Origin of the sequence: uncultured Lutibacter sp. (assembly GCF_947495725.1) — a bacterium.
GTDB lineage: Bacteria > Bacteroidota > Bacteroidia > Flavobacteriales > Flavobacteriaceae > Lutibacter.
Genome location: NZ_CANLZZ010000002.1, coordinates 346,030 through 403,700, shown reverse-complemented (window position 1 = coordinate 403,700; position 57,671 = coordinate 346,030). Strand labels below are relative to the sequence as shown.

33 protein-coding genes (2 of these 33 only partly in view) are annotated in these 57,671 nt (G+C 31.3%); all 33 read right to left on the bottom strand.

Annotated features, from left to right (window positions below):
- Positions 1–1,393, bottom strand: the 5' portion of a protein-coding gene (locus Q0776_RS05420; protein ID WP_298365798.1) for a sulfatase. It extends 113 nt beyond the left edge of the window; only the first 1,393 of its 1,506 coding nucleotides appear in the window; it begins with the start codon at positions 1,391–1,393; its stop codon lies beyond the left edge, outside the window.
- Positions 1,393–2,280, bottom strand: a complete 888-nt coding sequence (locus Q0776_RS05415; RefSeq protein ID WP_298365797.1) for a sialate O-acetylesterase — start codon at positions 2,278–2,280, stop codon at positions 1,393–1,395. The genes Q0776_RS05420 and Q0776_RS05415 overlap by 1 nt, the downstream gene beginning before the upstream one ends.
- A gap of 4 nt (positions 2,281–2,284) precedes the next feature.
- Positions 2,285–3,118 (bottom strand): SGNH/GDSL hydrolase family protein, encoded by an 834-nt coding sequence (locus Q0776_RS05410; protein WP_298365796.1) that lies wholly within the window; start codon positions 3,116–3,118, stop codon positions 2,285–2,287.
- Between the two features lie 6 nt (positions 3,119–3,124).
- Positions 3,125–4,894 carry a glycoside hydrolase family protein gene (locus Q0776_RS05405; protein WP_298365795.1) on the bottom strand — a complete coding sequence of 590 codons (1,770 nt, stop codon included), beginning with the start codon at positions 4,892–4,894 and terminating at the stop codon, positions 3,125–3,127.
- A 6-nt stretch (positions 4,895–4,900) separates the two neighbouring features.
- On the bottom strand, positions 4,901–6,295 hold the full coding sequence (locus tag Q0776_RS05400) for a sulfatase (RefSeq protein ID WP_298365794.1): 1,395 nt from the start codon (positions 6,293–6,295) through the stop codon (positions 4,901–4,903).
- 187 nt (positions 6,296–6,482) lie between these two features.
- Positions 6,483–8,150: a sulfatase gene (locus tag Q0776_RS05395; RefSeq protein WP_298365793.1), complete on the bottom strand. Its 1,668-nt coding sequence runs from the start codon at positions 8,148–8,150 to the stop codon at positions 6,483–6,485.
- A gap of 155 nt (positions 8,151–8,305) precedes the next feature.
- Positions 8,306–9,793 (bottom strand): arylsulfatase, encoded by a 1,488-nt coding sequence (locus Q0776_RS05390; protein WP_298365792.1) that lies wholly within the window; start codon positions 9,791–9,793, stop codon positions 8,306–8,308.
- A gap of 12 nt (positions 9,794–9,805) precedes the next feature.
- Complete coding sequence (locus tag Q0776_RS05385) at positions 9,806–11,404, bottom strand: sulfatase-like hydrolase/transferase (RefSeq protein ID WP_298365791.1); 1,599 nt, start codon at positions 11,402–11,404, stop codon at positions 9,806–9,808.
- A gap of 10 nt (positions 11,405–11,414) precedes the next feature.
- Positions 11,415–14,057 (bottom strand): hypothetical protein, encoded by a 2,643-nt coding sequence (locus tag Q0776_RS05380; protein ID WP_298365790.1) that lies wholly within the window; start codon positions 14,055–14,057, stop codon positions 11,415–11,417.
- 215 nt (positions 14,058–14,272) lie between these two features.
- Positions 14,273–15,796: a sulfatase gene (locus Q0776_RS05375; RefSeq protein ID WP_298365788.1), complete on the bottom strand. Its 1,524-nt coding sequence runs from the start codon at positions 15,794–15,796 to the stop codon at positions 14,273–14,275.
- A gap of 227 nt (positions 15,797–16,023) precedes the next feature.
- Positions 16,024–18,579 (bottom strand): cellulase family glycosylhydrolase, encoded by a 2,556-nt coding sequence (locus tag Q0776_RS05370; RefSeq protein WP_298365787.1) that lies wholly within the window; start codon positions 18,577–18,579, stop codon positions 16,024–16,026.
- A 130-nt stretch (positions 18,580–18,709) separates the two neighbouring features.
- A complete protein-coding gene (locus Q0776_RS05365; RefSeq protein WP_298365786.1) occupies positions 18,710–21,343 on the bottom strand; it encodes a sugar-binding domain-containing protein in 2,634 nt (877 codons plus the stop codon).
- Positions 21,340–22,779 (bottom strand): carbon starvation protein A, encoded by a 1,440-nt coding sequence (locus tag Q0776_RS05360; RefSeq protein WP_298365785.1) that lies wholly within the window; start codon positions 22,777–22,779, stop codon positions 21,340–21,342. Before Q0776_RS05360 ends, Q0776_RS05365 begins: the two co-directional genes overlap by 4 nt.
- Before the next feature lie 17 nt (positions 22,780–22,796).
- On the bottom strand, positions 22,797–23,930 hold the full coding sequence (locus Q0776_RS05355) for a hypothetical protein (protein ID WP_298365784.1): 1,134 nt from the start codon (positions 23,928–23,930) through the stop codon (positions 22,797–22,799).
- A gap of 7 nt (positions 23,931–23,937) precedes the next feature.
- Positions 23,938–25,866, bottom strand: coding sequence for an FAD-dependent oxidoreductase (locus Q0776_RS05350; RefSeq protein WP_298365782.1), 1,929 nt, complete (start codon positions 25,864–25,866; stop codon positions 23,938–23,940).
- Positions 25,867–26,120: 254 nt separating this feature from the next.
- Positions 26,121–27,266, bottom strand: coding sequence for a hypothetical protein (locus tag Q0776_RS05345; RefSeq protein ID WP_298365780.1), 1,146 nt, complete (start codon positions 27,264–27,266; stop codon positions 26,121–26,123).
- Between the two features lie 11 nt (positions 27,267–27,277).
- Positions 27,278–28,747, bottom strand: coding sequence for a sulfatase (locus tag Q0776_RS05340; protein WP_298365779.1), 1,470 nt, complete (start codon positions 28,745–28,747; stop codon positions 27,278–27,280).
- Between the two features lie 22 nt (positions 28,748–28,769).
- Positions 28,770–30,089 (bottom strand): glycoside hydrolase family protein, encoded by a 1,320-nt coding sequence (locus Q0776_RS05335; protein WP_298365778.1) that lies wholly within the window; start codon positions 30,087–30,089, stop codon positions 28,770–28,772.
- 5 nt (positions 30,090–30,094) lie between these two features.
- Complete coding sequence (locus Q0776_RS05330) at positions 30,095–31,636, bottom strand: sulfatase (RefSeq protein WP_298365777.1); 1,542 nt, start codon at positions 31,634–31,636, stop codon at positions 30,095–30,097.
- Between the two features lie 2 nt (positions 31,637–31,638).
- Complete coding sequence (locus Q0776_RS05325) at positions 31,639–33,924, bottom strand: beta-galactosidase (protein WP_298365776.1); 2,286 nt, start codon at positions 33,922–33,924, stop codon at positions 31,639–31,641.
- Positions 33,925–34,081: 157 nt separating this feature from the next.
- A complete protein-coding gene (locus Q0776_RS05320; protein ID WP_298365775.1) occupies positions 34,082–34,954 on the bottom strand; it encodes a DUF1080 domain-containing protein in 873 nt (290 codons plus the stop codon).
- Between the two features lie 9 nt (positions 34,955–34,963).
- Positions 34,964–35,953: a ThuA domain-containing protein gene (locus tag Q0776_RS05315; protein ID WP_298365774.1), complete on the bottom strand. Its 990-nt coding sequence runs from the start codon at positions 35,951–35,953 to the stop codon at positions 34,964–34,966.
- A gap of 84 nt (positions 35,954–36,037) precedes the next feature.
- Entirely contained in the window at positions 36,038–37,420 is a 1,383-nt protein-coding gene (locus tag Q0776_RS05310) for a sialate O-acetylesterase (RefSeq protein ID WP_298365773.1), read from the bottom strand.
- A 16-nt stretch (positions 37,421–37,436) separates the two neighbouring features.
- A complete protein-coding gene (locus tag Q0776_RS05305) occupies positions 37,437–38,984 on the bottom strand; it encodes a sialate O-acetylesterase (protein ID WP_298365772.1) in 1,548 nt (515 codons plus the stop codon).
- The gene (locus tag Q0776_RS05300) at positions 38,984–40,801 is read right to left on the bottom strand and encodes a right-handed parallel beta-helix repeat-containing protein (protein WP_298365771.1); all 1,818 of its coding nucleotides are present in this window, start codon (positions 40,799–40,801) and stop codon (positions 38,984–38,986) included. The genes Q0776_RS05305 and Q0776_RS05300 overlap by 1 nt, the downstream gene beginning before the upstream one ends.
- Positions 40,802–40,825: 24 nt before the next feature.
- A complete protein-coding gene (locus tag Q0776_RS05295; protein ID WP_298365769.1) occupies positions 40,826–42,289 on the bottom strand; it encodes a sulfatase in 1,464 nt (487 codons plus the stop codon).
- Positions 42,290–42,443: 154 nt separating this feature from the next.
- The gene (locus Q0776_RS05290; RefSeq protein WP_298365767.1) at positions 42,444–45,281 is read right to left on the bottom strand and encodes a hypothetical protein; all 2,838 of its coding nucleotides are present in this window, start codon (positions 45,279–45,281) and stop codon (positions 42,444–42,446) included.
- Between the two features lie 6 nt (positions 45,282–45,287).
- Complete coding sequence (locus tag Q0776_RS05285) at positions 45,288–48,131, bottom strand: hypothetical protein (protein WP_298365765.1); 2,844 nt, start codon at positions 48,129–48,131, stop codon at positions 45,288–45,290.
- Positions 48,132–48,138: 7 nt separating this feature from the next.
- On the bottom strand, positions 48,139–50,088 hold the full coding sequence (locus tag Q0776_RS05280) for a T9SS type A sorting domain-containing protein (RefSeq protein ID WP_298365763.1): 1,950 nt from the start codon (positions 50,086–50,088) through the stop codon (positions 48,139–48,141).
- Positions 50,089–50,484: 396 nt separating this feature from the next.
- The gene (locus tag Q0776_RS05275; protein ID WP_298365761.1) at positions 50,485–52,332 is read right to left on the bottom strand and encodes a T9SS type A sorting domain-containing protein; all 1,848 of its coding nucleotides are present in this window, start codon (positions 52,330–52,332) and stop codon (positions 50,485–50,487) included.
- Positions 52,333–52,468: 136 nt separating this feature from the next.
- Entirely contained in the window at positions 52,469–53,557 is a 1,089-nt protein-coding gene (locus Q0776_RS05270) for a T9SS type A sorting domain-containing protein (protein WP_298365759.1), read from the bottom strand.
- A 13-nt stretch (positions 53,558–53,570) separates the two neighbouring features.
- Positions 53,571–56,486, bottom strand: coding sequence for a PQQ-binding-like beta-propeller repeat protein (locus Q0776_RS05265; RefSeq protein WP_298365758.1), 2,916 nt, complete (start codon positions 56,484–56,486; stop codon positions 53,571–53,573).
- Positions 56,487–56,585: 99 nt separating this feature from the next.
- Positions 56,586–57,671, bottom strand: the 3' end of a protein-coding gene (locus tag Q0776_RS05260; RefSeq protein WP_298365756.1) for a two-component regulator propeller domain-containing protein. 3,057 nt of this gene lie beyond the right edge of the window; the window shows 1,086 of its 4,143 coding nt (coding positions 3,058–4,143); its start codon lies off the right edge, out of view; its stop codon occupies positions 56,586–56,588.

Genomic DNA, 57,671 nt, shown 5'->3' with positions numbered 1-57,671 from the left:
GTACTGATTTTTTTAATTCATCTAAAATAGGTCTGTATTTAGAATTTGAAATTAAATTTTCCCACTCCATTGGGTCTTTTTCAATATTGTACAATTGTTCTGTACCATTCAAATCTAACAAATAATGCCATTTTCCTTTTAATACTGAAGTTCCACTAGCTGTGATGGTAACTCCTGGATGCTCCCATTTTGAATTTGATTTTTTCAATATTTTAGAAAAATCGTGTCCGTCTAAGTTATTTTTTTCTGGCAATCCACATAATGAAACCAATGTTGGATATAAATCTATTAAACTAACATTTTGATCAACAACCTCAGCTTTTTTCATACCAGGAAGTCGTACAAACAACGGCGTTTTAACAGCTTCTAACCAAGTTGTATTTTTAAGATATCGTTGTTTTTCACCCAAATGCCAACCGTGATCTCCCCAAATAACAACAATGGTATTGTCTGCATGTCCGCTTTTTTCTAATGCATCCATTACAACACCTAAACAAGCATCTACATATGAAATATTTGCCAAATAGGCTCTTGTTGCTTCTTTTTCTAAACCATGTTTTTTAATCCACTTATATTCACCTGAAGGTTGAAATGCCTTTTGTCCATTTGGTTTTAAAATATCATCCAAATCATTTTCAGGAATAATTGGAGCTTCAATTTTATCAACATCGTACATATCAAAAAATTCTTGAGGAACAACCCAAGGTAAGTGTGGTTTTATAAAACCAACTCCCATAAAAAATGGCTTTTCAAAATCTTTTTGTAATTGTTTTGTTGCCCAATCGGCAACTTTATAATCTACAGTTTCTTCAAAAGAATCGGTAGTTGGCCCCCAACTTAATTTACTTTTCTTCCCTATAAATTCTGATTTTTTAACTCCATTAATAATTCCTGCTTTTGAAGCTGTGTACTTTTTTTTGTTCACAGGATCTTTTTCATATCTACGAGCACGTGCAAATTCATCCCAAGCCCAATGACCAAAATCGGTTCCAAATTCAGCTCCGTGTTTATGAAAAATTTTCCCGTTAGCCATTGTATGGTAACCGTTTTTTGAAAAGTATTCTGGAAGCGTTGCATTCTTTTTAACCAATTCGGAATAAATCATATTTTGAGCATTTCCGTAAACACCGCTTCTATTTGGCATAAAACCAGAAAGAATTGCAGAACGTGATGGTCCACAAATAGGTGCTGCACAAACTGCATTTTTAAACACCATTGCTCCTTCATTGGTAAACTTATCCATATTGGGAGTAATAGCTTGTTTGTTTCCATCTAAAGGTCCAACCCAATCATTTATATCATCAATTGCTATAAAAACTACATTTGGTTGTTTTTGTGCTGAAACTTGAAATATTCCAAGTGTTAGCATTGCTAAAAGAATTAATTTCTTCATTATTTTTTATTTAGTGCTATTAGTTTATTTGCAAAAGCTGTTCCTAATCGTTTTTGTCCTTCTGTGTTGTAATGTAAATTATCGGAATGCTTAGGAAAATCATTCCATTTTTTAGTTAAAGAAAGTTCGGTTTTTACAATTTCAATCTTGTTATCCAACCTTGCTACTTCTTCCATTCCATTTCTTACCAAACCAGGTCCTTTTTTAAACTTTCTTGGTAACGGATTTACTTGACCTATAACAAATGGTAAACTTTCAATTTTTAACTGTTTTCTATACCCATTTATTAATTGCTGAAGATTTTTTTGGTAGCTTGAAGCTGTAATTTCTTTGTTGGTATCGCTTTCGCCTTGCATCCAAGCTAAACCAATTATTTTATAAGTTTTACCTTCCTTTTTTAACCGTGTTAAATTGGCATTAATATTTTGAAGATGCGCTTTATATAATTTTAGTTTTTTACGAACACCTCGTTCTGCTAATTCATTTTTTTCGGCAGACCAATCTGTGCTCCACGCTCCATACAATGAAGTTCCTCCAACTGCCTTTTTTATCAATAAATATTCTTGCTTTGGATTTGCTTCAGCTAATGTTAGACCAATAAATAATTCAGGCCCAAAATGTTTATTGAAATCATATTTTTCAATTTCAGTTGTATAATATGATAATGGTCTAGGTGCTATTTTTGGATTATCGGAAGTGCTTAACAAAACTCTATCAGCAACTTTTTCTAATCGTTTTTTTAAAGATGCATCTAAGATTTCGTAATCTCCGTGACCAGCCATATTACTTTGCCCTGCTAACAAAATAATATGTACGTCCTTTTTTTGAGCGCAACTTGTAATATTGAAAAGAAGCAGAAAAAAAACAAGATTAATTAAATTCTTCATACAATTAATTTTGAATTGATAATTCCTCAGCTAAAAACTTTACAGTTTCATTCGCAATTAAATTATAACCCGTTGAATTAGGATGACGATCGTAGTACCACTGCTTAACAATATTTCCAAAGATAGGGTCTAAGGACATATCATTCACCTTTATTACATTTCCAGATGGTTTGTTTCCCCAACCTTTTCTATAATAAGTATATGGCTTTAACCATTGATGATACTTTTTTGGAATATCATTTAAATAACACTGGCGAACATTTAAACTGTTTCTTCCGTTTTCAATTAAATATTGATTATAAGGTGTAAAAATATCTAATACTTTTAACTGTTCTTTCTTACCAATTTCATTAATTAAATCATTTACTTGTTTACATTCTTCTGGTTTCATAAAACTTGTAATTGTACACAAATAAACAACCGCTTTTGGATGATCTTTTTTTAGTTGAGCAATTAAAGCTTTCATTTGAATGGGAAATTCCTTTTTTAAATCTTTACATTTAAACCAATCATTAATTCCCATTCTTAAAAAAATATAATCTACATTTTCAACAGGCTTTATTTTTTCATTATAATGTTTACTACCTAATAAACGTTTGGCGGTTTCGCCTCCTTTACCTGCATTTACAACTTCCATTGCCGGTAATCCTTCAATAATTGCCAATTGCTCAATCATTTGTTCTAAATGAGGACCTTCGGGATTAACTTCCCTTGGCATACCACCAATTGTAGTGCTATCACCAACTAATAAAATTTTAACTTTTTTTTCATTATCGCTACCTGTTGTAAATGCAACAAGTACTACAATGGATAGAACGAAAACTATTTTTTTAATCATAAAACACTATTCTTTAATCAATATTTTTTCAACTTCAAATTCAACAGGGTCAATTCCTTTTGAAATAATAATTGTCTTAACATTATACTTTGTATTCTGCTTTACACTATCATTTGTTTTAAATTGAACAATTGTTTTTTCAAATGGCTTCAACGGTTTGATTTCTCCCTCTAAATTCAAAACTTCAGTTTTGTTTAAACTAACCACAACCTTTAAAAGTGATTTTTTTGAAGCATATTCTCCAAAGTTTTCAACCTCAACATTAATTATAGCTCCTTCAGAAGTTTTTTCGAATGTTGGCAATAAAGTTGATAAAATAGGCTCTGAATAATTAACCCAAGGCAATCTACTGTATGCTATTAACAATTCTCCTTTTGCTGTTTTACCTAATAATTTCCCTGTGAAATTGTTGTTATCAAATCCATTTCCTTCAACATTAAAAGTTAGCATTAAATTGCTTCCTAACTTTTTAGAACTAATAAACTTACAACCTCTCCCAAAATCAACTTCCTCTGGTGCTCCAAATCTTAATGTAGAAAAATCTATGTCTGTTAACGGATTAAAATCTTCTTCTGATTGAATCACAACTTCAATATTTTTGGTTGATTTAGAGGGTGCTTTATTGTTTAAAACTTTTATCAGTTTGTTTTTCACCAACGGAACTGTAATTAATTTAGAACTATGATTATCATTCGCTAGATCTTCATATTTCAAGGTATCTAACACAGCTAAATTTATTGCAAAAGCTCTTCCATATTTATCTTGAACTACCTTCGGACGTTCATACTTATGCCAATCTTCTTTAACTCCATTTTTATGGTATGTTATGCCAGGAACATATGCTTCTCCAGCATCAACTTTCCATTTCACTCCATTTTTTGAGCGTAAATGCCAAGCAATTCTTCCTAACCAATCGTTTATAAGTAAATGATATTGAACATTGTCTCTCCAAATTACAGGATCTTCGTATTTCCCTTCAACTGGTGGATAAATTTTCCCTTGTGTAATCCTTCCCCATTCACTTTCTCCATTTTCACTAAACCAAACTTGTCCGTGCCTGTTAACCATCATAAAAGAACCATCTTCACGTTGTGCAAACGTATTGTTATGCAAATAATGATGCGCTACTTTTTTTTGAACTCGATCGCGGCTATTATACTTATGTTTAATTTTTTTCCATGGTCCGTTAATATTATCAGCTATGTAATCGCAATTAATTACGTAAATTAAGTATTTCCCTTCTTTAGTAACAAACCATTCCGGATTATGTCCCTCTCCAATTTTTTCACCTTTAACTTTAAAAGGTCCAAATGGATTTTTTGAAACCGCATGAACAACTTCAGATAAAGGCCAAGCCATATGACCACCTTCTGCACTTTCAGGCCAACGAGCAACAAATAAATGGTAGTTCCCGTCTTCTAATAATCTTGTGTTTCCTCCCCAGAAGGACCAATTTGGATCTTCAATTCCATTATTCAAATCTCTTGGAACAACACCTGAAGAACCCCAAGTATTGGAAGTCAAACCTCCTAAATCTGGCATAGGCAAAAACAAATCCATAAAACGTCCTCCAAACACTAAATTATTCCATTCGGCCGGTCGTTCACGATTCACAACCATAGGCTTCTTTTTCTTTTCCCTCTTTTGAACTTCTCCTTTAAAAACATGGATAGAATTAACCTCTTCAGCTTTGTTTTTAACCTCTCCTTTTTCTTGAGCAAAAACTTGTAGAACAACGAAACTAAATAACAATAAAAAACAACTTATTTTTTTCATTTGAATTTAATTAACTAGTTCTTTCAATTCTTTTCTAAACTTTTTTAGAATCTCTTTATTTTTTGGGTCCTTGGCTATATTATTCCATTCCATTGGATCCTTTTTTTCATTGTATAATTCCTCAAAACCATCGGTATAAACAATGTATCTATAGTTTTCGTCTCTTAATGTATGATTTCCTAAGCCTTTTGTTGTTAACGCTGAATGATTCCACTTACCTTTTGGGTTTTCAACTAAATGTTCAAAACTGTTTCCATCTAAATCATTTTTCTTTGGTAAATCGCATAAATCAATTAATGTTGGGTACACATCTATTAATGAAATTGTTCTTAAACTTACTCCACTTTTACCATTTCTTGGATCGAAAATAATTAATGGTGTTTTTGCAGATTCTTCCCATAATGTTTGCTTAGACCAATGTTCTTTTTCGCCCAAATGCCAACCGTGATCTCCCATTAAAACAACAATTGTATTTTCTTTGTAATTGCTTTTTTCTAAATTATCTAATACATGACCAACACAAGCATCTGCAAAAGCCAAACTCGCCAAATAACCTTTTACGGCTGATTTCCATTTATTGTTTCTTAAAATTTCAGCATGTAATCTTTCTCCTGCCCAATTTTTTCCAACTCTTCCAACATCTTTTAAATCGTTTTCCAACACTTTTGGAAGCTGAATTTCTTCCTCATTAAATAAATCGAAATATTTTTTAGGAGCATATAAAGGTAAATGTGGTCTAAAAATTCCGCAGGCTAAAAAGAATGGTTTATCGTGTTCTTTTTCAAGAAATTTCACAGTATAATCTGCCGTTTTCCAATCGTTTGTTTTTTCATCAGCAATATCAACTGCTCCCCAATCAAACGACCTTGTTTTACTCCCTTTTACTCCGGCTCTTTTAAAATCTATTCCGTGCGTAAATCTTTTTTCTGGATATGGAGTTCCTAATCCTACTTTATTTTCTATTTGAAAAGATCCTGGATCACTTCCTTCTTTTGGCTCTTTTGCTGTACCTCTTGGACTATGAAATATTTTTCCCGAAGCAGCTGTTTTATAACCGTTTTGTGCAAAGTACTGAGGTAATGTAACTGTATTTTCAAAGCCTTTCATTTCTCTAAAAACTTCTTTATTACCATAAACTCCTGTTTTAAAAGGCTGATAACCAGTTAGCATACTTGTTCTAGAAGGATTACATAACGCTGCTGAACAATACGCATTTTTAAATACCGTACTTTTTTGAGCCAATTTATCCATGTTTGGAGTAATTGCTTGCGGATGTCCACCAAATGCACCAACCCAATCATTCATATCATCAACCATAATTAACAAAACATTTGGTTGCTCCTGAGCATACATAAATATTCCATTTAACAATACTAATGCTGTTATAATACTTTTAATCATTTTTAACTATTTTTAGTTTACCTAACAAATATCTACAATCAACATAAAAACGTGTATGAATTGGTAAATGAATTGTAGCTATGTGTATATTAAACTGATTTACTCTGAAAGACATAAAAGAGGAGGCCTTATCTATTTACAAACAAGGCCTCTTCACAATCAATCAAAATAAAAACTCAATATTTAATTAATGTTTTCTATTCTTTTTTTCTGGATTATTCACATATATATTAGACTGCACTGTTTTTAAATATTCATGTGATATTTTTATAGCTTTTTGTTTTGCAGCATCATCATAATCCCAATATTCATCAATTACCTTATTAAAGGGAAATTTAGGGTTGTCCTCTCCATACTCTTTTCTAAGTTGTTTCAACTGCTGTTTTAAATCTGAAATTACAGTCTTGTAAGCCGGATTATCATATATATTATTATCTTCAGAAGGGTCATTTTTTAAATCATAAAATTCCCAACCTGGAGGTGTTTGTGGTTTGTCTTCGTTCATTTTAGTACCATAGAACTGAATTAGCTTATATTGTTTAGTTCTAATGGCAATATGCCCTGGATTGTCATGACTGGCCATATGCATCCAATAATGGTAATAAGCTGCTTTTTTTGAATTTTCAGATTCTTTTCCTGTTTCTAAAATTGACTTAAAACTTTTACCATGCATATATTTAGGTGTTGCAACTCCAGCAAAATCTAGCATTGTAGGTGCATAATCTATATTTTCAACTATTGCATCAATTTCACCCGGTTTAATAGTTTTTGGATAACGAACAATAAATGGCATTTTCATAGACTCTTCATAAGCCCACCTTTTATCCATATAATCATGTTCTCCTAAATAAAATCCTTGATCACCAGTATAAATAATTACAGTATTATCATAAAGATCATTTTCTTTTAAATAATCAATTACTCTTTTCAAATTATCATCAACTCCTTTTACACAACGTAAATAAGCTTTCATATAACCTTGGTAAGCATCTCCATGAATTTCGGAATCGCTTTTAGTAAAATCTAACTCTTTAGACCAAGCTCCAGAATTTGTATAGTTTCTTCTAGGGTTTCTTTTTCCTATTGAAGTTCCAATATATTGTTCTAATTCATTATTATAACCTCTTGTTGCAATAGAACCATTCTTTTTTCTATCTCGCATATTTGCAGGTTCTGGAATATCAATATCTGCTAAATAAGTTTCATAACGAGGAGCATAATCAAATAAATCGTGTGGCGCCTTAAAATGAAGCTTCAAAAAGAAAGGCTCGTTTGGATTTCTTTTTTCTTGAAACCATTCAAGTGCAGAATCCGCTATACAATCTGAAGAATGTCCTTTCATTCTAGAACCTTTTTCAATTGTATATTTTCTCCATTTAATACGTTCTTTACCATCAATATCATAAAACACAGGATTAAAATAAGCTCCTTGTCCTGGCAGCACTTTGTAATAATCAAACGATTCAGGAAGTTCATGTAAATGCCATTTCCCAATTACTGCCGTTTGATAGCCTGCTTTTTTCATTTCTAAGGCTAAATATTGTTTATCCTTTGGAAGTTGACCTGCCAACGTTGGACAACCATTTACGGCACTACTTTGCCCTGTCATAATAGAAGCTCTACTTGGCGTACAAATTGCATTTTGGCAAGACGCATTTGTCATAACCACTCCTTCAGCAGCAATAGCATCAATAGTTGGAGTCGGGTTTAATTTTGCCAACCTACTGCCATAAGCTCCAATGGCCTGTGATGTATGATCATCCGACATTACAAATAAAATGTTCGGTTTTTTCTTTTGTGCATGTAAACTAATTACTGTTAAAAGAGCAATGCATATTACTTTACTATATTTCATTTAATTCTATTTATTATTCTCATATTTTATTGTAAACTAAATTTGCATTTAATTTATTTTCAATTCCCCCTAAACTATTCACGCTTCAAATTAAAGCTTAATAACAAACATAAAAGTTGTTTAAATTTTTTATGATGTTTGTCTCAGTCCATAACTTAAAAAACAGTAGTTTTTCTACTAATGCGCACACTAACATACGCTTCATACATTTGCGTTATTCTTTCATCATATTTAGGGTTATTTATTAAATTTCCTTTCTCATCTTCTACTACATTTTCATCTAAATTGAATAATGCTATAGGTTTTAAATTTTCTAATACACCTGGTTTTTCACCTTTAATTATCAGTTTCCATTTTCCATCTCTTATTGCATATGTTGGCCCTCCTTTAGATTGATGCATTAAATATTTATGAACTGGTTTATTTGTTTTACCGGTAAATACTGGCAATAAATTAGCTGAATCAAAAACTTTGGTTTTATCTAATTTCTGATTAGACAAAGCTGCAATTGTAGCAACCATATCTTGCCCAACAATTGGCACATTTGAAACCATATTCTGTTTAATTTTACCCGGCCAAACAGCAAAGAAAGGAACTCGATGTCCACCTTCGTAAATTGAACCTTTACTACCGTTTAATCCATTACTAGTTTCGTGTCCAGCTGCTTTCATATCCTTATCAAAAGAAAGTCCTCCATTATCTGATGTAAATACTAACAACGTATTATCATACAAACCAGCATTCTTTAAAGTTTTTACAATTAAACCAACTTGAATATCGAGTTCATAAATCATATCACCATGTTTACCAGGTGTAGCTCCTTTTATTTTCTTACCGTTGAATTCTGCTGGTGGTTCGTGTGGAATATGTACAGCTTGACTACAGTAATACATATAAAAAGGCTTTTTTGTTTTTGCCTGATTTTTAATATAATCTACAGCCTTACCTACTAAAATTGGACCTGCTTGTTTTGGATCCCAGTTTGAATCTCCAATACCTCCTCTTGTTTTATGTTTTTTTGAAGTTGAATATCCAGTTTGATTTGCATCTAATTCTTTTAAAACCGAATCTTCTTTTAATTTCATCCAAACTTGATTTTCGTAAAAAGCGTAAGGCTTATTCTGAATACCTTCTGGTAATTCAACTGCATAATCAAAACCATATGTTAATGCACCCGCATTTTCCTTCTCCCAATTTACTTTTGTTTTTGGTTTCCAAGAACCTCCCATTCCCCATTTTCCAAAAAAGGCAGTAGTATATCCTCCTTTTTTAGCAATGCGAGCAATTGTTGTAAAGTTATTTGAATCAATTAAAGCATCTGCATTTGGCGACCAAACACCATATGGACGTTGATTTCTGTATGAATAATTACCCGTTAACATTGAAAAACGAGTGGGCGCACATAATGATGCTGGTGAATGCGCATCTGAAAATCGCATTCCAGACTGTGCTAATTCATCTAAATTTGGTGTTGGTACTACTCCATTATTTCCTGTTCTTTGCTTGTGATAAAAATTGATATCTCCCAAACCAATATCATCAGCCATTATAACCACAACATTAGGTAATTTTTGAGCTTGAAATGGAGCAACTAAAACTATTAGCAATAGACTTGTTAAAACTAACTTTATATTTAATTTCATTTTTGACACATTTTAATTCTTAATTTTTTTCTTTTTTTTAGCTCGAAGTATTGGATCTGGCTCGACAAAATCTGGATATCCACCATTTTTAAAATCACCATCACATTCTTTTAAAAGTATTGATTTTAGATTTTCTACTTTCTCTGGGTATTGAGTATTTAATACTTTTTCTTCGCGATAATCGTTTTTTAAATTATATAATTGAAAAATATCTTCTTTCATTTGGTAACGTAATTTCCAACCTTCATTAGTAACTATTGCAGGTCCCAATTTTGATGAAAACACCGTATATTCTTTCTCTTTACCTTTTCCTGTTAATAATGTTTGAGCATAAGAATAACTGTCTTTGTTTAATTGTTGCTCTGTTCCAATTAATTCGGCAATTGTGTTTAAAATATCGTAATTATTTACTAACTGATTTGATTCTTGTCCTGCCTGAATTTTCCCTTTCCAATACCAAAATAAAGGAACTCGTACTCCACCTTCCCAATTATCACGTTTTAATCCTGCCATTCCATCATTTCCGTCAAAAACATCATTTCCTATTTCACTATAAAATTTACTATTTATATTGTCATATTTAGTTCCATCTAACTTTTTCTTACTGTTAGCAGTTCTACCATCTTCAACCGCATAAACTTCGTGACCATTATCTCCAGTAAAAATTATTATAGTATTGTCTAATATATCCAACTCTTCTAATTTATTATAGATTTTTCCAACACTGTTGTCTAAAATCTTCACCATAGTTGCATATTCTTTTTCTAATGAAGTTAAATTAGGATTCGAAATTAATTCAGGGTCAATTTCAGGCACTTGAATTGGACCGTGAGGTAATTGAGATGGAAAATAAATAAAAAATGGTTTCTCCGTTTTATTTGGATTATTCTCATCTAAATATTCAAGCATTTTATCAACAATTACATATTCCGAATATTGTTTTTTTCCTGTAAAATCCCAACGCTCTTTATAATAATCTGGTGTTTCTTTTTCTCCAGTTTTTGCGCAATTTATGTGTGTATTTCCTTCAATTTCAATAATATTTCCGTTTTCGAATAAAAAAGGAGGATAAAAACCGTGACATCGACGGTGATCATAATATCCAAAATGGTAATCCCAACCGTGACTTTTTACGCGCTCTGGAGTTGAAGCAAACCCCCATTCTAATTTCCCAAATTCAGCGGTGTTGTAACCTGCATTTTTTGCTACCGTACCCAAATACACTTCATTTTCTTTTGGAGGTGCAACAGCATGTATTTTATTAGAAATCTCTTTTATATCAATATTTTTAGCACTCTCTAAATACAATCCCGGACGCGTTAACACATAATTTTTGTTTTTTGTATGGCAATCGTGCATTCCTGTAATTAAACTGGCGCGAGCTGGGGCACAAAACTGACTTCCATAGGTATTATGAAAAGTTATCCCTTCATTAGCTAACTTATCAATATGAGGTGTGGTAAAATGTTCTTGACCATAAGTACTTAACATTCCACGTCCCAAATCATCTGCATAAATTAAAATAATGTTTGGTTGTTGAGTTTTTTGAGCATAACCAACTAAATATAATGCAAAAAACAGACTTAAGGTTATTGTTTTTAATACTTTCATTTGTTTTAATTTAATATACAACATCAATAAATCTAATTGAACCTGCAGGTACCACAATTTTAGATGTATTACTTTTAATTTCTACAGCTTCATTACTTAAAATATCTATAGCAGATTTTGGTTTTCTATGTTGAAATTTAACAACTACTTCTCTTTTTTCAGGATTTATATAACCAGGATCAACCAAAATTATTCTTGTATGGTTTTTATCAATTATTATAGCACTCCAAGATGCTCCTTCAACTAAAATTGGCAACTTTTCTGCTCCTTCTTTTACCGTTTTTGTTATTGTTGAACCAAACTGATTTGCTTCAACCTTTTTACCATTAACAAACCCAACTTTTGCATTTGATACAAAATACGGTTTGTTCTGTTTTGTAACAAACTCACTACTCTCAATAGGTGCAACTGGAACCATTCCATAAGGCATCTCTGGCATATAATTTAACCAACGATATTTAACTCCTAAAGCAGCATTTGAAAAATCGTGTTCAGGTACATTTGTTCCCGCCCAATGCATTTGTCCTACCGAAAAAACAGCATTTTCATCATCCTGTTTGTATTGTTTCAAATTATGATGCGTATCTACCGAGTGAATTAAATGCTCATCAACATTTTTAATTAAATGCCACGAACCAATAGATTGAATATCTTCTTTTTCAACCACTGGCAACACACCAGATTTCATAAGTGCAAATAGTACATTTAGCCCTGGATTTTCGGTAAAATTATTATTTGCAACAACTCCATAACGAGCACCATAAGCTGCCATAATTACACCTTGTCTTAAATACGGTGAAATAGAATTTTGCCCTCCTGGAGATAACGGTCTCCAACTTGTAGGATTGTCGTCTATTAAACGCATTGTAAAATCATTTACATAACCACCAGAAAACATTCCTACTCTTCCTGCTAAATTTAAATCTTGAATTCTATTACTGGTATCTTCTGAAGCTGGAGCTAAAATATCGTTATATTTCCCAGAAAAAAACATCTCTTTCCACAATGGTAAATGCGATGTTGCTGCCCAAAACATATTTTTATATCTAAAATATAATTTGGCTCTATTATTTTTACGAATTGCTTTTGCCAAACGAGGCATATATTCTTTTACAAAATGAATAACTCTTGGATCGTCTACTTTATCCATTTCAGCATACACAAAGCCATAACAAGTTTTTGGAGCAACTTCCAATATTTTTTCTAAGGTTTCAATTTGAATATAAAAAGGATCGTTTCCGTGACCTGCCCAAAATGTAAAAGGCTGTCCTTGTGCTTCATAATCTCTTGCCATTTGAACAATTTCCTCTCTAGTACTTTTATATTTTCCTCGTTTATCTTTTTTTAATGCAGATTTTCCAATTTTTGCTACTAAATGCGATCTATCTGTTCCTTCTTTTGGTGCTTTTTGAATAACAAATTTTATATCACCTCCTTTTAACCTTTCAACTTTGCTATCAATTTTTTTTGAAGTGATCATTACCCATTCTTTATCAGATTTTTTCTGATAACTTGGTAATTTAAAATTCAAGGTTTGCTCATATAATTTATCTAAATTTTCAGCAACCTCTTGCATTCTACCTTGTCTTTTTTGTGCTTTTTTCCACCAATCTTTTTTATTTAAATTGTAAAAATAAACACTATTTCCACCGTCAACTTCCCCTGCAGCAATTAATTGATTGGATTTAGGCTCTAACACAAAATCGCTGTAAACCATTTTACCATATCTTTCTCCTGACTTACCTATTAATTCACCTTTAGAATTTAACACAAATAAAATTCCGCCATATTGCAACATTATTTCGTATTTTTTTGCTAAAAATGTTCCTTTAGCATGTGCATAACGTTGCACTTCTTTTCTCGACCCTTTAAACTTTGTAATAACATTAAAATCTCCATCAACAGCTAAAACCAATGGTACCCAAGATATATCCCCAAAAAATAAGACATCATCTTTATTATCTCCATTTATATCTGCAATTGAAACATCAGTAACCATTGCTTTTCTAAGTTCATCTAATCTTTTATCATTAATAGTAACACTTTTAATTACTTCTTTAGTTTCAGCATTTAAAAAGCCCATAAATTCCCAACGAAATTTATCGTGATTATACGTATACAAAAACAATGATTGCTTGTTTGCATCCAGAAAGTTTCCTGCTTCAATTTTTCTAACAACACCATCAATAGGAGTTGTTGAAACAAGTTTTCCTTTACTATCTAATTCATACAATTTATAATTGTTTCCTCCAGCAAAAATTTGAATTTTACCATTATTTACAATTGCAACTTCACTAAAACGTACTTTATGTCCTGGATTAAACTTCCATAGTAGAGTTCCTTTACTGTCCCAGCAATAAATATTTCCATCTCCACTTGCAGCGATTACATCTTCATTACCATCGTTATTAACATCAACAGCATTAATTTCAAACAACACGGCGGGTGATGCTGTTTCCCTAGACCACAACTTTTCACCATTTAAAGTATACGACGAAATTCTCCCGTCTAATTCTGATAAATAAAGTGTGTTTTCTCCTTTTATTTGAGCGATTATACTATTTCTAATTCCATTTCCATCTGTTGAAAAATTTTGAGAATAACAGCTAACTGAAAATAATATTATTGTAATAATTAATAATTTGTTTTTCATTTTATATTTAATTTCATGTTTACACATTTAAAATTCCTGTTTTTACAAATATTAGCTATGCGTGTGCGTACATAAAATGTTGCTACTGGTATATTTATTCCATTTACGGAAAGATACAATTCTTTAAAACGCACGTTTTTAAAGGGATACAGCAATAAAAAAAGGAGAAGCCAAATTGGTTTCTCCTTTTTTTATTAAATATTATTCGTTAAATACTACTTTTTAAACTGGTCGTATTCAGGGTTTATTTTTGCGTTTTTAAAACGTGGTCTGTCTTTCCACATATCGTATGTAGCTTTTAATTGTGCTGAAGCTTCAGGATATTGACCTTTATCATCTGTTTCTTTTATCCAATTTTCTAAAAATTCTCTGTGTTCTTTTAGAACAGTAACATATTTTGGATTATTTGCCAAATTATTCATTTGATGTGGATCAGCTTTTAAATCGTAAAATTCTTCAGTAGGTCTAATTCCAAACCAATGCTTATCCTGATAAGGTGTTAATTTCCCTTCTTTATGCAATTTCTTTAAATCTGTTACTATAGGTTTTAAATCTCTATAACCAGCTTGCATCATTGGTCTTTCTGGGAAAAAATTTCTTATGTATCTGTAATCTTCAGAAACAACTGTTCTAATTCTATCAATAGTATAATCACATCGATCTCTTGCTCCAACTACATACTTTGATTCTTTATAATCTTCAGCAAATAAATCTTGTCCATCTAAATATTCAGGCATTTTTGCTCCACCCATCGCTAAAGTTGTAGCAGAAACATCTAATAAAGAAACTAAATCATTTCTTACGGTTCCTGCTTTCAAAGCTTTACTGTTTCCTTTTATCATTAATGGAACTAACATTCCTCCTTCATAACAAAATTGTTTATGACGCAAAGATGATGGGCTTCCGTGATCTGAAAAGAAAAATATAATGGTGTTTTCTAATTCTCCATCTGCCTTCAATTGGTCTAAAATATGTTCAAAAGTAACATCAGAACCTCTGTTTGCATTGTAATGCTCTGTCCAAGCTTTTCGTTGCGATGGAATATTTGGAAAATACGGTGGTAAAGGAACATCATTAACTGCTAATTTTTCTCCTTCACGCACATATTTAGCATCTTTTTTACCTCCCATAATTTGAACTTGTCCAAACCAAGGTTGATTTTTATCTGGTCTCGAATTCCAAACATAATCTTTAACAGTCATATAATCTATAGCCATATTACCTTGCCAGCCATTCATACCTGCAACATAATCTTCTTTTGCACCTACATCGTACAATGCTTTTCTATCATAATTAAAGTTATAATCATCTTTTCCGCTGTTAAAAGTAAAATAACCCGCATCTTTCATTAACTCTGGAATGGTTTTCATTCCTTTTGGCAAATTAATATGTAATTCTTCAGGAACAACTTCTCCGTCTGTAAACCTGCTTGATCTATGGTTATGTGTTCCCGTAGTAGTTTGCATTTTACCTGTAATAAAAGCTGATCGTGCTGCAGAACAAACAGGTGCTGTTGAATACGCTCTTTTAAAAAGAACACCTTCATTTGCAAATTGATCAAATACAGGAGTGTGACCTATATTTATTGAATCTCCATAACACCCCATAAAAGGTGAAAGATCTTCGGCAATTACCCATAAAATATTTGGTTTTTTTTCAATAGTTTCTTTTTTTGCATTACTACTTCCACACGACAGCAGTAAACAACTTACAATAACAATATAGAATTTTTTATACATCTTGAATTTATTAATATACCAACAAAATTACCACTCCTACAACTCGAAATGTTGTTATAGGTAAAAAACTTGTCTTTTTTGGTTTAAAATTATTTTTTATGGCAATTTACAACCGATTTTATTTATAGAACTAATCATTTTATTCTTTAACTAACACAAAAAATTCATAAAAAATATGTAATAATTTTAATTGAAGATCTGTATATTTTAATTTAGGTTCGGCAATTTTATTCTAAATATATCCAACCAATTTCAACTTGCAAATCTTCTTTTTGGATAGTTTCACCTTTATTTATAGTTAACTGAACCGCTTCTACCTGATTGATATCAAATTTATTTTTAGTTTTAGATTCAATCTCATATACTTGAAATTTTGGATATGGTCTTGGTAATAAAATACTTTTTTCTTTTTTAAAATCAGCTAACAATACTGAAGCAACACTAAGCTCTTTACTCTGTTTAATTTCCTTACCAAAAACATCTCCATTTTTCATTAATAATTGAACTTTTATAATGGATTCTTTAGGGAAGCTTGTTTTTCCAAAAATTGAGAGTTTTGTTTTACTAGAAAAATCTGGTTGTCTGAATTTAATTTTATCATTACAATAAAATCGAAAAGAATACTCATCATTAAATTTATTCGCTTTTAATAATGGAATTCTTAAAACTGTTTTATTTGGAATTGTACTTGGAAAAATATTTAAATCATCTTTTCTATTCATTTTTACAGTTTCTTCCCAATCTAAAGACGCATCAAACAAATAAATTGGATTACTAGCTTCAACTACTCTGGTTCTATATGGTTTAGTTTCACTCAAACTCATATCGTCACTATAAATTCTTCTATCTAACAAATAAGCGTCTTTTTTACCAACCGGATAACTAAAAAAGTCATCGCCAATTCTATAACTAATGTGATATCTCAGCATTGCAGATTTGCTAGTATATTTGTCAGGAATAATAGCTTCATAATTATAAGAATCTATTTTTTTCATAGGAAATACTGTTCCTCCTCCTTTTTTCAACAGAATAACCTCAACTTGTTCTATATTTTTTTCCGAAATTATTTTAGCAGACAGTTTTAATGCTGTTTTTGTTGAAATTTCCTCAATAGGTTTATGTAACAAATAAGCCTGTTTTGGTTTTATAGTTGGCATATAAAATTCATTCAACTTCATATTCTGGAATGAATCTGTTGCTTTCCAAGCTTTATGTTCACCTTGCTTACTTAACATATAAACACCAGGTTTTATACGAAAATAAGTCCCGTCAGCATTTAGTTTTATTGAATTACCCTTATTAATACCTTCAACAGAAAAACCATTTGCTAAATCTGGAAGTTTAATATCAATTTCTTGTTCTTTTGAAAGAACTACGGCAACTTCACCGTGTGTATACGGAACAAAGAATGGATCTTTTACCCAATGTGCATCGGGTAGAATTTCTAATCTCCACAAACCGGTATCTATTTTATCTAAAAAATAAGCGCCCGTTCCTGAATATTGAACAATTGATGAATTTCCTGTTCCTGCAATTTTTTCTAACGCACTAGGGTTTTTAGGTGTTGTTTTTGTTGAATTACTGTATAAAAACTTTTTGTTGGTTAGCATTTCTGCCAAATTATCTTCATAACTTAATTTAAACGACTCGAACTTGTTATTTTTAGGAAATCGCCCATAACTTTTGTTTAATGGCACTGAATGAAAAACCTCAGAAGCAATCATTAACCCAATTGCTTTTTTAGGTGTATAAACCAAATTTAAAAAGTGTGTTTTGTATTCAACATTTGCGTGTGCTTGGTGTAATGGATCATAAGAAAAATGTGCTGCAAATTGAAAGCCTGCTTCTCTAAAACTTCGTGCCATTGCCGGATACATATATGCTCCTTTTGTATCTGACGGACTCCATTCATATACAAATTTTGGTCTTTTAGATTTTGTTAATTCATTCTGAAAAGGAACAACATATTGATCTACGTTTGGTAATAAATTTCCTTTTTGTTCGTGATTTGAGGTTAAACCTGTTGGATACCATTGAAAACTTCCACCATCAACTTTTGTTTCTAAAACATCATCTATAAAATCAACACAAGTTGTCATATTGTACATAAGAGGCTTGTCGCAACCTGTACTTCTAATAGCCCTGTACATTTTATTAATGTACTTTTTAACCAACTTAGCTCCTTTCCAATGCTTAGGCTCATTTACAATTTCAAAAGCAATAATATCTGGATCATCTTTATAAGCAACTCCTGTTAGCGGATTTACATGTGAAACAAATTGTTTTAAATAATTTTCTTGAGCCGAAAATGCTTTTTCATTTGAAAGACAACCAACTCCCATTCCGTATTTTTTAGTAAAACTCCCATCTATGGAAGTGCCTAAATACATTGGAGTAATGTACATTTTAATACCTCTTTCTTTCAATTTAAAAAGTAAATAATCAAACAATTCAAAATGTAGGTTGTATTTTAAATTACCTTGCTCATCAGCAATATAAGATTCCATAATATGAATCCTAAACCCATCAATTCCTAAGCGAGCCATATGATAAACATCTTCATCAATAGCTTTTTTATGATTATTGCCAATTAACGGAGCACGAGCATCCCAGTATGCAAATGGCACAGCATAATTGGTTCCAAAAACACAAACTTCTTCATTTGAATTTTTCCAACGCATTATTCCATCATTATCAACAAAAGTGGAAGATTGTGAAAATAATTCAGTAGTTAAAAATAATACAACTAGAATAAAGATTGTTTTTCTTATAAAAACCAACATAATTTATGTTTAAATTACTTTAAAGTGCTTCTTTTAATTCAATATTTAAAAACACAAACAAACCACAAGGCACGGCAATTGTAGCATTATCCTTATTGAATTTCACCTCTTCATTTGTTAATAGATAAATTTAATTTTTTTCTCCTTCTGGGTTACTTCTTAATTCCATTAATTGTTGATCTTTACCAACCAATTGTAGCTTTAACATTTTAATTTCTTCTTGAAGTTTTTTAATATTTGTAGGTAATTTCTCTTCCTTAACTTGTTCTATTGTTACTTTATCTTTATCAACTTTTTTAGAATTTGCAACATAATTTTCATCAAAAAGCATTTTCTGTTTTGAAGGTTTTGATTCTAAAGTAATTTCATCTGATTTTAATCCTTTTACATAAGCGCGAACCTTAATAACACCTGGTTTATTAGTAGCTCTTATTAAAGCTGTTGCAATACCAAAAGAAGATTTAACAGGATTACTCATATTTTGAATTCCTCCAATAACTTCTGCAGGACCTTTTACTTCAAAATAAACAGACTCTTCAGCAAGTACTTTTTTTGCTCCATTTAAGTCAACAATAGTAGCTCTAACAGGAACAAAATCAGATCCATCTGCCATTAACTTCAACCCTTCATCGGCTATACTTAATTGCAATTTTTCAGATCTCATAGCATAGGTTTTTACATCCTTTACAACTGATTTCCCATCAATAAATCCTTCAGAAATCATATATCTAATTGCACCTCTCTGATCTCCTTTTCTATGGCGAATTTTATCTAAGTAAAAAACATTTTTAAAAACAAATGGAGGATGCGGTAAACCATCATATTTTGAATCTGTTGATGGTTTCTGAATTCCATAATCTTTCCCCATCCAAGTCAGTTTTATTTCATCGCAATTGCTATAAATAATAACATCGCTGCCTGATAATTGGGTTAATTCATTTGTATTATAAATCATAGCACCAGTTTCAATACCATTCAATTTATAATCTGCCGAATTTTGACTTTTATACAAATAGTACGTATAACGAGGCAATCTCAATACATTTAAATGTCCTCCTAAAAATGGATCTGGATGGTAACCTCTTTGATGGTCAATACCAGCCCACATTGCGCCACCAATACGAACTTTATCTGTTTTAAATCTTTGCGATAATTGATGTGCTTGTCTTAAAGATTGATCGAGCATTGCTTTTTCTCCCCATTCACGTTTTACACGTACTATTGAATTTTGCGAATACCAATCGTCCACTTCATTACCATCTCCAAATTCTCTGTTAAACGAATTCACTGTTTTAGAATTCCCATGATAATACACATCCAACCCTCCTTTTTCAGCTTCTTCATAATCAGTAACTGTGTACATTCCTGGAAAAGAATATTCAGAATGTGCAGCCTTGTGCATATTATTCATTGCGTGATCTGGCTGCGAAGGTGTTTCGTTAATAGCGGTTTCCCACAATAAAATTGAAGGTCTGTTTCTATCTTTTCGAACTAAATTATGAGAATCTTCATATAAACGTTCTTCAAATATTTTTTCTTTAAAATTAAAAAAGTGCCAACCCGGATTTGCTGTTGTTGTTAACATTCCTAATTCATCACAAGCATCATAAAAAGCATCGTCTTGAGGGTAATGACCAACTCTAATTATATGACTACCGCCTTCGCGTAATAGTTTTACATCTCTATAATGACTTGAATTTGGAACGGCGTTACCAACATACGCATAATCTTGATGACGATTTACACCAACTAATTTTTTACCTATATATTTATTGTTTACAAACAATCCTTCAGCTCCTTTCATTTCAAACAATCGAATTCCAAAACGAGTTCTTGTTTGGTCTACAATTTTTCCGTTTACAATAACATCTGTTCTAATAAAATGCAAATATGGATCATCTGGATGCCATAAATGAACATTTTCTACTTTTAAATCTTTTGATAATTGTTTAGATTTTCCTGCTTGCAATCTTACCGATTGTTGTGTTGATTTAATTTCTTTAATTTCTGAATTTTCTAAAACAGATTTAACTATTATAGTTTGTGTTTTATTCGAATTATTAGCAATCTCTGTTCTAATTCCTATTTTAGCATTGTTGCCATTTATTTCTTTTGTTCCAACAAAAACACCACCGCCAGCAACGGTTTTACTAAGCTCTGTAAGTGTAATATATATTGGCTTTGTTTGAATTAAATAAGTATCTCTGTAAATTCCGCCTAAATAACTAAAATCTAATCCACCTTGATGTTTACCTGGAGGGTACAATTTACTATCGCTATTATCAGCCATTACAGCTACAACATTCTTTCCTTTTTTCAATACTTTTGAAACGTCTGCAGCAAAAGGTAAATAACCTCCATAATGTTCGGCAACCAATTCTCCATTTACCCAAACTTTCGCAACTCCCATTACAGCTTCAAAATATAAAAATGTTTTTGAAAAAGTTGAATTTTCATTAACGGTAAATTCTTTTCTATACCAAGCCTTACCTTGATAATTTCTACCTCCACTTGCATTTTCTGGCAAAATTTCTAATCCGTGAGGTAAATTTGCTGCTTCCCAATTCGAATCGTTAAAATCTACTGTTTCTGCACCTTTAACATCACCTTTGTAAAAACGCCAACCAATATTAAAATTAAAAACCTTTCGTGGACTGTTTTCTACTTCGTAAAAACCTGCCGTAGAAAATTTTTGTTGTGCATTTGTTCTGTTTGAAATTATTGCAAATAACAATACAAATAATCCGAATTTTAAAAATTTCATATTTTTTTGTTCTCTTTTTTTATTTTAGAAATTGATTTAGAAAATATAAACCACATCGTTAATAATACAGCAACTGTTATTCCTATTGAATAAGAAAGTCCATAATTTAATTGAAATCCTTCTGGAGCAACCAATATATAAGTAGTTACAACTGCGGTCATAAAAGCTGCAGGAATTAAAATAAACCAAGCTTTTTTACCTTGTTTTTTCATATAAACTGCTGCTGCCCAAAGTACAATGGTTGCTAACATTTGGTTAGACCACCCAAAATATCTCCAAATAATAGCAAAGTTGATTTGAGTTAATGCTAAACCTATTAAAAATATAGGAATGGTAACCATTAATCTTTTTACTAAACTACTTTGATTGATATTAAAAGAATCTGCAATAGTTAAACGCGCACTTCTAAAAGCTGTATCTCCTGAAGTAATTGGAGCTGCAACCACACCAAAAATTGCTAAAATCCCACCTATTTTACCAAGCATTGTGTTACAAATAATGTTTACAACCCAAGCCGCATTATGACCTTCTTCTGCCATTGTTGCGCCTAACTCTCTAACGCCTCCAAAAAATGCCATTGCAACAGCTGCCCAAATTAAAGCTACAATACCTTCTGTAATCATTGCTCCAAAGAATATTTTTTTACCGTGAGCCTCGTTTGAAATACAACGCGCCATTAATGGGGATTGTGTTGCGTGAAACCCAGAAATTGCACCACAAGCAATAGTAATAAACAACATTGGAAATATTGGATATTTATCTGGATTGCTATGCATATTAATTAAATTCTCTGGAGTTAATTCTGGAATTGTATAACCTTGAAACATTACAGCAATAAATAACCCAACTGCCATTATTAATAATGATAATCCAAAAATTGGATATATTTTACCTATCAATTTATCAATAGGTATCATAGTAGCTAATAAATAGTAAACAAAAATTATTGCTATTAAAATGGTAACACTTACACCTGTTAATTCTTGTAAAATTGTTGCTGGGCCTTTAACAAAAACTACTCCAACTAAAATTAGTAATACTACTGCGAAAACTCGCATAAAATGCTTTACTCCATTTCCTAAATATGTCCCCACAATTTCTGGAATACTTTCACCATCGTGTCTAATTGACAACATTCCTGAAAAATAATCGTGCACCGAACCTGCAAAAATACATCCAAAAACGATCCAAATAAAAGCAACTGGTCCCCAAAGTGCCCCAGCTATTGCTCCAAATATTGGTCCTAGTCCTGCAATATTTAAAAATTGAATTAAAAATATTTTTCGAAGTTTTAATGGTACATAATCTACACCATCTTCTTTAGTAATTGCCGGAGTTTTTCTGTTTATATCTATTTCAAATTTACGTTCTACATAGGTTCCATATATAAAATAGCCTGCAATTAGCACTCCTATACAAATTAAAAAAGTAATCATAATTCAGTTAGTTTCGTTTATAGTTGATCTTCGTTTTCAGCATAAAACAAGGCTAGTTTTCGCTGCTGTTCGTCAGACAAATTTTTATCTTTTAAAAACCAATAAACACTTCTGGCAATTAATAAATCTTTGCCTAATAATGGAATGGTATGTTTTATTACTTCTTGAGAATTAGAATTTTTAGCTTTCATTAATCTCAAAAAAATAGAAATTTCTTGGTATGTTTTTAATGATAAAACCTCTTTACTTAAACCATCTAAATATTTTGAAGAAACACTTCTTTTGCTATTTAAAAGAGAATTTAAAGCCGTTATTTTTTGTTTTTCATTTCCTTTTAAAAATAGTTTTTCAATAGCTTGAAAGTATTTTTTATCAGAAGCGTTGTTAAAATACTTGAAAGTACTTCTTAATAAATTATCATTTTTTGAAGTTTCGTTAATAACCGCATCAACAAGGATCTTTTTGTAGTTTTTTGTTTCTAACAATTGCTCAATTGCAAACAATTGCTCTTTTTCTTTTGTTGAAGTTATGTAGTTTTTAAAATCCTGTTTTTTTAATGATTTGCCTGTAAAATTTCTAATAATAATTTCAATATCACCGTGTGCCCAATGCCAGAGTGTAAAACAAGTTAAAGCAGCTCCAGGCACTGTATCTTCTTCATCTAACTCCAATGCTGTGGCACCAGAAACAGCATCAACATCGTTATGCGTTTCATCTGCAACAGTTAAAATTTCATCAATTCTTACATTTTTAAATGGCGAATCTAAATCTGAAAGTATGCTTTGTAATTTTACATAATCTTGTTTTTCAAAAAGATCAGCTTCGTACTTTTCAAGGGTTACACCCTTATCTAGCTCATACTTTTGATATTCACCAAGATTATTCCAAAAAATACGAACAGGTACAACTTTACAAACACTTTTTACACAAATAACAGACTCTACATTCATATAGAATTCAACGGCCATTCCTTTTTTATTTCTAACCTCAACAAGTGTAGATTGCTCCAACCCGTTATCCTCATTTCCTGGATGACCAACGGTTATTTCGTGTTCTATTTTTCTAAATTCAGAAGAATAACTATCCTCTCCAATTTGGAAAAACACCCAAACTGGAAAGAATAGCACTATAAGAATTTTATTAAAATTCATATATTAATTAGTAACAACGTATTTCAAACATTTTTATACTTTCTGCTCCGTGAGTTTCTTTTAATTTAACACGCACCGCGGTAGTTTTAACTTCATTGAAATTAACTTTAACCAATCGTGTTTTATTATAATCTACTTTTCCAACTTCAACCCAATCACCTTTAACTCTAGCTTCAACACTTAAATTTTTAATTAATTCAGGAGGAATTCCTATAATTTGCCCTTTGTTTTTTTCAGGGTTTTTATGCATCATCATTTTACGCTGTAAGTTTGTATCAAACTTCATTTCAACGCTTGTTAATTTTTGAGGCTTGTTCCATTCTAACTGTAACTCTTCATTTAAACCTTCAGATTGCCAATGGTGAATTTTCTCAATTTCATCACGCGACACACCGTCTAACAATAATTTAGCATCTCCAGATGCTGTTGATGAGGCAAAAATAGTAGCTGCTTTTTTAGCTTTGTCTTTTGGATCATTTGCTGGTCGGTTTGGGAAATATGAATCATCACGCAGTAGTTGCTCTTGCAATTCATTCATATTATTTTGATATAATCCTCTTGGATTTACCCCTTTTTCAGCACACATTGCCGCGGCTGTTCCTGCTGCTTGTCCCATCATAGAGCAAGTACCAATAATTCTTGTTGAAGACAACGCCATATGCGTAACACTTACATTTCTTCCGGCAAATAATAAGTTTGAAATATTTTTAGAATATAAACATCTAAAAGGTACTTGGTATACTTCTTTAAATCTTGAATGAAAATAACTAGCTGGTTCTTTTAGGTTTTCAATACCTCCTGGGCAATGTTCATCTAAACTCCAACCACCAAAGGCAATTGCATCATCAAATTGAGTGTTCCCCAATAAATCGCCTTCTTTTAAAATATAATCTCCCATAAATCTGCGAGACTCTCTACGTCCTGGAATAGAACCAATCCAATCTAACGCAATATTTTCTGCTTCAGGGAAATTTCCTGAATTTTTAATATGATCCCAAACTCCATAAAAATGAGCCATTAATCTATGACGAATTTCATCTCTCTCACCAATAATATCAACATCGCTACTTAATTCAACCCACCAAAAACCTTCTTTTACTTGCTTCACTTTTCTGTGTTTGTCTTTAAAAGCGGTTTCAGCATCAAACGGAATAGCATATTCTGGAGGATAAAAAGGTACAGGTTTACCCATATCTTTGGTTATCATCATAAAACAATCTCCCATTACCCAACCATCTGGTTCGTCTGGAGCATATTTCTCGTTAAATTCAGCTTTTCCTTCACGCCCCATTCTAAATTCCGCTCCTGCTGAAGCTGCCATAAATCCGTCTCCAGAACAATCGCAAAACATAGCTGCGTTTATGGTAAAATCTGTTTCAGTTGTTAATTGTCTACAAACAACAGACTTTATTTTATCATCATTCATTTCGACACTTATTGCCGACGTATTTAACAATAAGGTTAAATTTTTTTCACGAACCACATAATTATACAAAACGTGATCCCAAACTGGGTAAGATTCTTGTGGGTTATAATGCCAATTTTCAATTAAAAGTTCTTCAACTATACCTGTTTCACGTTCAACTTTGTGTTTATTACTTAAACTTTGAACTCCATTAACCGTAACCCTCATTTCACTAGATGCATTACCTCCTAAAACTGGTCTATCTTGCACTAAAACTACTTTTGCTCCATTTCTAGCTGCAGAAACAGCTGCCGAAATCCCAGACATTCCACCACCAATAACTGCAACATCTACATTTAATATTTTCCTTCTAATTGGATCTCCTTTAATTCCTTCTACACCTTCATTCCAATTAAATAATCTTTTATCTGAACTACTTGAAGTTTGTGCAGTAATATCTCCCATAATTGGAAATAATCCTGCTGCTAATGCTCCTTTTGCTCCTGTTTTAAAAAAGTTTCTACGTTTCATTTTTAGGTTTTAAATTTCGATTTTATAAAAATCATCAATTATTTTATTACAATGTTGTATTTAAGTAAAATAAATGTATTTCTCAGTCCAAATATCGAAGATTTAAAGGGTGAATACCTAAAAACTAGCATTACAAAAACTTAACAATATAGCCTAAACCCTCTGTTTTATGTGTTATTTCAATTGAACACTACTTAAAATAAAATATAATCCATAGACTGGAATTTGCTAAAAACTATTGAAATATTAGCCAGTTAGTTTTTTTTACGCTCTGCATTAACAATTTTTTTCATATGTTTATCGAAAGCTTTCCCATCAAATGGAACAACTACAATTTTACTTGCATGATTATCGCTTCCTCTATCTTTTCCTTTATGTACATCAATTACTGAAAAAATAAAATGTGTAACATGTCCATTTTCTACATATGCAGTTGGTCTTTCTATAAACTGCCAATCGTTAATAATGCCATTGGTATATTTAAATATTTTAGATTCTTCTTTTTTAAAAGCAATTCCTCTATATTTCCAATCAGAGATTCCATCCATTGAAGAAAAATGATGAGACGTTTTGGTTGGCCAATGATTATAAACAATATGATACATTCCTCCACTAAACCATATTGTTGGGTCTTCATTTTTTGTTTGAGGTAATTCGGGGTAATTTTTGTAAATGCGATCTCCCATTATTTTATAGGGGCCTAATATTCCATTTTTGCTTAACATTGGAGCTGTAGACCTACCAATAATCATATAGTCGCCATCTGGTCTTAATAATATTTTTACATTAGACATATGTCCATAGGATTTCTGATCCTTATTTTGATACCTGGCTAACCCTTCATTAAAACCGTTTAAATCAACCTTAATTTTGCCTAATAATTTAAAAGGGCCATCAGGTAAATCCGACACAAAAACCTCTCCTTCTGTTATTTCACTGGTAACAACTGCATATCTTCCATCGTGCATTCTTAGTCCAATAACATTATGCCCCATACCTTCTTTCCAGTTAGGATATATTAAACCTTTATCTACATAAGGTCCCATAATACTATTGCTAACTGCGTGCATTGCTTTTGAGCCTAAATGCCAACCTTCGCTATGCGACATTTTTTGATCCCAACGACTTGCGTACATATGATATTTACCATCATCACTTTTTACAATACGACCATCCCAATAGCAAAATTCTTTAAGTTGTGAGTCTTCTAATCCATTTGCCGTATCTCGTGGAATAACTACTTTATCGCCCCAAATTTCTTTTGAAACCAAATTCGATTGCGGAGTTATAGGCAAAAAAAAGTCTACCAACGATTTTTTAGATTGTGAAAAAATCGTTGGTGAAATAAATAATAAAACAAATAATACTTTTTTATAACCTTTTAATTTTTCTTGTAGCATATTCAAAAAAATTATTCTGTAATATAAGGTCTATTCATTTTTAAACCAGGCTCTTCAAATTTTTTCATTTGAACAAATAGTTCTTTTTGCATTTTTGAAGCAATTTCTTTGTATTGTGGATTATTATAAAAATTAATCAACTCATTTGGGTCTTTTTCTAAGTCAAATAAATAAGGTTTTTCATTTTTATCAAGAACTAATTTATACCTATCACTTACAGCAGAAACCCACCATCCACCATTTTTGGCAAAATAAGTTATTCTATCACTTGTAATATCTTTTTTAGAATTTAAAAAATCTTCTGAAGTGTCTAAACCATGAAATTTCGCCTTATTATCAACACCCATTAAAGATAAAATTGTTGGAGCGAAATCTACATTTGTATATGCTGTATTTATAACTTTTCCTGCTTTAATTTTATTTGGGTAACGAATTACAAATGGAATTTTTGCTGAAGCTTCATAAGGCACTCCTTTGTTTCTGCGATTATGCTCAAAAAACATATCTCCGTGATCTGATGTAAAAATTATAATTGTGTTTTCGACCAAATTGTTTTCTTCTAAAAACGTTAAGATTCTACCAACACTATCATCAATATGTTTTACCATTCCAAAGTATTGACGTAAAGCTCCAACATCAAATCCAGAACCTTCATTTTTATCTTTCTTATTTCCTTTTGCCCAACTTGGCTTAACTGCTGTAAATTTTGGATCCATTGTTATTGGCGCTTTTACATCCATATCCTTATACATTGTATTGTATGGTGGCTTTGCATAATCTGGTGTATGCGGATCTGGAATTGAAAGCATTAGCGCAAATGGTTTGTTTTTATCACGCTCTAAAATTTCTAAAGTTTTATCTGTAAAATAATCTGTTAAATGAATTACTTCTTCTTTTGATAATTTTGAAGCTTCTCTATCTCCAATACCTCTAATTTTTCCGTCTTTAATATGAAAATAAGGAGCGTGTCCACCTCTCATCATATAACGGTTATCTTCAAATCCTGCTTTATACTCAATTCCAAATGTATATTTTTCGTGACCTGCTAAATGCCATTTACCAACATAAGAAGTTGCATATCCCTCATCTCTTAAGATAGTTGCGAATGTTGGAATATCTTCACGAATATGCATTCCATTTTTTGGCGCTCCAGTTACTTGTGGATGCAATCCTGTAACCAATGATGCTCTTGATGGAGTACATACTGGAGACGAAGCATAATAACTTGTACAAATTGCTCCTTCAGTTGCAATCTTATCAATATTTGGTGTGTTTACGTTGTTTCCTTTTCCCCAAACAAAAGCCTGATCTTCAGCCATAATATTTTGATAACAACTTAGTGTTCTAAAGTTATGCTCGTCTGTATGAATGATAACTAGATTTGGTTTATCTGTTCTATTATTAGACTTTTTTTGAGCTATACAACTTGAACTAATTAATAAGGAAGTAATTGCTATTAGATATGATATTTTTGATTTCATTTATTAAATATTAAATTTAGTTTTAAGGTAATTTAGCATAGCCAAACAAGAGATTATTTGCATTTGTTTTGCCTAATAGTTTTATTTTATAGTCTCCATCGGTAATTCCTAAATTTCTTACCTCAAAAACAATTATTAAATCTTTTTCTGATACTTTGGTGTTTATTACTTTTGATCCTCTTCCTCTATTAACTTCAAAAGAAGAACCTAATCGCAAAGAATTTAAATCAATATCTGTAATTGCATTAAATCCGTCTTCGGAAATGACTTTTATTTCTATATTTTTTGAACTTTCTACTTTCTCTTTATTAAGAACGAATATCCTTTTTGGAATTTCTAATGGAAGCACTATGTTTTTTGAGCTATGATTATCATTTGCTAAATCATAATTTTTTAAAGTATCAATAGCAGCAAAATTTATATGAGTAGCTCTACCGTATATGTCCTGCCTAATTTTTGGTCGTTCCAACTTCCACCAGTTGCCAAGATCACTGGCTAGCTCATTAATAATTTTTGGATTATAAGCGAAACCATCTTCATAGATCCAATTATGTATCCCATCTTTTGAAGTTAAGTGATACGCTTTTCTACCAAAAGCATCATTTATTAATAAGTTGTATTGAACCTCATCTTTCCAAATTACAGGATCTTCCTCATGGGTGTCTTTTGTTCTTCTAAAAGCAGGCTTAACATTTAACTCTTTAAAATGCTCATTTGCTTTTTCACTTACAAACAAATAACCTTCCTTATTCATCATCAAAACGCTCCCGTTTTCTCTTACAATATAGGTTCTATTTGTTGGATTTTGTTTTTTATCTAAAAAATTAAAAGTGGTTTCTATTTGAGTCCAAGGTCCTTCTAGATTTGGAGCAGAATAAGCCTTATTTCCCATTACTCCAATAATATAAGAACCATCTTTTAATCTATAAATCTCAGGATTGTGTCCTTTACCTATAACCTCAATTACTTTAAAAGGCCCCATCGGATTATCACTTACGGCATGAGCCACTTCGGAATCCCACCATAAGTTATGTCCGCTTTTTCCATTTGGCCTTGAAATATCTTCTCGCCAACGAGCAACAAAAAGATGCTCCTTATTGTCGTCCCCACGAATTATATTTCCTCCCCAATAGGAATAATCCACATCTTCAATTCCATTTTTAACATCTCTTGGAACAACGTTTTTAGCACCCCATACGTTTGAAACCAAATTATCACCTTTTACAGGTTTTATACGATCCATAAAAGATGCCCCATAAACCAGAGAATCATTTCGAACTTCTTGAGCTGAACCCAAATAAACCATCAAGGAAAATAAAAAAAATAGTTTCGTGAATCTCATTTTTTTTAAAATTTTAATATCGAATTTGGTGGTAATGGCACTTTATTTATCTTTCTCCATTCAACCAATTCGGTTAACATATTTTTTGTTATTTCTACTTCTTTTTCAGCTAAATTATCACTCTCTGCAACATCTGTTTTTAAATTATACAATTCTAGTTTTCCATCGGCTAAAAATTGAATTAACTTAAAATCACCTTTTCTAATTACAGAACATGTACCGTGTTTCCATTGGCTATTTAATTGCCAAAACAATGGTCTTTCTTGAAATAATTTAGAATCTTCTCTAAATAATTCTGTTACCGAATTCCCATCTAAAACACCTTTAAAATCTTCAATCCCAGCAACATCCATTAATGTTGGAAAAATATCTAAGCAGGTAACAGCTGCATCACTGTTTCTTGGAGTTATATTATTAGGCCAGTTAATTAACATTGGCACTTTTATTCCTCCTTCGTAAATATAACCTTTAGAACCTCTTAGCAATTTATTGGCACTAGTATTTCCATTATAACCATTATCTGAAGTAACTATAATTATAGTATTTTCTCTAAGTCCATTTTCTTCTAAATAATCAACTACACGACCAATATTATCATCTACAGATTCTACCATAGAAGCATAACCTGCAACCTTTTCTTTTATGTTCTGATTTGGAGTAATTCCTTGTCCTGTAATTGAATCAACAGGTTTTGTTAAGTACTTTTGAAGTAGCTCTTCACTTCTTGCTCTAATTGGGCGATGTACGGCATAATAATTTAAATTAATCAAAAAGGGTTCGTCTTTATGTTCTCCTATAAATTCAATTGCATCATCCGTTAACCTATCCGTTAACCATTTATCTGTTGATTTTTGTTCTATAAACGGATTGCTAAATGGTGCCCAATAACCACCACCTACGCTTTTATAACCATTAACTTCCAATGCAGGATCTCCTCTATAAGTTCCTCCTACATTTTTTATGAAACCTCTTCCTTCTGGATAATATTGCTGCACTTCAGGTGTTTTATGAATCTTAGCCCACTCATATACGCCTGGATCTGGTTGTGTTAATTTTTGCTTTATTGGAAACTCCATTTTTAATTCCTCTTTTGGATAAGGACCAACAATATGCCATTTACCTAAATGAATAGATTTGTATCCAGCTTCGGCCAATGGCTCGGCATAAATTGGGTGTTCCTTACCAACTGTCCAACGTGAGAAAATATTTTCTTGATCAGTTCCCTTTTCTAAAACAGGAACCGTATAAACTCCAGTTCTAAAAGATTGTTTTCCTGTAAAAATTGCTGTTCGAGAAGGAGAACAAGTTGGATACATATATGCATTATTTAACACTAAACTTTTTTTAGCTAAAGCATCTAAATTTGGTGTTTCAAAATACTTTGACCCATTAAAACCAACATCTGCATAGCCTAAATCATCAACTAAAACAAAAACAATATTTGGTTTTTTAGTTATCTCTTTGGAAGTTATTTCCGAATTTTTACAAGATATTAATTGCATTAAAATAACTACTAACGCAAATAACTTTAATTGATTAATTTTCATAATTATTTAAACTTCGATATTTCAACAAAAAACACTTCATTTGGTTTTAATGTTGGATTATTACTAACTTTTATTCCATTAATTAAATCTTTACAAATTATATCACTTGTATTATTTAATTCAATTTTTAGTGTTGTTTCCTTTTTCCCTAAATTAACTGCAGAAAGCACATAGTTTCCTTTACTATTTTTAACTACTTTCCAAGTGCACACTTTTACTCCTAACTCATTAGTTTCAGATATAGTAATTTCGGGCAATAAATTTTTATCTTTTAAAATTGAAAGGGCATTACTTTTTATTTGAGAAACACTATTTAATTTTATCAATTGACCTTTACTCTCCCTCAATTCTGTCAATGGTTTTCCATATTCATTTTTCTTTAAACTGATTTCATCAACAAGAACAATTCCACCATTATTTAAATAATTTTGAATTGCTTTTAATTCTAAACGAGTAACAAATGGTGTTTTGTAAATTAACACTACATCCCATTTATTATTATCTTGTTTGTTAATAATATCTTTTGAAACAAATCCTAACGGTGTACCTTCAAAATTTAAGGTTTCATACAAATGATAGATATCATCCATATGTTTTTCTTTATTTATTGCGGAAGTTTTTGAATAAAACAAGCGCAATGGTTTTCTTTGGCGTTGCATTGCCATTATTTCCTCAGAATAGGTATTTAAATCTATAATAGTAGTTGCAACTTCATTGGTAATTCTTGGTTGCTGATTGTTTGAACCTGCATAACCTTTCCCTGCTTTATTAGGAACAGAGCCATCATCTTTTCTTGGCCAGTACCAAATTTGACTCGCGGTCATACCATAGGTGTGCGCCAACCAAAATGTTGCTCTAGCATATGCTGGTTCCAAATCTAAATTTCTCGATCTTCCTGTAGATAAGTAATGTAATTCTGAATTAAAATTTATTTTATTTGGACTTACAGATTTCATAAAATCGTATCCCATACATAATTCTCTCCACTCAAAACCATAGTGTTTTTCCCATTCATACTCTGGCCCCCACATTCTAGTGTGTTCTGCTCCAGAATCATTACCAATAATACCACTCATTTCAGTAAGTGTTTCTAAATCTATACCGTGAACACGTTGATTCTCGGTCCAAAGATTAGGCATAATTTTTAAATGAACTTTAGCTTCAGCATCGTGTTTTACAATCTCAGATTTTAAAAATTTATACCACTCCGTAACTCTATACATATTGAATACAGACCAATCGTACCATTTTGGAGTTCCACGTAAACTTGTATCAATTGGGATTTCAATTGTTACATCTTCAAAACTTGTGAAATTCGTTTCCCATAGTGTGTTTAATTCTTCAATAGAATTGTGTTTGTTTTTTAGCCAAACTCTAAATTTCTCAATTGTATATTTGGAAACTGGCCCAGATGCCCAAGCCAATTTTTCTCCAGTTTTTTGGGTATAAAAATGAGGCTCGTTACACAACATATATCCTAACTGAGAATATTTTTTTCCGGCCATATGGGGAACAACTGCGCTCAATAATTTTTGTTGAATAGCTCTCGCTCCAGGATTATCAATATCGTATGCCGTATATGTATCTTCTCGCATACTAAAGTTGGGACCATATTTTTCTTTAGACCAATTTGGAACACCTTTATGATTCATAAAAATAAAACCTAATGAACCAGTTGATTTAGAACTTAACTCATTCATTCTTTTAGAATTGATAGTGCCATTTTCTTTTACTACAAAAGAAGGGGTTAGAAAGAAACCATCCTGATTTCCATGATACTCAGTTAATTTTTCAACTTTTGGCTTCCAAGTATAATCTGCCAAAAAAACTGGTCTATTTTTATAGGTAAGTTGATCTCCTTCAACTTCTACTTTTGTCCAATCTACATGAGGAGCAGATTTTCTAAACACTTTTTTATTTAGCAATAATTGAAGATAATCTATAGCTTCATTAAGCATAAGAATTAAATCCTTTCGTTCAAAATCAGCTAAATTTGAAGCCATATCATTGGCATTCTCTTGGTATCTTTTTACTTTTTTAAAATAGTCTTCATTAATATCAACGTTCTTTTCATCCCATTCTGCAAATTCTAAAAATATTTCAGCAGTTCTTAAAGTTGTTTTTTCTTTTAAAACATCAATCCCTTTTTTCTCTGCTTTTTTAACTAGGTTCTCAAGTTCTGTAATCTTATCTTTTGCTTGCTTATCTAGTGATTGAGCATGTACAACAATGGAGGTTAATAAAAAGGTTAGTACAAATCCTTTTTTTAAAGTATTAAATAATATCATAATTAATTTGAAGATATGTTTCTTAATCTCAAATTAACTTTAAAATTTAAAAAGTTTTGTTTTTAGAGGTTCATAAAATGTATCTTGTAGTTAATTTCAAAAAAAAAAGAAGTATACAAACTGTATACTCCTTTTATTATTCATTTTATAATTCTATTTAAAAACCAGCTATTTTTCTAATTTTATTTGGAAACTTTTTAATTGGTCTAATATAAATATCTCTAGCATAACACTCTGCGCCTTCAGATTGAATTTGAATTTGACCTTTATTTAATTTTTTTCCTTCATGTGTAATAGCATCTTTTAAAGCCAAAACAACTTGTCCGTTTACCATGTGAATGGCCTTATCCTCAATTACAAATAAATCTATTCTAGTCCATTCTCCATATGGACTTTCTGCATCTACAGATCTTTTTGCTGTTTTTGATATTTTTGTTCCGTTAGGATCCCAATGGTTTGTTTCATCTGCTGAAACTTTTGATTTCGTTCCAGCCAAACAATACAAATCTCCCATATCTGTTTCTTGAATTTGTAATTCTAAACATCGTTTCCAAACATTCCAAAAAGCTCCGTGGTCTCCATAACAATGGTACAATAAACCACAATCTCTTTTTGCTTCTAACCGAGGCGCCCATTTTTTTTCTCCCCATTTAAACAACATGGTTAAATGATAGTTTTCAAATTCATTTTTTGAAGTTAAACCTGCATAAACTTCTCCCGAAATATTTAAAATAGGCTTCTCATTTTCGTCAATTGTAACTGTAAAAACTTTCATTTCGTTACTTAAACCAATAGCATCTATGGGCTTTCCATCTTTTGGAATAACATAATCTGACGGAAGGTTTTTAACTGACTTATCGGGAACACCTGTCCATATTTCCCAATTGGATAAATCTTTATCCAAAAGAGCTACCCAATCTTTAGATGGTTTTCTTTTTGTTGGCACCTTGGATTTGTTTTGAGAATAAACAGATAAGCTAGCCGTAACACATAGTATAATTACAAGCAATTGTTGGGTAAAATTCTTCATAATTTCTACTTATTTTTTAAGTTCGAATTTTCTACTAATTGATTTTTCGCTAGTTGGAAAATCACTAGGAATGGGCTGAGTTACTTTACCTGTTGCCACCCATTCAACACCTCTATTAAATGATGTAATAAAACCGACTCCTTCGAAGGAATAATCATCATGTCCAAGAGTGGTGTGAAAAATTCTTCCCTTACCATAATTCAACACCATTAATATTGGTTCGTGTCTATCTGATTTTACTGATGGATCTTTACCTGTAGCTAAAATTGTCATATTTTCTGCAGGACCTCGCAATTTTGCATAGCATTCATCTTTTGATGTTAACCAAACCTTTGGCATTCCTTTAGTTATTGGGTGTGGCTCTCTTAAAGTTAATGGAAATTCAACTTTTTTTCCATGTGATCCACATTTCCCTGGTGAATTATCTCTAACTCTTTTACCTTCTTCCGTATAATAAACATATGGCCCATGTTTTTCACTTCTGTCCCAACCTCCAAGACCTGTCATTTTATTATATTCTTTCCAAGAAGGGAAACAATTATCAGCAGCGTGCACAGAAACAAAACCTCCTCCATTTTCAACATATTTTTCAAATGCTATTTGTGTTTCTTTTGGCCAATCTGCTGCTCGCCATCCAAAATTTGAAACTACAACAGCATATTTTTCAAAATCTGGTTTAAAATTTGGATCTGTTTTTGCCTTACTTACAACTTCCTTTTCTCCAACTCCTGCCAAAGGTAAAAATGCAGCTTCTCTTTTTGATTTCCATAAAAAATTTGAACGTGCAACATCTACAGAAAATATTCCTGTTTCTTCTAAATATTGTTTCATCATAATAGTTGATTTTGGCCAAACATCATGGTTATTTTGTCCATCAACTATTAAAACTTTAATTTTATCTTTTACCGAAGTTGTGCTTTTCGAATTATTACAACCTAAAAAAGCTACTGTTATAATTAATACAACAGCAGCTTTTATTATCTTTTTTAATAATGACATATACTTTTTAAATTTTGATACCGCAAGATAAAACACTTTAGCTTTACTTACTACTTCAAAATACAATTATTGCAACTTTGACAACTATTCTTCCCAATCATCCGATCTAAAAGATGATGCAGGCAAACCAGCCGTATTAAATAACGAGCCATTAACCCAAGCATCCCAACCATAACGCACAGCAATAGGGTTTGGCACATTTTCACTCCAAACTTCCAATTTACCTTTAGTTATTTTAGTCTCAGCTAAATGAAAAATTTTATTTGCTCCTGCAACTTGGAAACCAGACATTTCTTTTCCAAAATTTGTAACACCATTTGGGGCATAATCGAACTCAATAGTGGCTTTGTTTTTATTAACCTTAAATGATTTATAAACTGGACCACTATATTGAATAGCTTCAAAACCATAATCTTTAGCCAATGCCCAAAGCGCTAGTCTCTCACCAACTTTTTGTTTTTCAGCCGGGTGAATACACTCTAACTCCCCAACATCTAAAGTAACTGCCATTCCGGTATTAGTCATTTTATTCATTGATTTAAGTTGAGATTCACGCAAATGCGCCTGACTTTCACCTCCCCATTTTAATGGCGCAATTTGAACAAAATAAAATGGAAAATCACCTTGATTCCATTCTTCTCGCCAACTGTTAACCATAGCAGGAAATAATTGAGCATATTGTTTAGCTCGTACTTTATTGGATTCACCTTGATACCATATTGCTCCTTTAATTGTATAAGGAATCAACGGAGCTATCATCCCGTTGTATAAACCATTTGGAAATTTTTGAGGTTGTGCCTCATTTTTATACCAATTATCAAAATTTGGAAATTCCTTATCTGTAATTTTTTTTGAAGTCCAAGCTTCTGCAGGAGTTCCACCCCAACTGCTGGCAATTAAACCAATTGGGACTTTTAATTTTTCCTGAAGCATTTTCCCAAAAAAATAAGCTGTAGCGCTAAATTCAGAAGCCGTCATTGGGCTGCAAATTTTCCACTCACCTTCTAAATCATTTTGAAGTGTTTTTGAAATTCTACGAGGAACTTCAAACAATCTAATTTGAGAATTCTCACTATTTAAAATTGCTAAATTACTACCGTTAATTGGTTGTCCCATAAAGCCTTTTAAAGGCATTTCCATGTTAGATTGTCCAGAACATAACCAAACTTCACCGACTAAAATATTAGAAAGTACAATTTCATTTCTTCCCTTTATAGTTAATTCAAAAGGTCCTCCAGCGCTCGATTCATCTAAAAAAACTTTCCAATACCCATCAATTACTTCAGCAGAATAAGATTTACTTTTAAAAATAACTTCAACTGATTTTTCTGAAACTGCCTTACCAAAAACTGCAATTGGCTGATTGCGCTGCAATACCATATTGCTTTTAAAAAGTCCATTTGGAGTAACTTGAGCAATGGCTAATTCAACAATAAACATTGCCAATAAAAGATGATAAATTCTCATAATGATAAATATATTCTTATTTGGTATTTAACCAACTTAACACTTCATTAGTAATTTTAGGAGGTGCAATTTTGTGTCCACCTTCGTGTGAAAAATGTTTTACTTCACAATTATTTTTTATCAAGGTTTTAGAATCAATTTCTTTCCATTTGTTTGCTCCTTTATCTTTTTCTCCGTTTACAACTGCAACATACATACCCGATTGATATTCTTTATCCTGAAAATCTTTACCTCCAAGCCATCCTCCATAGGCAATTACACCTGCATAAGTTTCAGGTCTTCTGGTTGTTAAACTGTAAGCTCTCATAGCACCTCCAGAAAACCCAGCTAAATAAATTCTGTTTGAATTATGTGGAATATTTTTTAGAATATCATCCATTACTTCATCTTCCATTTTTTGTTCTAATGCTACATCCTTCATTCCGTTTTTAAGCTTATCACAACCAACTAATATCCAACCAAATTTCTCAGCGCTTTCTCTCATTTGATTTAAAATTCCAGCTCCGTTTCCAGCTGGACTAAATGCAATAATTATAGGTGATAATTTATTTTTTGAATATGAAGTAGGTGTATAAACATTGTAAATCATATTGGTTTTACCTAATGCCTTAATTCGTATTGTTGAGCCTGGCTTTAATGACTTTAAACCTTGAAATGGCCTTACATTTAACTTCTTCTCTATATTAAAAAAGGAAGTTGCAAAAGCAATCCCTAATCGTTTTTGTCCGTCTGTATTATAATGTACATTATCCGTATGTTTTGGAAAATCGCTCCAAATAGTATCTGTTGAAGTTTTTATTATTGCAGAATAATAATCTTGATACACGGCATTTAACATGCCTTTTCTTACCATTCCAGCACCACCTTCAACTCCATATCTCGAATTTATTTGACCTACAACAAATGGCATTTCAGGAGATTTAAACTCAATTCTATATGCTTTAATTAAAGCCTTTAAATTATTTCGATAGCCTTTAGCCGATACTTCTAAAATCGCGTCATTTTCACCTTGCATCCAAGCTAAACCAATTATCTCAAAGCTTTTTCCTTTTGCTTCTAGTTCTTTTAAGTTTTTACGAATATCTGCTATATGCATTTCATATAGCTTTAAGTTTTGCTTAAACTCACCTTTCTCAATTGCTTTTGCTTTCTCGGCTGTCCAATCAGGACTCCAAGCACCATACAAAGCTGTTCCACCTTGTGATCTTTTAATTAGCAAATACTCATTTGTTGGATTTTTTTCAGCTAAGGTTAAGCCTAAAAATAATTCAGGCCCAAAACGCTTGGTGAAATTGTACTTTTCTGAAGGCTTATTGTTGAAATAAGATAATGGTTTAGCTTCTGAACCATTAAAACTTAAAGAAACCCTGCTAGAAATTTTCTCGATTCTTTTTTGAAATTCCTCATCGAGTTCATCATAATTTCCTGCTCCCGCCATATTAGATTGACCTGCCAACAAAACTACTTGTACCTTATTAGAAACATTAATTGATTCTTGACCCTCTACTTTACAGTTAACTATAACTAGTGCACTAAATAGTATTGCAATTTTTAAAAATTTCATTATTTCAAATTTTTAAAACCTTTATTTCTTTTAATTTTTAATTTTCTTGAAGATTTCTTATCAACTTTTAATGAGTATTCCGTTGAACCTTCGTAGGTGTTTTTTGAAATTTCTACATTATTACAATTAATTAAATCGAATATTGGTGCATTTGGATATAACGCAGCTCCTTGACTTTTATCTTGTATGATTTTATTTCCAGTTATTTTCAATCCATCAACTCTATCTGCTATAATAATTCTACTATCAAAAGTTCTAATTGTATTGTTTTCAAAACGGATATTTTTATCATATAACTCCGTAACATCAAATGATTTTGCTAAACGCGGAGTTACATACATTACTGCGTGTTCTGCTCCACTATAAGCCACATAATTGAAATTATTGTTCCTAATTAAAACATCTTGTACCGCACCAGATTCATACCAAAAGTAAGTTTCTCCACGAAATAAAATTGAAGACATCATGGAAGAAAGCTCATTGTTCTCAATCACAATTTTCTTAGGTGTTTTAATAATAATATTTCTGGCTCTATGATTTCTAATTGTATTTCCTCGCATTGTAAATACCGGATTCCAAGTTTTGTTTTCTATAATATCGCCTTCAACCAATTTAGAAGGTATTTTATTTTTGAAGGTTAAATCAGTAAACTTATCATTAACATATTTCACTTTTGAAACTACATTTTTACTTGCTCTTTTTGGGCTTGGATTGTGAATAAACCATACCTCATCTTTTACACCGGCAAACTCAAAACCCATTTGTTCAAAATGACCTAATCCAACCCTAACGGTATAATCATTTATTATTTTATCAACTTTTACGTAGGTTCCATGTACATTTGTACCATCATCTAACATATTTTCGAAACGACAATCTTCAATTAAAATTTCACCTTTACAGTTTGCAAAATGAGTTGCGTCAGCAATAGAAGAAACCACTCTGTTTGTTCCTTTTTTCAAGTAAACTCCACAATTTAGAATATTAATATCTGAAGTTCTTTCAAACAAAAACCCCATTCCAAGTGCATGGTGTACAACCGCATTTTTAAAAAAGACATTGCTAGAGTTTGTTACCTGAAATGCAGGAGCATATCTATTTTGTTCGTGTGGTCCTTTTGAGTGTAATATTGTTCCAATTGCTGGGTAATGTTTTAATGGCTCGTGAAATCTTAAAATTCCGTTTGGTCTTTTTTCTACCCAACGAGGTCGGCTACTTATATCCCAAGCTCCGTGTGCAACAGCCTTTGTTTCTTTATCAAACGCTAGCGTGCTTCCCATTTCTGAAAAGTGAAAGTGATTGATATTAGGAAAAGTGATTCGTCCTTTGTTTAAAGACCAAGAAAAACCTTCAGTAAAAGGCTTAATATCTCTCCATCCTTCCTCTTCATTTATAGCAACAACTTCTCCTTGAAAAGAAAAAGGAATATCCCAATCTATTGATACATTTTTTACCTCAATTTTTTTACATTTATTAAATTGAAAAGGTGCTACTTGTCCGCTAAAAATAAAATCGGAACCATTACCATCAATTGCCACCGAATTAAACCCTTCAAATCTAAAAATTATTTTTTTTAATCCATTACCATGATTTGTAATAAAACAATATTTATCCATGGCGTAATCTGCAAGAAATTGATAAGTTCCTTTCTCAAAAACCAACTTAATATCTTTGCCTTTAAAGCCTTCAATAGCCTCTCTAACCACCGAAGTCATATCACCTTCTTTATGTTTTATTTTTATTATTTCAGAGGCGTATGTTTGAATTGAAATACTTAAAAACAATATTGAAATTAGCGCAATAAATTTATTTTTCATTTTAAATATGTTATAATTAATGTATTATAAGTTTACTCCTGTTCCTTGCATTGAAGAATCATGGCTCCACATAATTTGCCAAGGATCTCTTGTTTTTTGTTGAAAAGTTTTCAATTTATCTTTTAATGAATTTAATATATCTGAAAATTCATTATCTGTAGCTAAATTGTTCATTTCGTCCGGATCTTTATCTAAATCGTATAGTTCAAATTCTGGTCTAAATAAATAGTCATCTACTTTTTTAGGTCCATAATATTCAATATTGTTTCTGTAAATACTTTGCCAAGTTGAAGAAGCCCATAAATCCGATGCAAATGGATATTCTAAACGCCAGGCAATGTTCCAAATTAATTTGTAATTATTACTTCTAACAACACGCATTGGATAATACATTGTAATTTCGTGAAAGGTATGAGATGCATATACCTCATTCCAATCTTTTGGATTTTCTTCAGATAAAATACTTTTGAAAGACTTTCCGTGAAAATCTTTTTCATTGTAACTAACCTTGGCCATATCTAAAATAGTAGGTGTTAAATCTACCCAAGAAATCATAGCATTGTTTGTACTTACCTTATTTGAATTTGTTGGGTCTTTAATAATACAAGGCAACTTAATTCCTGGCTCATGAACAGTTGTTTTTGCTCCTGGAAATGCCATTCCATTATCTGAAATATACATAACAATTGTGTTATCAGCTTTTCCTGTTTCTTGTAACATTTTCATAAGCTTACCAAAACCTTGATCTATACGTGAAACACTTTGATAATACTGTGCAATTTCTTCTCTACTTTCCTTTGTGTCTGGTAAAAAACTAGGCACTAAAACATCTTTTGGATCGTAAACAACTGTTTCAACACCTTTATAACCTTCTACTTTGTTCCCAAAACTATTTGGATCATTCCATTGCTCAGGTTCAAATGGATGTCCTCTATGCGGATCATCAGTACAAAAATATAAAAAGAATGGTTTGTCTGAATTTAAAACATTTCCGCATTTTTCGGCCATTTCAACTGTATTTCTTGGGTCGGCTTCTAAAACTGTATTGAAATGATATACTGTTTCTGGGGCAACATGGTATTTACCAATTCGAGCAGTTTCATAACCATCTTCTTCCAATAATATTGGCAATGATTTTACGTTATCAAATGTACTAAAGTGATGATAATCATGAACGTGACCATAAGAACCTGTTGCATGACCAAATTTACCTGATAAAATTACCGATCTACTAGCTGCGCAACTTGCACTTGTACAATATGCATTTTTAAAAATTGTTCCTTCAGCTGCTAATTGATCTAGATTTGGAGTTTTAATAACCTCATTTCCATAACAACCTAAAGCATCTGTACCGTGATCATCGGCCACAAAAAGAATAATATTTGGTTGGTTTTGTTTTTTAACTACTTGCTCTGGTGCCTTTTTTTCAGCACAACTAGTAAACACTAGTACCGTAACTACTAATAAAGCTTGTATTGTTTTTAACATTTTTATTTTTTTTTATCAATTCTGATTTCATTCAAAAATAATCAAACACTTTTCTATAGTCTAATAATTAATTCAAATAAATATTTCACAAGGTATAAACTCTCCTAATTATTTACTTTCTCAATTTTAGCCTTAGTAAACTATTTTTTACCTTTTATTTTAATTCATTTTTTAATTCAACATCTATAAATCTAAATCCTCCTAAAGGAATATTTATTGTTGTTGAAGCTTTTGTTTGTTGAAATTCTTCGCCACTTAAAATATCTTTAATTTTAACTGGCGTTATTGTGTTGAATTTTACAATAGCCTCGCTTTTTTCAGGGTTTACATAACCATTATCTATTAAGGTTAAGCGTAAATTATTTGGCGATGTTTGAGCAACTACCCAAGCAACATCGCCACTTACAGTAATTGGTAATTTTTTGGCTGATTGTTTAATATCATTTTCAATTACTTTGTAATACTCATCAGCTTTAAAAGTTTGTTTTCCATCAGCTGAATAATAATTACGTCCATCAGTTATGTACTCCTTCATAATGTTTTTATATAAAGGATGTAAATTGTTCGATAACTTTCCTCTAACCGCATCTTTTTGAGCAAAAACACCTTGTTGAGGTGGTGTAATTAACACCAATCCATTTTGGTAAGGTGCTAAAAAGTTCAATCTTCTTTCTTTAACACCTGCAGCGTATTTAGAAAAATCCCAGTCTGTTACTGGTGCTCCTGGCCAAGTACCGTTTAATCTACTTAATACAAAAGGATTATTATTTTCAAACTCTTCATTATAAAAAACGCTCCATTTTACGTTTGAACCATCGTCTATAAAATGTGGATCTGGGTCTTTCATACTTATATGAATAGTGGAAAAACTTAAAATCTCATTTCTTTCTGGAACATACAATGCACCTTTTGCAATCAATTCCCAATAAACACTCATATACTCCTGATCTATAGAAAAATTATTGATGAATTGTGCTCCATAAGAAGTATGAAAAATCAACATTCTTAAAAAATGATTTGGCAATCTTTGGTAACCTAATTGCCTAGATCTATCAAATGCTGTATTATCTGGAACAGCTCTTGTACCCCAATTATTTACAACCCCACTAGACCATAACCCTAAACGACCTGCTAAACTTAATTCCATAGATTTATCGGTAGTTTCTTCCATTGACGGCACAAAAACATCTGCAAATTCTCCTGACATTAATCTTTTCCAAGGCTCTAAATAACAAGTTCCCAACCAAGCATTGTGTTTGTTTCTTAAAAAAATATTTCCGTTTCTAGTTTTTGCATATTCAGCTAATGGGTATGCTAAATCATTTACTAAATACATAGCGTTTTCAGTATGATCTTCCATCTCTGGATAAATTAATACTGTTTTTTTATTTTCGCTATTTGCTTTATCAAGCACTTTTTTTGTAGTATTTATATTGAACATATAAGGATCATTTCCATGACCTGCCCAATAAGCAATTCCAGGAGCATCTTTTAACTTCCCTGTTATTTGATTGTATGCCTCATCACTTGTTAACGTGTACCTTTTTCTTCTATCTCTAGAGTTTTTATATTTTTCATTTGGCACATTAGATCTATCCCAATTCTCAACATTTTTCATATTTAAAGAGTTCAAAAAATATGGATTTTGATATTTATAAAATAAATTATTTTTAAGACTTTCTAAATTACTAGGTATTTTTTCTGTCATCAAATATACTTTTTGAGATTTGTTTTCCGATACAGGTTTTGTATATTTTTTAAGATTGGCTTTAATCTCATTTGTATTTTTAAGAATTGTAGTAATTTTCCCTTTTGGGACTAAATTTTTAAAACTTTTCTTCCATTTTGGATTGTCTAAATCTATAATATGAATAGCACTTCCTCCACTTTGGCTACTTGCAAAAGCAACCTTATTTGTATTTGGTATTTTACAGATGTCATTGTATGCATATTTACCTACAATTCTTTCCAAATCTTTTTCAGATGCACCTGGTTCATACAAATGTATTTTACTTCCGGCTCTTGTAAAATACATGTTTTTCCCATTTTGGCTCACAACTTCAGTTTGACTAATATCATAACCAAATGATATTTTTGTTATTTTATTAAAAGAAAATTGGTCGTTTTTAGTGTTAAACGTTGATACAACCATATCCTGAACGTGCGCAGAAGCCCCTAAAACTACTTCTTGAAAACCATCATTATCATAATCAACAATCTTTAAATCGCCAATTGGCCTTAATTTGAATTTTTCCTTTGTTGATTTATTTCTTTTAATAGCTTTTGTCTTAAAAGGAAGATCATCTAAAGGATTAAAAAAATATAAAGTTCCAACATTTTGCATATGATTATTGGTACCTAAAGCAACTAGTGTTTCTTTACCATCAGGTTTTTTAATAGTTCTGATAAAGTTTGACATACTTTCATTTCCTTCTGGCACTCTTTTACCTTTAAATTTTCGAGTCTTTTCTATAGAAAATGTTCTAAAATCTATTTTTTTCAAGAATTCACCTTTGGCAGTTAAATAGTAAATATTTGTATCAAAACCTCCAGCAACAACATACATTTTATCATCCTTTTTTATTGCAGAAACCGCAAACATAGGAGCAGAGTTTATTGAAAACTTCCATAATAATTTTCCTTTTGAATTTAAACAATAAATAGTTCCGTCTGCATTTGCTGCTAAAATTTCATCATTACCATCATTGTCTAAATCTCTTATATAAATATCATGATTTGTAAAACCTGAGAGTTTATTCTTCCAAAGCACTTTTCCTTTATAATTAACTCCTAAAACAGTTCCCTCATAACTAGAGGCAACTATATAAGATTTCCCTTTATTTTGGGCTGTTCTAACTTTTAAAATTGTAAAGTCAGTTTCAATGCTAACAATTGCTGGATCTGCAATTAATTCACTTTTAAAATTAAAAGTATTTGCATTTAAAATTGATGTAAAAAACATCAAAAACACTAAGTAACTGTATTTTTTCATAAAATATTATTCGAGAGGTTTATCTAATTCTATATCTATAAATCTGAACATTCCACAAGGAATGTTAATGTTTACTTGTTTTGTTTTATTTATTTCAAAATTCTTGCCATTTAAAATATCAACTATTTTTTTAGGCTTAATGTTATTAAAAGTTACGTTTGCTACCCTATTATTTGGATTTAAATAGCCATTATCAATAATGGTTAATCGTAAATGTTTTGGTGAAGTTTGGGCAACTACCCAAGCAACATCACCTTCAACAGTAATTGGCAATAGCTTTGCATTTTCTTTTATACTATTTTCAACTGTTTTATAATAGGTATCTGGAGGAAATTTATCCTTTCCATCTTTTGAGAAATAGTCTTTCCCATCGGTTAAATACTCTTTCATTATATTTTTATACATAGGATGCAAATGATCTGTTAGCTTCCCACGAGGAGCATCAACATCAGCAAAAACACCTTCTTGCGGAGGAGTAATTAACACCATTCCATTTTTATATGGAGCTAAAAAGTTCAATCTTCTATCTTTTACACCTGCAGCATAGTTGGAAAAATCCCATTCTGTTACTGCTGCTCCAGGCCAAGATCCGTTTAATCTACTAAAAACAAAAGGATTGTTTTCTTCAAAGTTTTGATTGTAAAAAGTAGTCCATTTGGTATTGCTACTTTCCTCCAAAAAATGTTCATTTGGTGAAAGCATACTTAAATGTATTGGAGAAAAACTCACAATTTCTGATCTCTTTGGAACGTATAAAGCTCCTTTTGCAATAAGCTCCCAAAGCAAACTCATGTACTCTTGATCTACTGGAAAATTATGTAAATACTGCGCACCATATGAAATTTGATACACCATTGTACGTAAAAAATGGTTTGGTAACATTTGGTGAGAATGCTGTCTTAATCTATCATAACTCGTATTATCTCTTGCGCAACGTGAACCCCAACTGTCTGTTGCTCCACTTGTCCAAATACCTAATCTAGAAGCTAAACTTAACTCCATAGATTTATCAGTAGTTTCTTCCATTGAAGGAACAAAAACATTTGAAAATTCACCTGAAAGCAAACGAGACCACATTGGTAAATACACATTTGCTTGCCAAAATGAATGTTTTGTTCGCACATAAATTTGTCCGTTTTTTTTCTTTGCATGTGCTGCTAATGGGTAAAAATAATCTTCCATTACATAGGCAAAATTATCTGAATGATCTTCTAACTCCGGAAAAATCTGAACCGTTTTTTTTCCGTTAGCACCATCTAATATTTTTTTATTTGTACTTAATTGATACATATACGGATCATTACCATGTCCACCCCAATAAGATATTCCTTGAGCATTTTTATACTTTGGAAGTATTTTAGCCAATATTTCATCCTGACTTAAAATGTATTTCATTCTTCCATCTCGCCTCTTTTTATATCTTTCATTTAAAATCCCAGACCTATCCCATTTTTCTTTATCAGAACCTGCTCCATTTAAAAACACAGGGCTCGAATAATTTGTTTTTATATCTTCAACCAAACTTTTTACTGTACTTGGTATGTTTTCAGACATAAAATAAACAGGTAAAGGCTTTCGCTCATTATTTGAAGCTTTATACTTCTTTAAGTTAGTGCGAAGTGATTTTGAATTCTTTAAAATCTTAGCAATTTTTCCTTTAGGTTCTAGATTACTATAAGCTGTTTTCCAATTTTTATTTTCAGTATTAATTATATGAATACAGCTTCCGCCGCTTTGAGCACTTGCCAATACTATATTTCCAGTTTTTTCATCCTTCCACATATCATTAAACGAGTACTTAGCTGCTAAAACCTCTGTATTATTCAAGTTGAAATCTAAAGGCACCAATAAAACTCTTGCACCAAATAACACAAAATATTTTCGCTCTCCATTGTCTGAAATCACTTCTGGTTGAGCTATTCGATATCCAAATTTATCAATTCCATTTTTTATAGCATTAATATCAAATTGGTGTTGTTTTTCGTTATCCAAATCCACTTTAAGTAAACTTGCAGTATGAACCATTCCTGTGCTTCCTGCAATTAATTCTTCATTCCCATCGTTATTAGAATCTATTACACGTAATTCACCTAAAGGTCTTTTACCTTCTAATTTTAGAATTTTATATGGTTTATTCTCTAAAGGATTAAATAAATACACCGAGCCTCTGGCCTGCAAAGCCATAGTATGAATAACACCGTGTACTGCTAAAATTTCTTTACCATTTGCCTTTTTAACTTTTCTAATAAAATTAGGAATATGACAAGTACTATCTGGAATTGCCTTTGGATATGGTTGCCAAGGACTTTGAACAGAATAATTATAAGACGAAATTTCTTTTATTTGTTTTCCTTTTGAATTTAAATAGTAGATACTTTTATCATATCCGCCACAAACCACATAATTCTCATTTCCTTTTTTAATAGTACATACCGAATACATTGGAGCATCATTTTGTTTAAATTTCCAGAGTAACTCTCCGTTATTATTTAAACAGTAAACAGTTCCGTTTGCGTTTGCAACTAAAATTTCATCAATACCATTACCCGTAATATCTTCGCACCATAAATCGTGGTTCATAAATCCTGAAAGTTTATTCTCCCACAATACTTCACCAATATGTGAGACACCTAATACTGTACCTTCATAGCTGGAACCAATTATATATGATTCGTCGGTGTTTTGAACAGTTCTAACTTTTGAAATTGTATAACCTGTTTCTATGCTAATAATCTCTTTGTTTAAATTAGTTTTTTTCGTTTGCGCAGGCAGATTATACTGAATTGCACTCAATACACCAACAGATATTAAAAGTAGCTGAATTTTTAAAAAAGTTTTTTTTGATTTCATTTGGTAGTTATTGAATAATAATTTTTTTGGTGATTACCTTTTCTCCAAGAGTCATTTTTAAAAAATAAAACCCTTCATTTAAACTAGAAATATCAACATCAACGTTATTTGTATTACTTTTTGAAAATTTTTTAACCAATGTTCCTGAACTGGAAAACAGTTCAATTTTTTTTATAATTTCTGCACTTATAACAGTTATAAAACTTGATGCAGGATTAGGGTAAATACTTACAAAATAATCTCCTTTTATTTTTTCTGAAAATACCCCTTCACATTCTTTGGCCGATTTAACCTCAATTAAATCTCCGTTTTTTGAATTGATTTCTATGTTATTTGAATAAGTCTTAAATTCTTCTTTTCCGTTTACAAAAACACTAAAAGGTTTTGTACCATTAAAAATTTCAATAGCTGTTTTGCTAAATGAAGATGAAGATTTTCCCGAAATTTCTGGTACTTCATCTATTTGTATGTTAAAACATTGTTCAAAATCTTTATTTTTAACTATTATACAAGCTAAATAATTTCCTGGGGTTATATTTTCCAGCTTAAATTCTTTTGTGAAATTATACTCTTTATTGTTAAAATTCAATATGTAATTCTCTTCGGTCTTTGTTTTAATTACTAAAGAACCATTATTTTTATTTACACAAGTTTCTCCTTTAATTTCCATTGAAAAATTATCAATAGACTCATAAGAACTGCAATCATAATTCACAAACTCTTCAGGAATTATGGGTTCTTGAAATTCAAATCCAATAGCTTCAATAGGATCTTCAATTATTATTGACGATTTACCTTTATTACATTGATAATTTGCATCATTTAAAACGGCTGCTATTGATGGACCAATGTAAATATCACTGTCATATGAACTTTTTGCAGTTGGATCTTCTATTTCAGAAGGATAATATCCAAAGTGCTTAGATTTTAATTCGGCTTGATTTCCAAAAGTAGCTTTCACATCCTTTATTCTAACAGATTCAAATGTTCCATCTATCAATCCTATTGTTTGATCATATTTATTTGAAACAAAACCACCTTCAACTCTCACTGCAAAACCCGCTCCATTAGAAACAACACCTTCAACATCAACCGAACCATTATGCATTGCATGAGGAGAAATCATAACTGCACTATTTCCATTTGTACAAGAAATGTTTCTACCAACTAATTTATCTATTCCTCCAACTCTTGGTTCTCCAACAACTTGTAAATTATTTAACCCTGTAAATCCTGTTTCCATTCGTAAAGTAGCACCTCCTAAACCATGTAAATCTTTAAACAAAATATTAGATGCAGATTGTGTTTGCACAACTCCATATCCATAATGAGCATTTAAATTGTGAATATTTTTTACGATACCATTTTTTGGAAAAGCATAAACATCATTATAAAAATCACCTCCCATTGTTACAACTGAAAATTTGGTGTAATCATCTTCCACAACGAAATTTGCAATCATAAAGTTAAATACATTTCCACAATTAAAAACAGACACATTTGGGTTGTTATTTTGGGTTAAATCAATGTTAACTCTAGTTCCGTTTTCGCCTCGAATACTTACATTTTCAATTGGACCTGTTCCACTTCCCAATTTAAAAATGCTGTAATTCTTTTGATTATTTCTGAAACTTGGACGAATAACCGCTTCGCTATCAATTACAATATGAACATTCGATTTTAGAAAAATATCCGACAACGAATAATTTCCTTTTTCTACAATTAACGTTCCTCCCCCATTTGAAGAAATTTCGTCAACTGCCTGTTGAAATTTTACACTATCATCTGTCGAAAAATCATTATCAACTCCATAATCCGAAATTAAATTTTTATCAAAGTTCGCATTAGAAACTTCAGTATAAAAATTAGTTTCATCATCATTAATTTGAGCGACTATTAACTGTACACTAAAAAGCATTGCAATTAATATTCCAATTAAATTTTTATTATGCTTCATTTTAAAATTCGACTTGTATATTATTTTATAAAATAACAACTCTTTTAAAAATGCTTTGTATGTGCCAATTTATTTAGTGTATGTGTGGGTAAAAATGAAAAAAAGGAAGTTAGAAACTTCCTTTTTTATAACATATTAATCAAACAAAATAATATGTAAATCTAATATTAACTAAATAATCACTTTTATCTAAACATAAAAGCATTTAAATTTTATGAAGTTCAAAAATACCAATTGTTCAACCTATTTGTGTAGTTTTAAATAAATTAGTTGTAGCTGCGCGTAAAAAAAAAGGCTGTTTAAAAAGTAGTTGAAACCTTCATTCTGAATTTATTTCAGGTTGACGAAAACTTCACTTTTCAAACAGCCTCGTTTCATATCTATTAAAACAAGTACTTATTTAACTTGTATTTTCTTACTATAGAATTTACCATCCGATTGTACTTTAACAATATACAATCCGCTAGATAATTCTGCAACTGGCAATCTGAAACTCTTTTCTGCGTTCGAAACAGATTTTACCTTCACTCCCATTAAATTATAAATTCCAACTTCACTTCCATACGGACATTCAATGTTTAATTGACTAGAGGTTGGATTTGGATATATATTAACGCCTTCTAATTGTTGGTAATCTTCTATACCTGCAACATTATCATAAACTAAATAGCCATTCACTTGAATAATCGGATTTGTAGGAGTGGCTCCATCTATTGTTATTGCGCTCAATTGAGCTGTTGTTAATGCTGTACCCCCAATTTTTATATCCCAATTTTTAAAGCCTACAATATTAAGTGTACCAATCCAAGTACCTTCAGTACTACTAAAAACAACCTCAGTAACACTTGAAGCTAATTCAAAAGTAAGTGATGTACTAGTATTAGCCAACTTAAGTAAACCCATATTAGTTTGATCGGCATTAAAAACCACAGTATTCTCTCCATCAGCACTATTCAGAACTCCTTCAAAGGAATTCTTCCCATTTAGAGTTAATGTTGCACTAGCCCCTGCAGTCCCATCTTGAAATTTAAATACTCCTCCAGAAGGCATAAATAATTTTGGTCCAATAATATTAGAAACAATATCATCTTTAAAAACCCTCATTTCAGACAAAAACCCAGTATTATCTGCGGTATTGCTAAACTCTATAGCTCCATTTGCTGTTGAATTAGAACCATTAAAAACAAAAATACTTTTACCGTTACTTATTAAATCCCCATTAAAAATAATTGGGTTAACGGCGTTATTATTTTCAACAACAATTCTTTCGCTTAATGTTACTGTTTTTCCTTGAGCAAATATTAACTGATTATTTACATCTGTTGATGTAGTGATTTTCCCTGCAGTCAAATTTAAATCAATGTCACAATCTATCGTCAAAACCCCATCAATATTTGGATCAATCAATCTAACATCTGACGACCCGTTAATTGTCAAAGCAAAATCACCTGGTGAGGTAATAGAATAATCGGCAACCTCAAAACCCGTACTTAAATTTTCAATTGAAGAAGTGGCATCAAGAACAGGGCTTCCGGCTAATGAAGCGATACCGGTTACAACTCTAGACCCATTCCAATTTAATCCGTTAGACCAATTACTATTTGCAACATCTCCGTTATCAAAAATTCCATCATCAATAAGTTCTAGTTCAATATCATCCAAATAAATTGAACCTGTACCAGATGCAGGGAAATCAAAATATTGAATTCTCATCCATGCATCATCATCACCTGGATCTATGGTGATCTCAGTTCCAATTTGCGTCCAAGTATTTATGCCTACTCCTGAAATATTGATTGCATTGTAATTTGACATACCAGAGATGTCATCAGCATCAATAGACAATTGAATTTTATTAGGACCTTCATCTACAATATAAACCCAAGCTGAAAAATAATAATTACCCGCCTCTATTTGAAAATCTCCATCTGGGCCAAAGTAAGTATTTAACTGTGCATCTCCCGTCGTACTCGCCCCATTATAAGCAAAAGTAGAAATCACACTTCTTGACCCGCTTACAAAAGCGTTATCTGAAGTTGAGGGAATAGTCCCTGTAGCCGTTGAAAATCCAGCTACCCCATCTGCCCAGTCTTCCCAAGCATATGTACCATCTCCTTGATCTTCAAAACCAAATGCTTGTGCATTTAATATTGGCGTTGCATTGGTTTGAGCAATCGCTTCCATTTGCCAACCACAAATAGCCACAAATAATATCAAAAATTTTCTAAGTAATTTTATATCCATATTTAATGAATTTTAAAAATGGGGCTCGATTAATAAAAAATTTGAGGGGTAATGTAAATATATAAATTATATGTATTTTTAATGTATCCATCAATAATTTATCTGTAATTCTCAGTAAACAATAGATTAAGAAAATTTATTTTATTAACACAGGCCTATTATAATTTTTATCTTTTGAAATTATTTTTAAATAATAAACTCCAGTGGTTAAATTACTTATATTAATGGAATTTAATGTGCTAGACCGGTCTATTCTTTTAACTAAAGCCCCTAAACTATTGTATAGGTGAATTGTGCTATTTTCAAAAGCTCTAACATTTAGTATTTCATTTACTGGGTTTGGATACACCAAAATATCTTCTTGCAGTGCTATTTTTTTAGTCAATAAGCCTTCGCATTTTATGTTGGTTGTTACTTCTAAAAAATCTCCTGGAATTACAGCAATTTCAAAATTATTAATTGAGGTTTGTAAAACGGTTTTTCCATTTAACTTTATATTAAACGGCGGTGTACCTTCATTAATTTCAACACTTGCTTTATTTGCGTTAATTGTAGTTTTTCCTGAAATCGTATTTCCTTCTACTATTTTTATATTGAAACACTGCTCAAAACTACCTTCAGTTGCAGAAATGCACAATTTATAATCGCCAGGTTTAATATTTTCTAATGTAGTTTCACTTGTGAAACTTCCTTTGTCAATTCCATTGAGTAAAATTGCATAATTTCTTGAAGATGCTGCTTTTATTTCAATTCTACCATTGTCTTTATCAACGCAAGTTTCACCTACTGTTTGTATTGTAAATTTATCTTCAATATTTTCTTTTAATCTTAAGCTAATATCATCTATGTAAAAATTTCCTTCTCCAACTCCAAATATAATGTCCTCAATTAATTGAATTATAAAAGTTCCGTTTTCTACTTTTTCTGAAATTGAGAATTCTTGAGATAGATCAACCCATTTCTCAATTTCAACATCTCCAAAATTCCAAGTAATGGACTTTCCAATCGGATTTATTATTGTTTTTATTCCTTCCACAAAACTATTAGGTTCTATCCAAACTTTTATTGAAAGTTCATAATCACCTTTATCTAAATCTATTTTAGCTGGTGCAACTGAATTTATTTTGTAAATAATTTCGTCATATTTTTGCGCATACAATTGATTGTACAATAATTGAAAGATGAATAATCCCAAAAAACTGATATGTTTGCTATATAATTTCATTCTTTATATCATATTAAAACGGGCTTGATAATTCTATATCTAAAAATCGAAACGCCCCACTTGGAATATCAACATTTATCATTGAGTTTGAAGGACTAAATGTTTTACCATCTAGAAGATCCACAATTTTTTTAGGCTCTATATTATTAAAACTTACAGATGCATTTCTATCATCAGGATTTATATAGCCATTATCTATAATTGTTAACCGTAAATGAGTTGGCGATGTTTGGGCAACTACCCAAGCCACATCTCCTGAAACTGTAATTGGTAATTTTGATGCATTATCTTTAATGTCAGATTCAATAGTTTTATAATAAGTATCTGCAGCGTATGTTTGATTTCCGTCTGACGAATAATAATGATGACCATCGGTGTAATACTCCTTCATTATATTTTTATAAAACGGATGTAAATAATCGGTTAATTTTCCTCTAATTGCATCTTTATCTGCAAAAGTTCCCTTTTGTGGCGGCGTAATTAAAACCATTCCATTTTTATAAGTTGGTAAAAAGTTTAATCTTCGCTCTTTTGTATTGGCTGCATAACTCGAAAAATCCCACTCATTTATTGGTGCTCCTGGCCACGAACCATTCATTCTACTAAATACAAATTTATTGCTATCTTCAAATTGCTGATTAAAGTTGGTTAACCATTTTAGCTCCGAACCATCTTCTAAATAATGTTCATCTGGAGAAAGCATACTTAAATGTACTGGAGAAATACTTAAAATCTCAGAACGTTTTGGAACATATAACACTCCCGAAGCTATTAACTTAGCAAACAAATCTGGTTTTGTAAAATTATCGAAATATTGGGCTCCATTTGCAGCAACATAAATTAATTGTCGTAAAAAATGACTACTTAAAGGTTGATCGGAAATTTGACGTAATCGATCAAAACTAGTATTATCTGGGACTGCTCTAGAACCCCAGCTATCAACCGCTCCACTTGCCCAAACTCCCATTCTTCCAGCAATACTCAATTCCATAGTTTTATCTGTTGTTTCTTCCATAGAAGGAACAAAAACATCTGAAAATTCTCCAGACAATAATCTATGCCAATAAGGTAAATAAACGCTTCCTTGCCAAAAAACATTTTTTGACCGAATAAATAACTTTAAATTTTTTCCTTTTCCATAGGTTGCTAACGGGTACATTAAATCATCCATAACAAATTGAAAATCCTCACTGTCATCTTGTATTTCGGGATAAACCAAAACCATTTGTTTTCCAGCTGCGGCATCAATAACTTTTTTTGTAGTTTCTACACTATAAAAATAAGGGTCGTTACCATGTCCTCCCCAATAAGCAATTCCATCTTCGCCAAAATTTGGAATTATGGTATTGAGAACTTCCGTTTCATTTAAAACATATTGCCTTCTTTTATCTCGTTTATCTCTATATTTCTCGTTTGTCATCGCATCGCGATTCCAACTTGCACCGTCCTGTACTTTTGGCATCCAAGGTTGTGGCAGAAATATAGGAGCATTATAAAGACTTGGATCTACACCTGTTTTATTTTCGTGCATCAAATAAATTGATATGGGGTTTCGCTCCCAAACTGGCTTGTTAAAACTAACCAAATCAGATTCAATTTTATTTATGTTTTCTATTACTTTTTGTGTTTTTCCTTTTGGAGAAATTGCAACAAAAGCACTTTTCCAAGTTGGAATTTCAGTATTTAAAATATGAATTTCACTACCTCCACTTTGATTGCTTGCCAAAATAATTTTCCCAGAAGTAGGGTCTTTCCACATATCATTAAATGAATAAGACGAATTCAAAACTTCCGCTTCATTTAAATCCATACTTTGAGGAACTAATAAAATATTTGGACCGTGCAATACAAAATATTGCAGCTCGTCATCGTTTTTAATAATTTCGGGTTGAGAAATACGATATCCTGGCGCTCCAACTTTGTTTCTAATGCTAGAAATTTTAAAATTACTTTGCTGGTTGGATGTTTTAAAGGGATCAAACCTAACTACGCGCGCATCATTTACATGACTACTTGTACCCATCAATATTTCTTGTGTACCATCGCCATCAACATCGCAAATTCTCATTTCTCCTACTGGTTTTCCGGAATCAATTTTAACAGATTCACCTACCAATCCACCAAGCACCTCAATAAAATACATGTTCCCGGTAACCTGCATACTGTTGTTTGTTCCTAAAACAGCTAACATTTCAGAACCATCAGATTTTTTAATTGTTCTAATAAAATTTGCAATATGTGTATTTGAAGGAGCTGTAATCCCAGAGAACACTTTGTTTTCGGAATATGTTGAAGCGTCTAAAGTTTGAACCAGGTTTCCTTCTGAAGATAAATAATATATATTTTTATCAAACCCTCCACAAACTACGTAGGGAGTTTCATTTTTACTGGCTACACAAACCGAATACATTGGTGCATCTGATGGTTTAAATTGCCATAGCTCATCACCTTTGGAATTCAAACAAAATAATGTTCCGTTTGCATTTGCAACAAAAATTTCATCAACTCCATCTCCAGTTATATCATCACACCAAATATCATGATTCATAAAACCCGACAAAGTATTTTCCCAAAGAATCTTACCGTCAAAACGAACAGCTAATAGAGTTCCTTCATAACTTGAAGCCACAATAAATTTATTTTTATTGCTTTTAGCTACTCGAACTTTTAAAATTGTTTTTTGTGTATCAAAACTTATTAAAGGGTTAACTTCGGTTAAAGATGAAAACTTTAAACTAAAATTTCCTGTGGCAGATTTTTCTGAATTGGATTTCCAATTTATATTATTATTGGTTTCCCAACCATTTGTTTCCTTTTCAAATCCATAATAATCTTGATTTAAAAGATTTGTGTTTTGAGCGTTACTGTTTATTGAAGTAATTAATCCAAAAAATAAAATCAGTAAACTCTTTAATTGAAAAAAAGTCATTTCTACAACATTTAATTTAATACATTAAAATTCAGCATTAAAACTTATTACTTTGTAGTTTTAAATATATTAAATGTTTCTAACCGTAAATTAACAACCCTACTCTTTTTTTAATTCTTCTTTTTTAGATTCTGAAGCATATTTTCCTGGAGAAATATTAAAGGTTTCTTTAAAAAGTCGACTAAAGTGTGTTCTACTTTTAAAACCTGTCATACTATAAACTTCGTTTACAGATAGTTTTTTATAACGCAAAAATTCAGCTGCTTTTTTAAGCCTAAAAGCTTTAAGCAACTCAAAAGGAGTTTGATCGGTTAATGCTTTTACTTTTTTATAAAAATGGGTTCTGTTTAAATATAATTCTTTGGCAAAACTATTTAAATCTAAATCCTGATTATCTAGGTTTTTCTCCATTAAATTATAAAGCTTTTCCAAAAAACTAGCATCTTTGGAGCTTTCTATATTGTTTTCAAAATTTAGTGGTAATTCAATTTTAAAACGTTCTCTTAGAGCTTTTCTACTTTTTAACAGTGCTTCGGTTTTTGTTACCAAATATTGAATATTAAATGGTTTTTTAATATAAGAATCTGCTCCGTATTTTAAACCGTGTAGTTCATCTTCTATAGATGTACTTGCCGTTAATAATATTACAGGTATATGACTTGTTTTGATGTCTGATTTAATTTGTTTACATAATTCAAATCCGTTTAACTCTGGCATTAAAACATCACTAATAATAATATCTGGCCATTCGTTTTCTAATGCTTTTAAACATTCTTGTCCGTTTTCGAAAGATTTAACTTCAAAAAAGTTTGAAAGAATTCCAAAAACAAAACCTCTCATTTCACTATTATCTTCTGCAAAAAATATTTTAGCATTTGAAAAACTTCCATCAACTTCAATTCCAGAAATATTAATTTCGTTTTCAAATTCATTGGTTGGAGTATATGTTTTTTCGGCAGTTAAAATTTTTAATTCTGCTTGTTCTTGATCTTTTAAAATAGCATTTTTTACAATTGGTAATACAATTGTAAATTCACTTCCTTCATTTAATTTACTAGTTGCGTTGATATAACCGTAATGCATATCTACAAGTCTTTTGGAAAAAGCCAAACCAATTCCCGAACCTCCAGTATAAGCACCGTGTTTTTTTTGCGATTGATAAAAGCGCTCAAAAATATGTTCTAT

Coding starts and splice junctions, on each gene's coding strand:
- Q0776_RS05415 (WP_298365797.1), bottom strand. CDS start 2,280: ATGAAGAATTTAATTAATCTTGTTTTTTTTCTGCTTCTTTTCAATATT.
- Q0776_RS05410 (WP_298365796.1), bottom strand. CDS start 3,118: ATGATTAAAAAAATAGTTTTCGTTCTATCCATTGTAGTACTTGTTGCA.
- Q0776_RS05405 (WP_298365795.1), bottom strand. CDS start 4,894: ATGAAAAAAATAAGTTGTTTTTTATTGTTATTTAGTTTCGTTGTTCTA.
- Q0776_RS05400 (WP_298365794.1), bottom strand. CDS start 6,295: ATGATTAAAAGTATTATAACAGCATTAGTATTGTTAAATGGAATATTT.
- Q0776_RS05395 (WP_298365793.1), bottom strand. CDS start 8,150: ATGAAATATAGTAAAGTAATATGCATTGCTCTTTTAACAGTAATTAGT.
- Q0776_RS05390 (WP_298365792.1), bottom strand. CDS start 9,793: ATGAAATTAAATATAAAGTTAGTTTTAACAAGTCTATTGCTAATAGTT.
- Q0776_RS05385 (WP_298365791.1), bottom strand. CDS start 11,404: ATGAAAGTATTAAAAACAATAACCTTAAGTCTGTTTTTTGCATTATAT.
- Q0776_RS05380 (WP_298365790.1), bottom strand. CDS start 14,057: ATGAAAAACAAATTATTAATTATTACAATAATATTATTTTCAGTTAGC.
- Q0776_RS05375 (WP_298365788.1), bottom strand. CDS start 15,796: ATGTATAAAAAATTCTATATTGTTATTGTAAGTTGTTTACTGCTGTCG.
- Q0776_RS05370 (WP_298365787.1), bottom strand. CDS start 18,579: ATGTTGGTTTTTATAAGAAAAACAATCTTTATTCTAGTTGTATTATTT.
- Q0776_RS05365 (WP_298365786.1), bottom strand. CDS start 21,343: ATGAAATTTTTAAAATTCGGATTATTTGTATTGTTATTTGCAATAATT.
- Q0776_RS05360 (WP_298365785.1), bottom strand. CDS start 22,779: ATGATTACTTTTTTAATTTGTATAGGAGTGCTAATTGCAGGCTATTTT.
- Q0776_RS05355 (WP_298365784.1), bottom strand. CDS start 23,930: ATGAATTTTAATAAAATTCTTATAGTGCTATTCTTTCCAGTTTGGGTG.
- Q0776_RS05350 (WP_298365782.1), bottom strand. CDS start 25,866: ATGAAACGTAGAAACTTTTTTAAAACAGGAGCAAAAGGAGCATTAGCA.
- Q0776_RS05345 (WP_298365780.1), bottom strand. CDS start 27,266: ATGCTACAAGAAAAATTAAAAGGTTATAAAAAAGTATTATTTGTTTTA.
- Q0776_RS05340 (WP_298365779.1), bottom strand. CDS start 28,747: ATGAAATCAAAAATATCATATCTAATAGCAATTACTTCCTTATTAATT.
- Q0776_RS05335 (WP_298365778.1), bottom strand. CDS start 30,089: ATGAGATTCACGAAACTATTTTTTTTATTTTCCTTGATGGTTTATTTG.
- Q0776_RS05330 (WP_298365777.1), bottom strand. CDS start 31,636: ATGAAAATTAATCAATTAAAGTTATTTGCGTTAGTAGTTATTTTAATG.
- Q0776_RS05325 (WP_298365776.1), bottom strand. CDS start 33,924: ATGATATTATTTAATACTTTAAAAAAAGGATTTGTACTAACCTTTTTA.
- Q0776_RS05320 (WP_298365775.1), bottom strand. CDS start 34,954: ATGAAGAATTTTACCCAACAATTGCTTGTAATTATACTATGTGTTACG.
- Q0776_RS05315 (WP_298365774.1), bottom strand. CDS start 35,953: ATGTCATTATTAAAAAAGATAATAAAAGCTGCTGTTGTATTAATTATA.
- Q0776_RS05310 (WP_298365773.1), bottom strand. CDS start 37,420: ATGAGAATTTATCATCTTTTATTGGCAATGTTTATTGTTGAATTAGCC.
- Q0776_RS05305 (WP_298365772.1), bottom strand. CDS start 38,984: ATGAAATTTTTAAAAATTGCAATACTATTTAGTGCACTAGTTATAGTT.
- Q0776_RS05300 (WP_298365771.1), bottom strand. CDS start 40,801: ATGAAAAATAAATTTATTGCGCTAATTTCAATATTGTTTTTAAGTATT.
- Q0776_RS05295 (WP_298365769.1), bottom strand. CDS start 42,289: ATGTTAAAAACAATACAAGCTTTATTAGTAGTTACGGTACTAGTGTTT.
- Q0776_RS05290 (WP_298365767.1), bottom strand. CDS start 45,281: ATGAAAAAATACAGTTACTTAGTGTTTTTGATGTTTTTTACATCAATT.
- Q0776_RS05285 (WP_298365765.1), bottom strand. CDS start 48,131: ATGAAATCAAAAAAAACTTTTTTAAAAATTCAGCTACTTTTAATATCT.
- Q0776_RS05280 (WP_298365763.1), bottom strand. CDS start 50,088: ATGAAGCATAATAAAAATTTAATTGGAATATTAATTGCAATGCTTTTT.
- Q0776_RS05275 (WP_298365761.1), bottom strand. CDS start 52,332: ATGGATATAAAATTACTTAGAAAATTTTTGATATTATTTGTGGCTATT.
- Q0776_RS05270 (WP_298365759.1), bottom strand. CDS start 53,557: ATGAAATTATATAGCAAACATATCAGTTTTTTGGGATTATTCATCTTT.
- Q0776_RS05265 (WP_298365758.1), bottom strand. CDS start 56,486: ATGACTTTTTTTCAATTAAAGAGTTTACTGATTTTATTTTTTGGATTA.